Origin of the sequence: Rhizobium sp. BK399 (assembly GCF_014194695.1) — a bacterium.
Lineage (GTDB): Bacteria > Pseudomonadota > Alphaproteobacteria > Rhizobiales > Rhizobiaceae > Rhizobium.
In genome coordinates this window covers 1,125,790-1,181,624 of record NZ_JACIAH010000001.1, presented here as the reverse complement: position 1 = coordinate 1,181,624, position 55,835 = coordinate 1,125,790, and the positions used below count along the sequence as shown (strand labels likewise).

Annotated in this window: 56 protein-coding genes and 1 tRNA gene (2 of these 57 only partly in view); 29 read left to right on the top strand and 28 right to left on the bottom strand. The window is 60.7% G+C overall.

The window, feature by feature from the left end; all coding sequences use genetic code 11:
• On the bottom strand, positions 1-1,604 hold the 5' portion of the coding sequence (mutS, locus tag FHT97_RS05875; RefSeq protein ID WP_183860522.1) for a DNA mismatch repair protein MutS. The gene continues 1,129 nt to the left of window position 1, outside the view; 1,604 of the gene's 2,733 nt are visible here — the first part of the coding sequence; the start codon lies at positions 1,602-1,604; its stop codon lies beyond the left edge, outside the window.
• A 111-nt stretch (positions 1,605-1,715) separates the two neighbouring features.
• On the opposite strand from mutS, the gene FHT97_RS05870 reads away from it, so the two are divergent.
• On the top strand, positions 1,716-4,001 hold the full coding sequence (locus FHT97_RS05870; RefSeq protein WP_183860520.1) for an NADP-dependent malic enzyme: 2,286 nt from the start codon (positions 1,716-1,718) through the stop codon (positions 3,999-4,001).
• Between the two features lie 54 nt (positions 4,002-4,055).
• On the opposite strand, the gene FHT97_RS05865 is transcribed toward FHT97_RS05870, so the two are convergent.
• The 5 genes from FHT97_RS05865 to FHT97_RS05845 form a co-directional block, all read right to left on the bottom strand.
• Positions 4,056-4,931, bottom strand: a complete 876-nt coding sequence (locus FHT97_RS05865; RefSeq protein WP_183753217.1) for a GNAT family N-acetyltransferase — start codon at positions 4,929-4,931, stop codon at positions 4,056-4,058.
• A 109-nt stretch (positions 4,932-5,040) separates the two neighbouring features.
• Positions 5,041-7,311 carry an ATP-binding protein gene (locus FHT97_RS05860; RefSeq protein ID WP_183860770.1) on the bottom strand — a complete coding sequence of 757 codons (2,271 nt, stop codon included), beginning with the start codon at positions 7,309-7,311 and terminating at the stop codon, positions 5,041-5,043.
• A 55-nt stretch (positions 7,312-7,366) separates the two neighbouring features.
• Entirely contained in the window at positions 7,367-7,870 is a 504-nt protein-coding gene (gene lspA, locus FHT97_RS05855) for a signal peptidase II (protein WP_183860518.1), read from the bottom strand.
• Positions 7,867-8,727 carry an RNA methyltransferase gene (locus tag FHT97_RS05850; protein WP_183860516.1) on the bottom strand — a complete coding sequence of 287 codons (861 nt, stop codon included), beginning with the start codon at positions 8,725-8,727 and terminating at the stop codon, positions 7,867-7,869. Before FHT97_RS05850 ends, lspA begins: the two co-directional genes overlap by 4 nt.
• The gene (locus tag FHT97_RS05845; RefSeq protein WP_183860514.1) at positions 8,717-9,823 is read right to left on the bottom strand and encodes a class I SAM-dependent methyltransferase; all 1,107 of its coding nucleotides are present in this window, start codon (positions 9,821-9,823) and stop codon (positions 8,717-8,719) included. Before FHT97_RS05845 ends, FHT97_RS05850 begins: the two co-directional genes overlap by 11 nt.
• A 117-nt stretch (positions 9,824-9,940) precedes the next feature.
• On the opposite strand from FHT97_RS05845, the gene FHT97_RS05840 reads away from it, so the two are divergent.
• A complete protein-coding gene (locus FHT97_RS05840) occupies positions 9,941-10,393 on the top strand; it encodes a carbon monoxide dehydrogenase subunit G (protein WP_183860512.1) in 453 nt (150 codons plus the stop codon).
• 9 nt (positions 10,394-10,402) lie between these two features.
• Positions 10,403-10,876 carry a GNAT family N-acetyltransferase gene (locus FHT97_RS05835; RefSeq protein WP_183860510.1) on the top strand — a complete coding sequence of 158 codons (474 nt, stop codon included), beginning with the start codon at positions 10,403-10,405 and terminating at the stop codon, positions 10,874-10,876.
• Between the two features lie 18 nt (positions 10,877-10,894).
• Here the strand turns inward: FHT97_RS05835 and FHT97_RS05830 are convergent, their stop codons facing one another.
• The 4 genes from FHT97_RS05830 to sppA form a co-directional block, all read right to left on the bottom strand.
• The gene (locus tag FHT97_RS05830; protein ID WP_183753205.1) at positions 10,895-11,800 is read right to left on the bottom strand and encodes a S1C family serine protease; all 906 of its coding nucleotides are present in this window, start codon (positions 11,798-11,800) and stop codon (positions 10,895-10,897) included.
• Between the two features lie 149 nt (positions 11,801-11,949).
• Positions 11,950-12,282 (bottom strand): lipopolysaccharide assembly protein LapA domain-containing protein, encoded by a 333-nt coding sequence (locus FHT97_RS05825; RefSeq protein WP_183753204.1) that lies wholly within the window; start codon positions 12,280-12,282, stop codon positions 11,950-11,952.
• Between the two features lie 123 nt (positions 12,283-12,405).
• Positions 12,406-12,705, bottom strand: a complete 300-nt coding sequence (locus FHT97_RS05820; RefSeq protein ID WP_003544934.1) for an integration host factor subunit beta — start codon at positions 12,703-12,705, stop codon at positions 12,406-12,408.
• Positions 12,706-12,731: 26 nt separating this feature from the next.
• Complete coding sequence (gene sppA, locus FHT97_RS05815; RefSeq protein ID WP_183860507.1) at positions 12,732-13,685, bottom strand: signal peptide peptidase SppA; 954 nt, start codon at positions 13,683-13,685, stop codon at positions 12,732-12,734.
• Positions 13,686-13,896: 211 nt separating this feature from the next.
• On the opposite strand from sppA, the gene lptC reads away from it, so the two are divergent.
• The 6 genes from lptC (at position 13,897) to ptsN (ending at position 19,096) form a co-directional block, all read left to right on the top strand.
• Positions 13,897-14,562: an LPS export ABC transporter periplasmic protein LptC gene (lptC, locus tag FHT97_RS05810; RefSeq protein ID WP_183860505.1), complete on the top strand. Its 666-nt coding sequence runs from the start codon at positions 13,897-13,899 to the stop codon at positions 14,560-14,562.
• Positions 14,563-14,575: 13 nt separating this feature from the next.
• The gene (locus tag FHT97_RS05805) at positions 14,576-15,199 is read left to right on the top strand and encodes an LptA/OstA family protein (RefSeq protein WP_016552527.1); all 624 of its coding nucleotides are present in this window, start codon (positions 14,576-14,578) and stop codon (positions 15,197-15,199) included.
• Positions 15,200-15,238: 39 nt separating this feature from the next.
• Positions 15,239-16,021, top strand: a complete 783-nt coding sequence (gene lptB / locus FHT97_RS05800; protein WP_016552528.1) for an LPS export ABC transporter ATP-binding protein — start codon at positions 15,239-15,241, stop codon at positions 16,019-16,021.
• 157 nt (positions 16,022-16,178) lie between these two features.
• Positions 16,179-17,738: an RNA polymerase factor sigma-54 gene (gene rpoN / locus FHT97_RS05795; RefSeq protein WP_183860503.1), complete on the top strand. Its 1,560-nt coding sequence runs from the start codon at positions 16,179-16,181 to the stop codon at positions 17,736-17,738.
• A gap of 253 nt (positions 17,739-17,991) precedes the next feature.
• Complete coding sequence (raiA, locus tag FHT97_RS05790; protein WP_016552530.1) at positions 17,992-18,567, top strand: ribosome-associated translation inhibitor RaiA; 576 nt, start codon at positions 17,992-17,994, stop codon at positions 18,565-18,567.
• Positions 18,568-18,631: 64 nt separating this feature from the next.
• The gene (ptsN, locus tag FHT97_RS05785) at positions 18,632-19,096 is read left to right on the top strand and encodes a PTS IIA-like nitrogen regulatory protein PtsN (protein ID WP_183753195.1); all 465 of its coding nucleotides are present in this window, start codon (positions 18,632-18,634) and stop codon (positions 19,094-19,096) included.
• 73 nt (positions 19,097-19,169) lie between these two features.
• Here ptsN and FHT97_RS05780 read toward each other — a convergent pair whose 3' ends face one another.
• The 3 genes from FHT97_RS05780 to FHT97_RS05770 all read right to left on the bottom strand — a co-directional run bounded on the left by FHT97_RS05780 (position 19,170) and on the right by FHT97_RS05770 (position 23,903).
• Positions 19,170-21,509 (bottom strand): methyl-accepting chemotaxis protein, encoded by a 2,340-nt coding sequence (locus tag FHT97_RS05780; RefSeq protein ID WP_183860501.1) that lies wholly within the window; start codon positions 21,507-21,509, stop codon positions 19,170-19,172.
• Between the two features lie 219 nt (positions 21,510-21,728).
• On the bottom strand, positions 21,729-22,628 hold the full coding sequence (locus FHT97_RS05775; protein WP_183860499.1) for a ribokinase: 900 nt from the start codon (positions 22,626-22,628) through the stop codon (positions 21,729-21,731).
• A gap of 48 nt (positions 22,629-22,676) precedes the next feature.
• Positions 22,677-23,903 carry a DNA recombination protein RmuC gene (locus FHT97_RS05770; protein WP_183860497.1) on the bottom strand — a complete coding sequence of 409 codons (1,227 nt, stop codon included), beginning with the start codon at positions 23,901-23,903 and terminating at the stop codon, positions 22,677-22,679.
• A 194-nt stretch (positions 23,904-24,097) separates the two neighbouring features.
• On the opposite strand from FHT97_RS05770, the gene FHT97_RS05765 reads away from it, so the two are divergent.
• The 5 genes from FHT97_RS05765 to arsC all read left to right on the top strand — a co-directional run bounded on the left by FHT97_RS05765 (position 24,098) and on the right by arsC (position 28,484).
• Positions 24,098-25,594, top strand: a complete 1,497-nt coding sequence (locus FHT97_RS05765) for a globin-coupled sensor protein (protein WP_183860495.1) — start codon at positions 24,098-24,100, stop codon at positions 25,592-25,594.
• A 96-nt stretch (positions 25,595-25,690) separates the two neighbouring features.
• Positions 25,691-26,209 carry a peptide deformylase gene (gene def / locus FHT97_RS05760; RefSeq protein WP_114712448.1) on the top strand — a complete coding sequence of 173 codons (519 nt, stop codon included), beginning with the start codon at positions 25,691-25,693 and terminating at the stop codon, positions 26,207-26,209.
• A gap of 151 nt (positions 26,210-26,360) precedes the next feature.
• Positions 26,361-27,296 (top strand): methionyl-tRNA formyltransferase, encoded by a 936-nt coding sequence (gene fmt / locus FHT97_RS05755; protein WP_183860493.1) that lies wholly within the window; start codon positions 26,361-26,363, stop codon positions 27,294-27,296.
• Positions 27,296-28,102, top strand: coding sequence for a tRNA pseudouridine(38-40) synthase TruA (gene truA / locus FHT97_RS05750; RefSeq protein WP_183860491.1), 807 nt, complete (start codon positions 27,296-27,298; stop codon positions 28,100-28,102). Before fmt ends, truA begins: the two co-directional genes overlap by 1 nt.
• Positions 28,080-28,484 (top strand): arsenate reductase (glutaredoxin), encoded by a 405-nt coding sequence (gene arsC / locus FHT97_RS05745; RefSeq protein WP_183860489.1) that lies wholly within the window; start codon positions 28,080-28,082, stop codon positions 28,482-28,484. Before truA ends, arsC begins: the two co-directional genes overlap by 23 nt.
• Positions 28,485-28,487: 3 nt before the next feature.
• Here the strand turns inward: arsC and FHT97_RS05740 are convergent, their stop codons facing one another.
• The 3 genes from FHT97_RS05740 to dapD form a co-directional block, all read right to left on the bottom strand.
• Entirely contained in the window at positions 28,488-29,084 is a 597-nt protein-coding gene (locus FHT97_RS05740; protein WP_183753179.1) for a hypothetical protein, read from the bottom strand.
• A complete protein-coding gene (gene dapE / locus FHT97_RS05735) occupies positions 29,071-30,264 on the bottom strand; it encodes a succinyl-diaminopimelate desuccinylase (protein WP_183860487.1) in 1,194 nt (397 codons plus the stop codon). Before dapE ends, FHT97_RS05740 begins: the two co-directional genes overlap by 14 nt.
• Positions 30,265-30,424: 160 nt before the next feature.
• On the bottom strand, positions 30,425-31,285 hold the full coding sequence (gene dapD, locus FHT97_RS05730; protein WP_183753170.1) for a 2,3,4,5-tetrahydropyridine-2,6-dicarboxylate N-succinyltransferase: 861 nt from the start codon (positions 31,283-31,285) through the stop codon (positions 30,425-30,427).
• A 192-nt stretch (positions 31,286-31,477) separates the two neighbouring features.
• Here dapD and FHT97_RS05725 point away from each other — a divergent pair, with 192 nt between their 5' ends.
• Positions 31,478-32,344: an LOG family protein gene (locus FHT97_RS05725; RefSeq protein ID WP_183860485.1), complete on the top strand. Its 867-nt coding sequence runs from the start codon at positions 31,478-31,480 to the stop codon at positions 32,342-32,344.
• Positions 32,345-32,390: 46 nt separating this feature from the next.
• On the opposite strand, the gene FHT97_RS05720 is transcribed toward FHT97_RS05725, so the two are convergent.
• Entirely contained in the window at positions 32,391-33,029 is a 639-nt protein-coding gene (locus tag FHT97_RS05720) for an EF-hand domain-containing protein (protein WP_183860483.1), read from the bottom strand.
• A gap of 110 nt (positions 33,030-33,139) precedes the next feature.
• Positions 33,140-33,847 carry a pyrimidine 5'-nucleotidase gene (locus tag FHT97_RS05715; RefSeq protein ID WP_114711094.1) on the bottom strand — a complete coding sequence of 236 codons (708 nt, stop codon included), beginning with the start codon at positions 33,845-33,847 and terminating at the stop codon, positions 33,140-33,142.
• Positions 33,848-33,948: 101 nt separating this feature from the next.
• Here FHT97_RS05715 and FHT97_RS05710 point away from each other — a divergent pair, with 101 nt between their 5' ends.
• Both FHT97_RS05710 and FHT97_RS05705 read left to right on the top strand, forming a co-directional pair.
• The gene (locus FHT97_RS05710; RefSeq protein ID WP_183860768.1) at positions 33,949-35,028 is read left to right on the top strand and encodes a trifunctional transcriptional activator/DNA repair protein Ada/methylated-DNA--[protein]-cysteine S-methyltransferase; all 1,080 of its coding nucleotides are present in this window, start codon (positions 33,949-33,951) and stop codon (positions 35,026-35,028) included.
• A complete protein-coding gene (locus tag FHT97_RS05705; protein ID WP_183860481.1) occupies positions 35,025-35,798 on the top strand; it encodes an isocitrate lyase/phosphoenolpyruvate mutase family protein in 774 nt (257 codons plus the stop codon). The genes FHT97_RS05710 and FHT97_RS05705 overlap by 4 nt, the downstream gene beginning before the upstream one ends.
• A gap of 18 nt (positions 35,799-35,816) precedes the next feature.
• On the opposite strand, the gene argB is transcribed toward FHT97_RS05705, so the two are convergent.
• Positions 35,817-36,704: an acetylglutamate kinase gene (argB, locus tag FHT97_RS05700; RefSeq protein WP_016552548.1), complete on the bottom strand. Its 888-nt coding sequence runs from the start codon at positions 36,702-36,704 to the stop codon at positions 35,817-35,819.
• Between the two features lie 132 nt (positions 36,705-36,836).
• Here argB and FHT97_RS05695 point away from each other — a divergent pair, with 132 nt between their 5' ends.
• From FHT97_RS05695 to FHT97_RS05685, 3 genes are all read left to right on the top strand, one after another.
• Positions 36,837-37,376, top strand: a complete 540-nt coding sequence (locus FHT97_RS05695) for a sigma-70 family RNA polymerase sigma factor (protein WP_183860479.1) — start codon at positions 36,837-36,839, stop codon at positions 37,374-37,376.
• Positions 37,373-38,092, top strand: coding sequence for an anti-sigma factor (locus FHT97_RS05690; protein ID WP_183860478.1), 720 nt, complete (start codon positions 37,373-37,375; stop codon positions 38,090-38,092). The genes FHT97_RS05695 and FHT97_RS05690 overlap by 4 nt, the downstream gene beginning before the upstream one ends.
• A 123-nt stretch (positions 38,093-38,215) precedes the next feature.
• Positions 38,216-38,773, top strand: coding sequence for a fasciclin domain-containing protein (locus tag FHT97_RS05685; protein WP_183753160.1), 558 nt, complete (start codon positions 38,216-38,218; stop codon positions 38,771-38,773).
• 52 nt (positions 38,774-38,825) lie between these two features.
• Here the strand turns inward: FHT97_RS05685 and yihA are convergent, their stop codons facing one another.
• The 4 genes from yihA to rpmH all read right to left on the bottom strand — a co-directional run bounded on the left by yihA (position 38,826) and on the right by rpmH (position 41,971).
• The gene (yihA, locus tag FHT97_RS05680; protein WP_183753158.1) at positions 38,826-39,485 is read right to left on the bottom strand and encodes a ribosome biogenesis GTP-binding protein YihA/YsxC; all 660 of its coding nucleotides are present in this window, start codon (positions 39,483-39,485) and stop codon (positions 38,826-38,828) included.
• A 135-nt stretch (positions 39,486-39,620) separates the two neighbouring features.
• Positions 39,621-41,414, bottom strand: a complete 1,794-nt coding sequence (gene yidC, locus FHT97_RS05675; RefSeq protein ID WP_183753156.1) for a membrane protein insertase YidC — start codon at positions 41,412-41,414, stop codon at positions 39,621-39,623.
• Positions 41,414-41,815: a ribonuclease P protein component gene (rnpA, locus tag FHT97_RS05670; protein WP_016552554.1), complete on the bottom strand. Its 402-nt coding sequence runs from the start codon at positions 41,813-41,815 to the stop codon at positions 41,414-41,416. Before rnpA ends, yidC begins: the two co-directional genes overlap by 1 nt.
• Positions 41,816-41,836: 21 nt before the next feature.
• Complete coding sequence (gene rpmH, locus FHT97_RS05665) at positions 41,837-41,971, bottom strand: 50S ribosomal protein L34 (RefSeq protein ID WP_016552555.1); 135 nt, start codon at positions 41,969-41,971, stop codon at positions 41,837-41,839.
• Positions 41,972-42,417: 446 nt separating this feature from the next.
• On the opposite strand from rpmH, the gene FHT97_RS05660 reads away from it, so the two are divergent.
• The 3 genes from FHT97_RS05660 (at position 42,418) to FHT97_RS05650 (ending at position 46,295) form a co-directional block, all read left to right on the top strand.
• A complete protein-coding gene (locus tag FHT97_RS05660) occupies positions 42,418-44,418 on the top strand; it encodes a methyl-accepting chemotaxis protein (protein WP_183860476.1) in 2,001 nt (666 codons plus the stop codon).
• A gap of 155 nt (positions 44,419-44,573) precedes the next feature.
• On the top strand, positions 44,574-46,097 hold the full coding sequence (locus FHT97_RS05655; protein WP_183860474.1) for a HAMP domain-containing sensor histidine kinase: 1,524 nt from the start codon (positions 44,574-44,576) through the stop codon (positions 46,095-46,097).
• A 121-nt stretch (positions 46,098-46,218) separates the two neighbouring features.
• Positions 46,219-46,295: transfer RNA gene (locus FHT97_RS05650), tRNA-Arg, on the top strand.
• A 137-nt stretch (positions 46,296-46,432) separates the two neighbouring features.
• Here the strand turns inward: FHT97_RS05650 and FHT97_RS05645 are convergent.
• From FHT97_RS05645 to FHT97_RS05635, 3 genes are all read right to left on the bottom strand, one after another.
• Positions 46,433-46,696 carry a hypothetical protein gene (locus FHT97_RS05645; RefSeq protein WP_016552558.1) on the bottom strand — a complete coding sequence of 88 codons (264 nt, stop codon included), beginning with the start codon at positions 46,694-46,696 and terminating at the stop codon, positions 46,433-46,435.
• Between the two features lie 390 nt (positions 46,697-47,086).
• On the bottom strand, positions 47,087-47,557 hold the full coding sequence (locus FHT97_RS05640; RefSeq protein WP_183753148.1) for an aminoacyl-tRNA deacylase: 471 nt from the start codon (positions 47,555-47,557) through the stop codon (positions 47,087-47,089).
• A 160-nt stretch (positions 47,558-47,717) separates the two neighbouring features.
• Complete coding sequence (locus FHT97_RS05635; protein WP_183860472.1) at positions 47,718-48,290, bottom strand: cysteine hydrolase family protein; 573 nt, start codon at positions 48,288-48,290, stop codon at positions 47,718-47,720.
• A 116-nt stretch (positions 48,291-48,406) separates the two neighbouring features.
• Here FHT97_RS05635 and FHT97_RS05630 point away from each other — a divergent pair, with 116 nt between their 5' ends.
• The 4 genes from FHT97_RS05630 to FHT97_RS05615 all read left to right on the top strand — a co-directional run bounded on the left by FHT97_RS05630 (position 48,407) and on the right by FHT97_RS05615 (position 52,192).
• Positions 48,407-49,393: a GlxA family transcriptional regulator gene (locus tag FHT97_RS05630; protein WP_183860470.1), complete on the top strand. Its 987-nt coding sequence runs from the start codon at positions 48,407-48,409 to the stop codon at positions 49,391-49,393.
• A 96-nt stretch (positions 49,394-49,489) separates the two neighbouring features.
• Positions 49,490-49,813, top strand: coding sequence for a hypothetical protein (locus FHT97_RS05625; RefSeq protein WP_016552562.1), 324 nt, complete (start codon positions 49,490-49,492; stop codon positions 49,811-49,813).
• 167 nt (positions 49,814-49,980) lie between these two features.
• The gene (locus tag FHT97_RS05620; protein WP_183860468.1) at positions 49,981-50,352 is read left to right on the top strand and encodes a surface protein; all 372 of its coding nucleotides are present in this window, start codon (positions 49,981-49,983) and stop codon (positions 50,350-50,352) included.
• An 802-nt stretch (positions 50,353-51,154) separates the two neighbouring features.
• Positions 51,155-52,192 (top strand): 4-hydroxyproline epimerase, encoded by a 1,038-nt coding sequence (locus tag FHT97_RS05615; RefSeq protein WP_183860466.1) that lies wholly within the window; start codon positions 51,155-51,157, stop codon positions 52,190-52,192.
• A 3-nt stretch (positions 52,193-52,195) separates the two neighbouring features.
• Here the strand turns inward: FHT97_RS05615 and FHT97_RS05610 are convergent, their stop codons facing one another.
• Both FHT97_RS05610 and FHT97_RS05605 read right to left on the bottom strand, forming a co-directional pair.
• Entirely contained in the window at positions 52,196-52,678 is a 483-nt protein-coding gene (locus tag FHT97_RS05610) for an RbsD/FucU family protein (RefSeq protein ID WP_183753138.1), read from the bottom strand.
• A complete protein-coding gene (locus tag FHT97_RS05605; RefSeq protein ID WP_183860464.1) occupies positions 52,662-53,909 on the bottom strand; it encodes an ROK family transcriptional regulator in 1,248 nt (415 codons plus the stop codon). The genes FHT97_RS05610 and FHT97_RS05605 overlap by 17 nt, the downstream gene beginning before the upstream one ends.
• Before the next feature lie 231 nt (positions 53,910-54,140).
• On the opposite strand from FHT97_RS05605, the gene FHT97_RS05600 reads away from it, so the two are divergent.
• Both FHT97_RS05600 and FHT97_RS05595 read left to right on the top strand, forming a co-directional pair.
• Positions 54,141-55,166, top strand: a complete 1,026-nt coding sequence (locus FHT97_RS05600; RefSeq protein ID WP_016552567.1) for a sugar ABC transporter substrate-binding protein — start codon at positions 54,141-54,143, stop codon at positions 55,164-55,166.
• A 152-nt stretch (positions 55,167-55,318) separates the two neighbouring features.
• On the top strand, positions 55,319-55,835 hold the beginning of the coding sequence (locus FHT97_RS05595; protein WP_183753134.1) for an ABC transporter permease. It continues 548 nt past the right edge of the window; only the first 517 of its 1,065 coding nucleotides appear in the window; the start codon lies at positions 55,319-55,321; the stop codon falls past the right edge of the window.

Here is a 55,835-nt window from a genome sequence, read left to right as displayed (position 1 = left end):
GCCATCGTCTGGCGGTGGATGAAGCGCCCCTTGGCCTCGGGCGTATCGGTCATCGGCCCGGCATTGCCGGCGGTCACCTCGATGAAGTAGCCAAGGATATTGTTGTGCTTGATCTTCAGCGACTTGATGCCGGTTTCCTCGGCATATTGCAGCTGCAGGCCGGCAATCACCCGACGCGATTGATCGCGAAGCGCCCTGACCTCGTCAAGTTCGGTATTGGCACCGTCGCGCAGGAAGCCGCCATCGCGCTTCAATAGCGGCAACTCGTCGCCGAGCGTCTCGGAAAGCAGTATCGCAAGGCCGGAGGGCAGGGCCTGAAGGCTGGAAAGCGCAAGCTGCAGTTCTTCCGGCAGCAGCGCGTCGGACAACAGCCGACCGATATCGCCCGCAGCATTCAGACCTTGGCGGATGGCGGCAAGGTCGCGGGGCCCGCCACGGTCGAGCGCCAGGCGCGAGAGCGCGCGCGGCATGTCCGGAACATGCTTGAGATGGTGGCGCAGGTCGCCACAAAGCGACGGCTCCTCCATCAGGAAGCCGATGGAATCCAGACGCTCATTGATGCGGACGGGATCGGTCAGCGGCGACATCAGCCGTTCGGCAAGCAACCGTGCTCCGCCACCGGTGACGGTGCGGTCGATCGCCTTCAGCAGGGAGCCGTTGCGATCGCCTGACAGCGTGCGGGCAAGTTCGAGGTTGGCGCGGGTCGCCGGATCGATGAACAGCGTGGACGCGCCGCTCTCGCGCTCCGGCCGTCCGAGCGGTGGCCGTTCGGCGATCTGCGTCTTCTCGACATAGGCGACGGCCGCAGCAGCGGCAGCAAGCTCGGCACGCGAAAAGGTGCCGAAGCCGTCGAGTGTCGAGACATTGAAGTAGCGTGCGATCCGCCCTTCGGCCGTGGCACTGTCGAAGAGCACAGCCGGCTGCGGAACGGCGGTGCGACCCAGCACGTCGAAAACAGGCTTCAGTTCGGGATCGTGAAAGATAGTATCGGGCACGATCAGTTCGCGCGGGTCGATACGCAGGATATCGGCAAGCAGCCGCGAGCCTTCAGTCTCGGCCAGCCGGAAAATCCCGGTCGAAATGTCGATCCACGCAAGCGCCAGCACAGGCTCGGCGCCGGCGCGAATCCGGGTAAGTGCCATCAGATAGTTCGATTCCGATGGTGAAAGCAGCTTTTCCTCGGTGATCGTGCCCGGCGTCACCAGGCGGACCACGTCGCGCTTCACCACCGATTTCGAGCCACGTTTCTTGGCCTCGGCCGGGTCTTCAACCTGCTCGCAGACGGCAACCCGGAAGCCGAGTCCAATGAGTTTCTGCAGATAGTCGTCGGCCGCATGCACCGGCACGCCGCACATCGGGATGTCCTGCCCCATGTGCTGGCCGCGCTTGGTGAGCGTGATGCCGAGCGCACGCGAAGCGTCCAGCGCATCCTCGAAGAACAGCTCGTAGAAATCGCCCATGCGATAGAACAGCAGCGAGTCAGGGTTGTTGGCCTTGATCTCGATGAATTGCTCCATCATCGGCGTTGCCGAGGCACGGCTTTCTTCCGTGGCCAGTTCGGCAGCCGAAAAGGCTTCTATTCCAGTGTCTATTCGTTCGTTCACGGAGATGCATTTTTTCCAAAAAAGAGGTGCCAACCCTAGCTGCCCGCCGCTATAGATGACAACTGCGATTGAGGAAGAGCAAGGCGTCACCCACAAGACGTTGGAGGAAAAATGCCCGATACCGAGAAGAAGCAGCGGCCGGTTACATCTGTAACCGACAACGAGGCTCTTGAGTTCCACGCCATGGGGCGGCCCGGAAAGCTGGAGATCAACGCCACGAAGCCGATGGCGACGCAGCGCGATCTGTCGCTTGCCTATTCGCCTGGTGTGGCCGTTCCGGTGAAGGCAATCGCCGCCGATCCGGCGACCGCCTATGATTACACCACGCGCGGCAACATGGTTGCGGTCATCTCCAACGGCACGGCGATCCTCGGCCTCGGCAATCTCGGCGCACTGGCTTCGAAGCCAGTGATGGAGGGCAAGTCGGTGCTCTTCAAGCGCTTTGCCGACGTCGACTCGATCGACCTCGAAGTCGACACCGAGAATGTCGACGAATTCATCAATTGCGTGCGTTTCCTCGGACCTTCCTTCGGCGGCATCAATCTCGAAGACATCAAGGCGCCCGACTGCTTCATCATCGAGCAGCGCCTGCGCGAGCTGATGGACATTCCTGTTTTCCATGACGACCAGCACGGGACGGCGATCATCGCGGCTGCCGGCCTCATCAACGCGCTGGAATTGACCGGTCGCGACCTGAAGACGACGAAGCTCGTCTGCAATGGTGCCGGTGCCGCCGCCATCGCCTGCGTCGAACTGATCAAGGCGATGGGCTTCGCCCCCGAGAATATCGTTCTTTGCGATACCAAGGGTGTGATCTATCAGGGCCGCACTGAGGGCATGAACCAATGGAAATCGGCGCATGCGGTCAAGACCAAGGCACGCACGCTCGAGGAGGCCATGAAGGGCGCGGATGTCGTCTTCGGCCTCTCGCAGAAGGGAGCCTTCTCGGAGACGATGATCCGCTCCATGGCCGATCGTCCGATCATTTTTGCCATGGCCAACCCCGATCCGGAAATTACCCCGGAAGAGGTCGCGCGCGTCCGCGACGATGCCATCATGGCAACCGGTCGCTCAGACTATCCGAACCAGGTCAACAACGTTCTCGGCTTTCCCTATATCTTCCGCGGCGCGCTCGATGTTCGTGCGACCACGATCAACGACGCCATGAAAATTGCGGCCGTCGAGGCGCTGGCAAACCTCGCCCGCGAGGACGTGCCTGACGATGTCGTTGCCGCCTACCAGGGCAACCGCCCGCGCTTCGGCGCGCAGTACATCATTCCGGTGCCGTTCGATCCGCGGCTGATCTCGGCGATCCCAGTTGCCGTGGCGCAGGCAGCGATGGATAGCGGCGTCGCCCGCAAGCCGATCGCCGACATGGCAGTTTATGCCCGCGAGCTGTCCGCCCGTCGCGATCCCATCGCCTCGACCTTGGCGAGCCTTTACGAGCGCGTACGCCGCCGCCCGAAGCGGGTGGTTTTTGCGGAAGCGGAAGAAGAGCAGGTCATGCGCGCAGCAATGTCCTATGCCAACCAGGAACTCGGGACGGCAATCCTGCTTGGCCGCGAGGACCTGATTCAAGCGACCGCGGAACGCGCCGGTATCGATCTCAATCGGCCGGGGCTGGAAATCGTCAACGCGCGCATCTCCACCCGCGTCGAAACCTATGTCGACTATCTCTATGCGCGCTTGCAGCGCAAGGGCTACCTGCATCGCGATGCCCAGCGCCTGATCCACCAGGACCGCAACCACTTCGCCGCCTGCATGGTGGCGCTTGGCGACGCCGACGGAATGGTCACCGGTATCACCCGCAACTATTCGACGGCGCTCGAAGACGTGCGCCGCTGCATCGATATGAAGCCGGGGCACCGCGTGATCGGCGTATCGATTGCGCTCTGCCGCGGCCGAACAGTGTTCGTCGCCGATACGGCGGTTCATGACATGCCGAACGCCGAGGAGCTCGCTGATATCGCTGTCGAGGCCGCAGGCTTTGCGCGTCGCATGGGCTATCAGCCGCGTGTTGCCATGCTGGCCTATTCGACCTTCGGCCACCCGTCGGGCGAACGCTCCGAGCGTGTGCGCGAGGCTGTAAAGATCCTCGACAAGCGTCGCCTTGATTTCGAGTATGACGGCGAGATGGCGGCTGACGTGGCGCTGAACCGCAGGGTGATGGAGCAGTATCCGTTCTGCCGTCTGTCAGGGCCGGCCAATGTGCTGGTCATGCCGGCTTTCCATTCGGCAGCGATCTCAACGAAGATGCTGCAGGAACTCGGCGGTTCGACCGTCATCGGCCCGATCCTCGTCGGTCTCGACAAGGCCGTTCAGATCACCTCGATGGGCGCGAAGGATTCCGATATTGTCAACATGGCGGCGATCGCGGCCTACACGGCCGGATCGTGAAATAAAGACGGAGCGGGAGGCATCCTCCCGCTCCGTCTTTTCATCCGTTTGAAATCAGCTCGCGAACCGTCCGGCGTCGGCGCCGTAATAGTTTAGGTAGCGATCGGAGATGCTTGATATCGGCAGGACGATCAGAACATCCGTCGTGTTGAAGGCCTTGTCGACCACGGCGGTCGAACCGACCATGGCGCCAAGGCGCAGATAACCCTTGATCAGCGGCGGCAGTGCCATCAGGGCCCGCTTCGGGTTGACGGCTTCGGCCGGCATCAGATCCATATCGCGAGCCAGATGCGGAAGGGCGCTGACCGCCCACTCGTCCTTGGCGGCGACGTTGTGATGCAGGAAGGAAAGTGCCAGCGCATGGCTTTCCGGATGGATACCCGGGAAGGACGCGCAGCCGAACATGGCGCTCATGCCATGCTTCAGCGCATAGGCCCAGTTGCCCTGCCACAGAAGCTCGACCGTACGCTTGGTGCGGTAATCAGGCAGCACGCAAGAGCGGCCGAGTTCCATGAACCGCTTATCCGGGTGGCGGGCCAGCAGCTCGTCGATGGCGAATTCCGAAGCCGAGTAAAAGCCGCCGTTTGCCATGGCAACTTCCTGCCGGAGCAGGCGATAGGTGCCAACGATCTGGTCCTCGCTGTCGCCCTCGATCGAGCGGTCGAGCACGAGCAAATGGTCGCAGAACGCATCGTAGGAATCGAAATCGCGTTTGCGGCGCATGGCTTCCTGTGAAAGCTCGGCACCCATTTCTTCGACGAAGACACGGAAGCGAACGGCCTGTGCGGCGTCGATCTCGCTGGAACTACGGGCGAGGCGGGTCTCGAGATTGCCGATGCGGCCGAGAATGTCGCCTTCCTTTGGCGCAAGCGTGCTCGACGGCCGATGAACCTCGGCGACGGCGGCACAATTGAAAGCGTCTGCGGACATGGCGATTCTCCCGTTGCCGGCTTTTGACACGCCATAAAACACTTATGTACGACAGGAAAGTGACATCATGTCGCCGTCACACTTAAGCAGCGTGCCGGTCTCTCGGTGGTTACCGTGCTTCCGCGCGGCGGGCCGAAAGCGCAGCAACGGCTTGGACTTCCGTCAGCAACCTTATCGGGTCAACTGGCTTTACCATGACGCGGTTTGCGCCATTCAGCAAGACCTGTCTACGGGATTCGTCGCGCTTGTCGGCGGTCAGCACGATGATCGGGACCGGGGGAACATCAAGCCGGCGCTCATGTCCGCGTAGCCGGCCAAGCATGTCGATGCCATCGCCGCCCGGCATGGAAAGATCGCTGATGACGATATCGGGGCGTGCGCTTCCTTCCGACAGCGCGCAGTCGAGAAGCGTTTCGAAGTGGTCGACATGCTGGACGGTATGGCCGGCTTTCTCCAACATGGCGCGAATGAGCATCGCGTTGATCGGGTCGTCTTCGGCCAACAGGATTCGCAGCCCGCTCTGGATGCCCGCCTCCGGGATGACGACGCTGAATCCAGGCTGGTTGTCGTTCAGAGCGTCACGCTTCTCCATGCCGCGCATCCTGCCGCGCAATACGTCGATCAGCGACTGCTCTCGCAGCGGCCGTATCAGCCATGCGTCGAAGAGGTCGAGCGCATGGGCGTTGCGCTCCTCGGGGTTGACCAGGAAGATCTTGCGCAGCCCCAGTGCAGCGATTTCCGCGCGATCGGCGAGGTGGTCGGCAAATTCTCCCGACATGCGGTGGTCGACGATAATGTCCGTTGGCCGGCATCCGCGCGCCGTCATGGCAAGCAGCATCGCATGCGCGCTCTCGCCATCAGTGACCAGGTGGCAATCGCCGCCGAGCGTTGTGATCGTCTCAGAAATCGCCAAGCACGCCGCGCCGGGTGGCGCCAGCAGCAGGACGACGCTGCCGGCAAGCACCGTATTCCGGCGCGCGCGGTTTTCCTCCGGAATGTCGATCGGAAAGCGGATGCTGAACTCGCTGCCGGTGCCTCTTTCGCTCGAGACCGCGAGCGAGCCGCCGAACTCGCGCATGATGCGGGCAGAGATCGACAGACCAAGTCCCGTCCCGGCACTCTTGTCGACCGTGCTTCCGCCCTGCTCGAATTCACCGAAGATGCGGTTCTGTTCTTCCTCGGTCATGCCGGGGCCGGTGTCGTTGACGCTGATCAGCACACCATTGCCCTGCTGGGATGCCCGCACGAATACGCCACCCGCCTGCGTGAATTTAACGGCATTGCCGATGACGTTGAACAGGACCTGACGTAGGCGTGCCGGATCGAAGCTCATCAGTTCCGGCAGGTCGGAGGAAACGGTTGCGCCGATCTCGATGCCCTTTTCGTGGGCGCGGTGGGCGAGCATCTCGACCACGCTCTCGAGCAGCTTGCGCAGAGATTCTGCCCGGGGACGGAGCTGAAAACGACCGACCTCAATCGTCGAGAAATCGAGCAGGTCCTCGACCAGTTGCGTCAGTGCATAGCCGGATTGGCGAATGCCGGTGAGGTAGTTCTGCTGTTCCTGGGTCAGACGGGTCTCGCTCAGCAGGTGCGTCATGCCGAGGATGCCCGAAAGTGGCGTGCGGATTTCATGGCTGACGGTCGCAAGCAGCCGCGATTTCGCGGCACTGTTATATTCGGCTTTCTGCCGCGCCTCTTCGCGGGACTGCGCTGTTAGCCGTTCTTCGGTCACATCGCGGGCGATGCTCTGCAGCAACAGCCGTCCGTCGCCGGGATCGCGGGTCACGACGTCGCGCCAGACGTAGATGCGCTGGCCCTCAGGCGTCGAGATCTCCACCTCGAAGCGGTGCGGTGCGGGACCCGGACGAAAGGCGATCCCGATCTCCTCACAGGTCAGCCCTTCCGGATTGAGGCGACCGGTCAGCCGACGGAACATCTCGTTGGCGCCGACGATGCGCCGGTCCATGCTGCGTGTGACGGTAATGTCGCCAAGCGCGTCATGGATATCGGCGAAGAGAACCGCGCCTTGGCTCCACGCGGGAGAAACGCCAGTCGAGGGGCTCCGCGTGCTTCTCCGTTTGGTGGCCGAAAAGACTGCAAGAAGGGCCATGGCGGATAGGGCGGCAACGCCAAGCCCTATCGAAAGCACCGGGGAAATACCGGCTTTGGATATGGCAATGAGGATCAGACCGGCAACAAGCCCAAGTCCGCCCAACCACCATGACAGAAGCTTGCGGCCTATCCGGCGACGATGGGGTTGTGGCGAAACGAGCCCGGTTTGCGGGTCAACAGCATCCAAAATCCACGCGCCATGGCGACGAGCGGTACGCCGCCCAAATGCGGCGGCAAGTCTTTCGTGCAATTGACCGAGACTTTGCATGGTCGCGGGATAGCACAACGGCGGTTCCAAATGCCTTCAGCAAATCGCTAGGATTTTAACGGTCTGCGTTTTTAGGTTGTATCAGCTCGTCAAGAATCACGCATCCCGCGCCGATCGTGATAAAACTGTCGGCTAGGTTGAAGACGGCGAACGACCATGTCTCGGTATGAAACAGGATGTAATCGATCACATGCCCGTAGAGGAACCGGTCGATCAGGTTGCCGAGCGCGCCGGCGATGATCAGCGCATAGCCGAGATGAGCAAAGGTGCGCTGCTTGCCAGTGCGGTGCCAGAGCCAGATGACGAAAGCGACGATAACAAGGCGCATGCCGACGATGAACCACCCGTCCATGCCAGAGAGCATCGAGAAGGCGACGCCGAGATTGTACGTCCGGTAGAGCGCCAGCATCGGGATTAGATGCACCGGCTCCTGAAGTGGCAGCGTACGGTCGACGACGATCTTGACGATCTGGTCAAGCACGACGGCAATGACGATGAAGATCAGGATCGGCAGCGGCCTGGCAAACAGCGTCGGGCGCTCTAGCGTCTGTTCGGTCATTTGGCCTCGTCGAGTGAGAGAAGGTGACGCCGTGCCTCGAAGAGCATGACGGCGCTGGCGACGGCAAGATTGAGGGAGTCGGCGCGGCCCTGCTGCGGAATACGGGCAAGCGCATCGGCTTCCTTTGCAAGATGCTCGGGCAGCCCAGACTGCTCGTTGCCCATCAGGATCACCACCGGCTTCTTCTTGTAGTCGATCGTGCGGTAGTCGACCGATCCGGCCAGGTGCGTCGCGACGACGGAAACGCCGGCGTGCTTCTTCCAGGCGATAAATTCTTCCGCCGTGGCGCGTGCAACGGGAACGGCAAACACCGAGCCCATGGTGGCGCGCACCGTTTCCAGCGAGAAGGGATCAGTCGTTTCGCCGACGAGGATGACGCCGGAGGCGCCGGCAGCATCCGCGGTGCGAATGATCGTGCCGAGATTGCCGGGGTCGCGCACGCGGTCGAGGGCAATCCAGGTTTCGCCTGGCTTCGGGTGGATCTCGCGCAATGGCTTCCAGCGGCTTTCGAAGATGCCGACCACCATCTGCGGATTGTCGCGGCGGGTGATCGAGGAGATCACCTTCTCGCTGACCTCGAGCACCAGGCCACCCGAGGCGACGGTCTTTGCCGCCATCTGCTCGACCAGCGGCTTGCCCTTGGCTGCCTTGGCGTAAACGAGGGTGCGGATTGTCCAGCCGAGTTCAATGGCATCGATGACAAGCTTCAGCCCTTCGGCCATGAAGGTACCGCTCTGCTCGCGGTTTTTCTTGTCGCTAAGCGCCTTGATGTCCTTGATGATAGGATTGGCGAGCGAAGTGACCTCTTTCACGTGCCCGACCTTATGCGGGCCGTGGCCCCTGTGTTCATGGCTCATTTGGGTACCAACGGGAGAAGAGAGAGGTGGAAAGGGCGCGGCCCGGCCTATTGCCGTCCAGCCCGGCCTCGCGAATGACAAGCTCGCCGGATTCGACGACACCGCCGGCCCCGCGCATGGTCTCGCGCATCAGTTCGTGGATCGAATAGAAGCTGGCGCGGATCGAATAGGCGGTCAGCACGAGCCCGACAGCCTTCGGAGACAGGATTTCGCGGCAGATGTCGAGCATTAGCGGTAGGTGGGCGAAAAGATGCCAAACCTCGCCGTTCGGGCCGCGGCCGAAGCTTGGCGGATCAGTGAGGATGATGTCGTAGGTGTTGCCGCGGCGTTCTTCCCGCAGGATGAACTTCATCGCGTCTTCGCAGATCCAGCGGATCGGCGCCTTTTCCAGTCCGCTCATCGCCTGGTTTTCGCGTGCCCAGCCGATCGCTTTCTTGGAAGCATCGACATGCGTAACCTCGGCGCCCGCAGCGGCGGCGACGAGCGAGGCGACACCGGTGTAGCCGAACAGGTTCAGAACCTTCAATGGCCGCTTGGCGGCCTCGACCTGCTGTTTCATCCAGGTCCAGTGGGCGATCTGCTCGGGAAAGACGCCGACGTGGCGGAAAGAGGTGAAGCGGCCGAGAAAATCGACGCCGAGCAGATTAAGCGGCCAAGTCTCGCCGAGCGCTTCCTTGGGAAAGCGCCAGCGCCCGGTGCCTTCCTCGTCGGTGTCGCCGGTGAAGACGGCATCGACTTTCTCCCAGGCCTGTTTCGGCAAGGACGGCTGCCACAATGCCTGGCCCTCCGGGCGCACGATCCGGTAGGGGCCGTATTGCTCCAGTTTCTCGCCATTGCCACTGTCGATCAGATGGAAGTCGCCTGCGCCGAGGGACTCGAGGATAACGGGCACGCGTTCAGCCGGACGTTCGCCAGTGCGCACCATCAGCGGCCGGTCGATTGCCGTCGGCACGGAAGCCGGTTCGCGCACCTTCTCACGAACTGGCGCTGGCTTCGCTGCCGGCTTTATCGGCCGCTGGCCGCGATCGTCAGGGCGGCGTCCGCCCGAGGGGCCGGCGGCGGATTTCTGGCCAGGCCGGCGTTCTTTCTGTCTCACGTGATTTTCCGCGTGCTTCAATTCGATAGAACTCGTGCAAATAGCATCCTGTTTCACCTTGGCAAAGCGCTTTCGGGCTGTGATAAATTGAGGCAGGTCGAAATGGGAGGATTTCGGATGGACTTGACCGGCGAAGAACGGATTACCGCGCCTCGCGATGTCGTATGGGCAGCGCTCAATGACCCGGAGATATTGAAGCAGTGCATTCCGGGCTGTCAGAGCCTGGAAATGAAGTCCCCAACCGAGCTGACGGCTGTGGTCAAGATCAAGATCGGTCCGGTTTCGGCAACCTTCAACGGAGAGGTCACGCTTTCCAATATCAACGCGCCGGAAAGCTACACGATCTCAGGCGAAGGCAAAGGTGGTATCGCCGGCTTTGCCAAGGGTGGCGCCGATGTGGTGCTGAAGGACGAGGGCAACGAAACGGTCCTGCAGTACGAAGCAAAAGCCCAGGTCGGTGGAAAGATCGCGCAGCTCGGCGCACGACTGATCGACTCGACCTCCACGAAGCTGGCGCAGCAGTTCTTCTCGAGTTTCAACGCCGCCGTCAGTGCCAAAGCCGCAGAATAAGGGTCGGAATTGACAGATCTCTCCGTTCAGACGCAGCCGCAATCCGTCAAGTGGACGATCAGATCGCCACGGGAATCGGATCTGGAAACTCTGGCAGACATTTATCTCGCCGTGCGCCGCGAGACCTTTGCGTGGGTCGATCCAGCCAGCTTCCGCCACGATGATTTCAGGGCCCACACACAGGGCGAACATCTGTGGCTCGCGGAGGCGCCAAACGGCGAAATCGCCGGCTTCATGACGTTGTGGCCGCCGGACGATTTCATTCACATGCTCTATGTCAGCAGATCCTGGCAGGGGCAGGGCGCCGGTGCCGCGCTGCTCGCGGCGCTCCCCGATTGGCCGCATAACAAGTATCGCTTGAAATGCCTGGTGAAGAACAACCGCGCCAAGGCCTTCTATTGTTCGAAAGGGTTCGTCGTCACCGGATCAGGCACATCGGCGGAAGGCGACTACGAGGAGATGAGTTTTTATCCAGACGCGTAGAACCACGCGTCTCCGACCCTATTGCAACTGCGGCTTTTTCAGGAACTGATTGCGGTCGGCGGACCTGATGCGCAGCCACGCCTCCCGGCCATCACGCAGCACGCGCATCGGGATTTCCGCGCCCGCCGGACCGCTGCTCCAGACCTTGCGATAGAAATCGGCAAGTCCATCGACTTCGCCATCGCGGATTTCGGAAATGATGTCACCTCGCCGCAGGCCGGCGGTATCCGCGGGGCTGCCTTCAGCGACGCTCATCACGATCACATCGCCGTTGCTTTCCGCCGAGAAGGCTCCAAGCCACGGCCGCGGCGGTTTGTTGACGCGCCCGCGCGTCATCAGGTCGTCCAGAATTGGTGGAAGCAGGTTGATCGGCACGATCATGTTGATGTCGGCGACCTCGCCGTTCTGGCTCATCTGCAAACGCAGCGAACCGATCCCAAGCAGCTTGCCCTCGGCATCAATCAGGGCGGCGCCGCCCCAGGACGGGTGCGCAGGCGTGGTGAAGATTGCCTCATCCAGAAGATATTCCCAGTAGCCGGCGAATTCCTGCTTTGCAACGATCCTCGCCTCCACGAATTGGCCGATGCCATCCGCCAATACGACGGGATCACCGAGGCCGGCTCCGGTCCCGCTTCCGAATTCCAGGGCCGGCAGGCCGAGGTCGCCGAGAGCCTGCAGCAGGCCGAACCCGGTCTCCTGATCATACGCGAGCGGATGGGCTGCGATCACCCGCCCGTCAAGCGTCGTCAGCCAGACTTCCTCGGCTTCGGTGATCAGGTAGCCAATGGTGAGGACCAGCCCGGATGAGTTGATCACGACGCCGCTGCCTTCGCGGCGTGTGCCAAGTGTGCCTGCTGTAAAGGCGTCTTCGGGAATTGATGAGCGGACGGCCACGACTGACCGCAGGATTTCGTCGATATTCATGGTCTCATCCTCGCAAGGCGCCGCGCGTGTGTCGTAGAACGACTGTGCCTAGCAGATGTGCAGCGGGTCTACTTTGTATAGCTATGAAGCTGGGGCGATGGCTGCAAGTGCTTGCCCCGCCGAATTTCAGCCTCGCTTCGGGCGAGCTGTCACCGCGACGGCAGCTGTCCGGCAATTTCCTCGGCGCGGTTTTTGTGCCGATCCGCCTCTGCCTGCCAGCGAACCGCTTCCTTAGCCTCGGTGCGAGCGCGCTTGCGATATTTGCTCTGGTTGAACCAGGTGGCAGCCGAACCGACGACCATGCCGATGATCAGCGCGATAAAGATGAATACAAAGAATGGCGCCGACAGCGAGAGCACGCGGTCTTCCGGCAGGAAGGGATTGAATGCGAGCGTAACCACCTGCCTGTTGGCGACGCAGAAGACAATGAGGATGATTCCGAGTGGCAGCAAAATCAATAGGTTGGTGATCTTTTTCGCCATGCTCGGCCTCCGTATTTCAACGCCCACCGCCTTTGGCGTAGCGCTTTGATCTGGTCAGCAGGATAGTGGGCCGAGAGCCAAGTTCAAGTGCAGGCTTGCCGCAGGCAGTCGTGATCGCGAGGATCAATCCTCTTCGTCGGCCTGTCCCGGGTTGAGACGCTCGCGCAGCTCTTTGCCGGTCTTGAAGAAGGGAACCCACTTCTCCTCGACGAAAACGGTATCGCCGGTGCGCGGATTGCGGCCGGAACGGGAAGGGCGATTTTTGACCGAGAAGGCACCGAAACCGCGCAGCTCGACGCGGTTGCCCGCCGCGAGCGCATCGGTGATCTCGTCGAGCACCGCGTTGACGATATTTTCGACATCGCGATGGTAAAGATGCGGGTTGCGAGCTGCAACAATCTGCACCAGTTCGGACTTGATCACTTCTGCCCCCTTAAATTATTGATTTCTTATTGGTCATTGCCAACCTGCCAAACTGAAAGGAGCCCGTCAAGGAGCAACTTTTGGGGCAGAATTCCACCAAGGTCCCGCGCCTTGGCAAGATTGTCGTAGCCGAGCAGTGTCAGGATTTGAGATGCGCTGTCTGCGAGCAGGAAGGGTGTGCTGCTTCGCTTGTCCCAATCGACCTCCGGTAGGCTCTTGCTGACCTTGCGCGTCTCCAGGTAGGCGCGGATCTCGTCATCCCCGCCGATCTGATCGATCAACTTGGCCTTCAAGGCCTGACGCCCGGTGAAAATCGTGCCATCCGCCAGTTTTAGCACCTCATCACGCGGCAGCTTGCGCCGCTCGGCGACGAGATCGACGAACCACCCATAGCTGTCGACGATCATACTGTTGATCATCGCCTTGGCCTCCTCGCTCGCCGGATGGAACGGCGAGGGTTCGGCCTTCAGGGGCGAGGATTTGATTTCTTCAAGCGACACGCCGATCTTGTCCAGCAGCGGCTTGACCTGCGGATATTGGAAGATCACGCCGATCGAGCCGGTGATCGAGCTGTCGCCGGCAATAATCATGTCGCCGGCAGTCGCGATCATGTAGCCGGCGGAAGCGGCCAGCGTCCGCACGTCGGAGACGACGGGTTTCTTGGCGGCGATGGCGCGGATAGCCTTGAAGACCCTTTCACCGCCATAGGTCGTGCCGCCGGGCGAGGAAATGGAGACGACGACGGCCTTTACCGCATCGTTCTTTTCGATCTTCTTCAGTCGCTCCAGCAACTCGTCATCATCGGTGATCAGTCCGGAAATGGTCACGTGGGCGACGTGTGGCCGGCTGCGTGGGACGTCGCCGATGAAGGCGCTGTAGGCGGCAAAGCCCAGTGCCACGAGCAGCAACACCGCGACGACGCGCCAGAAGCCGACCTTGCGGCGAAGCCTGCGGCGATCGGCGATCATCGAACTGTCCATTAATTCCTCCAGGGGGTGGCGAGCACGCACGACCCCTAACCTTAGGGCTATTGCGCCGTTCGGACACGTTGATTTTACACGTTCCGGCGCCTTTGTTGCTTGTTGCAGAAAAAAATCCATATTGGCAAGTCAGTGTAATAATGCGAAACGAACTGTGATCGGGCGCGGCAACGCCTATATAAGCTGCCCGATCACGGACATGGACCAGGTTATGCTCAATACATTGAACACCAGCGGAAAGGCCGACTATGCGGCGCCGAAGCGAGGCGCCTATGTCGATGCGCGCTTCCATTCCGCACGTGTACGCCGCCTGAAGGTCATTCTGCCGGTGGCGGCCGTCGTGGTGTCGCTGGTCTTTATTGGTGTGTCTGTTATCCGCACCTATCTGCCGGAAAATATAAAGATCGAGGGCGCCAAGATCGAGAACGGCAAGGTCGTAATGGAAAAGCCCGCCATCTCGGGCCGCAATTCGGACGGGATCAACTATTCGATGCTGGCCGAACGGGCGCTCCAGGATATCAAGAATCCGAACCTGATGACGCTTGAGAAGATCAAGGCTGCGGTGCCGATGAAGGACGACCTGATCGCTCGCGTCGAAGCGACGTCTGCGGACTACGATCGCGCGACCGACAATCTCGATGTTCGATCCCCCTTTGCCATTCTGTTGAGCAACGGCCTTACGGCCAAGTTCCAGACCGCCAAGGTGGATATCAAAGGTGGGAAACTCACCAGCGAGGATCCCGTAAGTATTCAGAAAGATGGCGCCTCTATTGTTGCGCAGTCGATCAAGATGACGGATAAGGGGCAGACGATCACATTCGAGGGGAATGTACGCATGAATGTCGATCCGTCCGCTATTCACAAACAGGGCACTTAACAGCCGGGTCACCATGACAAACGATTGTCGCATTTCTACCCGCAAGGCGGGAGCAGTATTTTTCAATGGCGCGGTCGCGCTGCTGCTGTTGGCCGGAGGCGCCCTGGCGCAGGCAACGACCAGCCAAATGGACGGCCTGAAGCTGAACAGGGACGAACCGATTCAGATCGAGAGCGACAAGCTGGAGATCCACGATCAGGAGCACACGGCCGATTTCACGGGCAATGTGAAGGTCGTACAAGGCAAGACAACGCTGCAGGCCGGCCACATGACGGTCTATTACAAGCCGAAGGCCGATCCCAACGCGGCGCCGGCCGCTGGCGCCAAGAAGGCTGCACCCGCCCAGAACACCTCGGCGTCGATTTCATCGGGAAACACGGATATCGATCACATCGTGGTCACGGATAAGGTGTACCTGACCTCGGGCACGCAGACAGCGACCGCCGACAACGGTTCGTTCGATATGGCCAAGCAGCTGTTCATCCTCAAGGGGGACAAGGTTGTCTTGACCGATGGACCGAACGTCTTTACGGGCTGCCAGTTGACGGTCCACATGGAAACAGGTCAGGCACAGTTGGACAGCTGCGGGGGGCGCGTCCAGATCCAGCTTGATCCGAAGTCACAGAAACAGAACTGACCCCGGCCTTACCACGTGAAGTTATTCTCGCTATCGACCATGTTCGGCAGGTCCGGGCAGCAAGCTGCTGAGACCCCCGCCGGTGACAAGAGCCGCTATCAGGGCACGCTAATCGCGCGCGGTCTGACAAAGACCTACAGCACGCGGCGCGTGGTGAACGGCGTGTCGCTGGTCGTTCGACGTGGCGAAGCCGTCGGGCTGCTCGGCCCGAACGGTGCCGGCAAGACTACCTGCTTCTACATGATCACCGGGCTCGTACCCGTTGACGAGGGTACGATCGAGATCGACGGCAACGATGTCACGACGATGCCGATGTACCGTCGCTCGAGGCTAGGTGTCGGCTACCTGCCGCAGGAAGCGTCGATCTTCCGTGGGTTGACCGTCGAAGAAAATATTCGCGCGGTTCTTGAAGTGCACATCAACGACAAGGCTGCACGCGAGAAGAAACTCGACGAGCTGCTCGACGAATTCCATATTCGCAAGCTGCGCAAGAGCGCCGCGGTGTCGCTCTCCGGTGGCGAGAGGCGGCGTCTGGAAATTGCTCGCGCACTGGCAACCGATCCGACCTTCATGCTGTTGGACGAGCCGTTCGCCGGCGTCGATCCGATTTCCGTCGCCGACATCCAGCACCTCGTGCATCACCTGACAGGGCGCGGTATCGGCGTGCTGATCACCGACCACAATGTGCGCGAGACACTCGGCCTGATCGACCGCGCCTACATCATCCATGCAGGCGAAGTGCTGACGCATGGTCGCGCCAACGACATCGTCAACAATCCGGAAGTGCGCCGCCTGTATCTCGGCGACAATTTCAGCCTCTGACGCGTGCAGGCCAGCCCGGAAATTCACCTTCCGTGACGGTTCTGCTTGACCAAATAGAATAAAAAAGCAATTTTTGGGCCAACTTGGATATCCGTGGCCTGAGCCCGTGGCAGGACGCGGTTTCCCGGAGGAGACGAACGGGAGTTTCGCGTCCGCTATGGCATTGTCGGCCAACCTTTTTCTGCGCCAGAACCAGTCGCTGGTGATGACACCGCAGCTGATGCAGTCCATCCAGTTGCTGCAGATGACGCATTTTGAGCTGACCCAGTTCATTGCCCAGGAAGTTGAGAAAAATCCGCTGCTCGAGATTCCGTCGACTGACGCAGACGCAGCTCCCGAGCGCGGCGGCGCGGAAGACGAGGCTTACGCATCGCAGCCGGACGAGACCTCCGAAGACGGCTACGACAGCCGGACTGAAGTTCTGTCGGGCGACTGGTACGAGAGTGGCAACGCCGGGGGCGCAAACCGCCTCAGCGATGAACTCGACGCCAACTACGCCAATGTCTTTCCCGATGACGGTGCCCCGCAGCGCGCCGATGCGCCGGAGCTGATCAGCCAGTGGAAATCGATGCCCGGCGGCGGCGATGGGGCAGAGAGTTACGATCTCGATGATTTCGTTGCCGGCCAGACCTCTCTGCGCGACCACCTGGCCCAGCAACTGCCCTTTGTTCTGCCCGACATGGCCGACCGGATGATTGCCCAGCATCTCGTCGACCAACTCGACGAGGCCGGCTACCTTCACGGCGATGCGACCGAGGCGGCCGATCGCCTGGGCGCCGACCCCGACGATGTCGAGCGGGTGATCGCAGCCCTGCAGACCCTCGATCCGCCCGGTGTTTTCGCCCGCAATCTGGCGGAGTGCCTGGCGATCCAGCTTCGCCAGAAGGATCGCTTTGATCCTGCTATGCAAGCGTTGGTCGGCAATCTCGAGCTTCTGGCGCGGCGTGACTTCGCGACACTGAAACGGCTTTGCGGCGTTGACGAGGAAGATCTGCTCGACATGCTGAGCGAGATCCGCCAGCTCAACCCGAAGCCCGGCACCGGCTTCGAAGCAGGGATGTCCGAGGCGATCATGCCTGACGTCGTCGTGCGCGCAAGCGCCGATGGTGGCTGGCTGATCGAGCTCAATCCGGACACGCTGCCGCGCGTTCTGGTCAATCAGGCGTATTTTTCAAAAGTTACGAAAAGTGGCGATGACTACGCCTTTCTGTCGGAATGTCTGCAGACCGCCAACTGGTTGACCCGGAGCCTCGATCAGCGGGCTAAGACGATCATGAAGGTGGCAAGCGAGATCGTCCGGCAGCAGGATGCCTTCCTGATGCATGGCGTCGATCACCTGCGACCGCTCAACCTCAAGACGGTGGCGGATGCCATCAAGATGCATGAATCCACGGTCAGCCGCGTGACGTCAAACAAGTACATGCTGACACCACGCGGCCTCTTCGAGCTCAAGTATTTCTTCAGCGTTTCGATCAGTGCCGTTGAAGGCGGCGATAGTCATTCGGCCGAGGCCGTCCGCCACAAGATCCGGACGCTGATCATGCAGGAAACCCCGGAGGCCGTGCTTTCGGATGACGATATAGCGGATATCCTCAAGAAGAGCGGCGTCGATCTCGCTCGTCGCACAGTGGCAAAATACCGTGAAGCAATGAGCATTGCTTCCTCCGTCCAGCGCAGGCGCGAAAAGAAAGCCCTGGCCAAGGTCGCGGGCTTTTGAGAGCGATTTCGCAGCCATCAGTGCGTGTATTTCAAGGCGCTAATAAAAGTCTGTTGACATTTTGGTAACTTCTGGCTAGAAGCCCGCCGCAATTGGCGCTGTGGACAGCGCTAGGAAGTTATCCCCATCATCCTCAGGGCGCCTGAAGCCGGCAACTTCGGCCGATCTTGCTTGGGATCGTGCGAAGTGCTTGGATGAGCGGGAGCCTTGGCGTAAACTGGTACTCGCAAACTACCATAAGAAGGGAAACTCCATGAGTGTGCGTGTATCCGGTAAACATATGGAAATTGGTGACTCGTTTCGTCAGCGGATCGAGGACCAAATCGGTGTAGCCGTCACGAAATACTTCGACGGAGGGTATTCCGGTCAAGTGATCGTACATAAGGCCAACGCCCGGTTTTCCGCGGACTGCAAGCTTCATCTCGATAGCGGAGTTGTATTGCATGCCGCCGGAGAGGCGATGGATCCGCAGTTGGCGTTCGATGCCGCTTCCGAGCGGATCGAAAAGCGTCTTCGCCGCTACAAGCGCAAGCTGAAGGATCACTACTCTGGAAATCACCAGAATGGTTCAGCGGAAGTTGCCTATACCGTCATGGATGGCATGTCGGACAACGAAGACGAGATCCCGGATGATTTCGCGCCGGCGATCGTCGCCGAAAGCACCAAGCAACTGAAAACAATGTCGGTCGCGACCGCCGTGATGGCGCTCGACATGACGGATGAGCCGCTGCTGCTGTTTCGCAGCCCCGGCAAGGAACAATTGAACATCGTTTATCGTCGGCATGACGGTAACATTGGCTGGATCGATGCAGCCAGCATCAAAAGCTGAGGTTAAGGCGAAGGGCGGCAGTTAGGCTGCCGCCATCGCTCTCTCGGCGCAGAAGGAAAATAAAATGGCATTGGCAGATTTGCTGCAGCAAAATGCGATAATTCCCGCCCTCAGGGTAAATTCCAAGAAACAGCTCCTCCAGGAATTGGCTGCAAAGGCGTCGAAAGTCACAGGACTTTCGGAGCGGGAAGTTTTCGATGTTGTCCTGCAGCGCGAGCGCCTCGGCTCCACCGGCGTCGGCAACGGCATCGCCATACCGCACGGCAAGCTCGCAAGCGTCCACTCCATCGTCGGCATCTTCGCGCGCCTTGAGCAGCCGGTCGATTTCGAGGCTCTGGACGATCAGCCTGTTGACCTTGTGTTCCTGCTTCTCGCGCCAGAAGGCGCCGGTGCGGATCACCTGAAGGCCCTGTCTCGCATCGCCCGCGTGCTGCGTGACCACGATCTTGTCGCCAAGCTGCGCGCGACCGACTCCGCGTCGGCGATCTATGCATTCCTCAATGAAGAGCAGACCTCGAACGCTGCCTGAGCATTCGACATTCCATTAGAAAAGGCGCCTGATTGCTCAGGCGCCTTTCTTGTTTTGAGCGACCGGGCTCGGCTTAGAATTCCTCCCAATTGTCCTGGGCCAGTGCTGCCGAACCGTGTGTCTGCGGGACGGCCCGGCGCGGTGCCGGAGCTGCGGCCTGGCGATAGGTCGCAGCGGCGGTCGGCGCACGCATCTGCTGAGCCGTCGAGCGCAGCGCCGAAGCGTGGCTCATGCCGGATACGCGGAAGCGCGTGACGAGCTGCTTCAGCGTCTGCGCCTCGTCGTTGAGCGTGACGCTGGCGGCCGTCGTCTCCTCGACCATGGCGGCGTTCTGCTGGGTCACCTGGTCCATCTGGTTCATGGCCTGGTTGATCTCTTTTAGGCCGATCGCCTGTTCGCTGGCCGATGCCGAGATCTGGCGGATGAGACCGTTGATACCCATGACCTGCTCGGAGATCTTGTGGAGCGTGTCGCCCGCGCGACCGACGAGATCGACGCCTTCCTTGACCTGTACGGCCGAGGTGTTGATGAGCGTCTTGATCTCCTTGGCGGCATTTGCCGAACGCTGAGCTAGCTCGCGGACTTCCTGCGCGACGACGGCGAAGCCCTTGCCGGCTTCCCCAGCGCGGGCGGCTTCGACGCCGGCGTTCAGTGCCAGCAGGTTGGTCTGGAAGGCGATCTCGTCGATGACGCTGATGATGCGCGAGACCTCTGTCGAGGACTGCTCGATGCCCTGCATCGAAGCGATCGCCTTGCGCACGACTTCGCCTGACTTTTCGGCATCCTCGCAGGCGAGGTTGACGTTATCAGCGGCGGTGCGGGCATTCTCGGCGCTCGAGTTGACCTGGGCGGTAAGCTCGTTCAGTGCCGCCGCCGTCTCTTCGAGGCTTGCTGCCTGCTGTTCGGTGCGCTTGGCGAGGTCAGAGGCACTGCCACTGATTTCGCTGGTGCCGGAGCCGATGTTCACGACGCTGAGGTTCATCGTCTTGATGGTTTCCTCGAGGCTTTCGAGCGCCGCGTTGAAATCCTGCTTCAGCTTGGCATATTCGCCCGGGAACTCCTCGGTGATGCGGTGACCGAGATTGCCCTGAGACAATTCGGACAGGCCAGAACCGACGATCGAGACGATGTGACGCTGCAGCGTGACGGACTGCTGCCGCTCGGCCTCCGACCGGCCGCGCTCGGCCTCGGCTGCGTCTCTCTGGTTGTTCGCTTCAGCTTCGAGGCGCTGCGTGTCGGCAAGCGCAAAGCGGAAGCCTTCCAGCGCCTTCGCGACCGAACCGATCTCGTCGGCCCGCTCCTGACCGGCAACCGGCTGCTCGTACTTGCCGTCGCTAAGTGCCTTGACGCTGGCGACGAGGCCGCCGATCGGGCGCTGGACGAGAGAACGGACGGCTAGGTAGAGGGCAATCATGACCGCGGCGAGCACGAGAATGCCGGCTGCGACCATCATGAAGGTCTGATCTTGAACAGGCGCGTTGATGGCGGTGTGCGGGACGTCGACGAGGACGACCCAAGTCGTGTTCACGTCGGGTAGGGCGAAGGGGTAAACGACGCGATCGAAGGGTTCATAACCGTCATAGGCGAGGTTCTTGACGACGGCGGGCTGCAGTGTCGAAAGCGCGCTCTTTACGGCGTCGGTGCCTTCGCCGTCGTAGTCCTTCATGGCGAGTTCGGGGATCGGCGAGACAATCCATTTGCCGGTCTGCGAGAGCAGCGTGACGCGGCCGGAACCGAAGGGATGCAGCGTCGAGAGCTTGTCGCGGAGCGACTTAAGCGAGATGTCGACGCCGCTGACACCGATCAGCTTGCCACCAGACATGACCGGATAGGCAATCGAGGTCATCGCGGTGTTTTCACCGGTGGTCGTTTCCGCATAAGGCGGCGACAGTGCGCCCTTCTTGCTCTCCGCAGCGAGCGCGTACCAGGCAGCCTTGTAGTCGGAATCAAAGGTCGAAAAGGTGAAGCCACCATCCTTGCTCTTCGTCCAGTAGGGGTTGAACGTGCCATCCTTGCCGGCGCCGAATTCGACCTTGCCTGCCATCGTCGGCGACTGGCCGTCAAAGGCGTTCGGCTCTTCGGCGAACCAGCTTCCGAAGGCGAACTGGTTGCGTTCGACGTTTGCCTTCAACATGTCGAGAACGGCCTTGCGGTCGAGATATTTGCCTTCCTGACCGCGGCCGATCGTGCCGGCCATCGAGCGGGCCGCGCCCGCCAACTCTCCAACGGAGGAAGCAACCTCGTTGGCGATCGCCTTCGCTTCGAGATTGGCTTGATCCATCGTTAGCGTCTGGACGCGGTTGCGCGTCTCGCCGATGAGGAAGAAATTGGAGACGAGGAGGACGAATGCGATGGCAATGCCGGTAATGAGGATAAGCTTGGCTGCAAGCGATTTCATGCGAAAGATGAACATGGAGTCCTCGGGGAGCAAGGATGTGCCGGACGGGGCATTCATCGGCACAGGGGACGGAGGCGTCGCCCCCTCATGGAGCAGCCGTTACAGAAACCGGCCCCCTAGGGAAGTCCGGTGATGGCTGGAACATCACCGAAAACCTCTTAAATTTGAATGAAATCCTATAAAAATCGACTGGATCTGCAGCGAACGGTTCAATGTGTCGCGGGTGAGGCTGTCTTATAGCGCGTTTGCGACGTCCGAGCTCGATGGGATCGATGGCTGGGCCCCCTGCTTGAGGCAAGCGAGTGAGCCGGCCACCGCCGCGCGGCGCAAGGATGCTTCGAAATCCAGTCCCTCATCGAGGCTCGCGGCGAAGTAGCCACAGAAAGTGTCGCCGGCGCCCACCGTATCGACGGGCTCGATCTTCAGTCCCTTGGCCCGAGAAACGACACCGTCGCGAATGGCAATGACGCCGTCCGCGCCAAGCGTCACGATCAGGGTCTGCCCGGTCTCCGCATTGAGGCGCTTCAATGCGGCCTCGCGGTCGCCTGCGCCCATGTTCTCCTGGCCGGCAAGCCGCTCGAATTCCGTCTCGTTCGCAATCACGATGTCCGCGAGGCGGCCGAGGCGGGCGGCGTCTTCGATCAGCGGCGCAAGGTTGAGCACGGTCGTCACGCCCTTGGCGCGGGCGTTGGCCAGGGCCTGCTCGACCGCCGGGACCGGAACTTCGAGTTGCAGCATCAGGATGTCGCCCCTGCTCATGGCACGGACCGCCGCGTCGGCATCGGCTGGCGTTATCGTGCCGTTTGCCCCTGGCACCACGGCAATCATGTTCTCGCCGTCACCGCCGACGAGGATCAACGCGGTGCCAGTCGGCTCGTCGACCTGTTTGACCGCCTGAAGCTCGGTGCCGGCTTCCTTCAGCAGCGCGAGCGCCGGCTCGGCGAAGCCATCTCGCCCGACTGCGCCTGCCATGTGAACGGTTCGTCCCGCCCGTCGCGCAGCAAGCGCCTGGTTGGCGCCCTTGCCGCCAGCAGCCGTCGAGAAGCCGTTGCCGGCGACGGTCTCGCCGGGCTTCGGCAACCGCGCGGTGGTGGCGATGAGGTCCATGTTGATGGAGCCGAAAACTGTGATCATGAGTGTCCCGTCCCGTGCTTTTCTTGGGCGCGACACTGCCCGAAGGGCTTACTCGTCGTCAACCACTCTGAGCTTCAGAAGCCCGCTGCGGCTATCGACGGATTTCGGCGAGGAGTCGTTGTCGCGCGCCGCGGCCTTGCCATTGTCGCTGCCTTCGAACTCCAGGGCCTCGATCTTTGCGCCGCGCTTGGTGAGCTTATCGGTGGAGGTGAGAATCTGGTCGACGTCCCTCTGAGCCATGGAAAAATGGCTCTGCAGCTTGCGGACGCGCTCGTCGAGCCGGCCGAGGTCATCCATCAGGTTCGCCACCTCGCCCTGGATGACATGCGCTTGGGCCCGCATGCGCTGATCCTTCAGCACCGCCTGGATGACCTGGATGGAGAGCATCAGCAGTGACGGCGACACGATGACAATGCGCGACCGATGCGCCTTCTGGACGATCGCTTCGAAATTCTCGTGGATCTCCGCGAAGATCGATTCCGACGGGACGAACATGAAGGCGGTGTCCTGCGTCTCCCCCTGGATCAGATATTTTTCGGAGATATCGCGTATATGCGTCTCCATGTCGCGGCGAAACTGCTGCGAGGCGACCTTGGCTCCGTCAGGCCCGCCGGCATCGCGTATCGCGTTCCAGGCCTCAAGTGGAAACTTGGCATCGATCACCAGCGGCGGCGCGCCGTTCGGCATGCGGATCGTGCAGTCCGGGCGCGAGCCGTTCGACAGCGTCTGCTGGAAGGCATAGGCGCCCATCGGCAAGCCATCCGCGACAATCGTCTCCATGCGCGATTGGCCGAAGGCTCCGCGCGTCTGCTTGTTGGAGAGGATCGCCTGCAGGCCGACGACGTCCTTTGCCAAAGTTTGGATATTGTTCTGTGCGGCATCGATGACGGCGAGACGTTCCTGCAACCGCTGCAGGTTTTCGTGTGTCGACTTCGTCTGTTCGCTGATCGTCGTACTGACGCGCTGCGACATTCCGTCCAGGCGCTGGTTGATCGCCTGGTTCAATTCGGATTGTCTCGAGCCGAACACTTCCGCCATCGTCGACATCCGCCCGTGCATCTCGGACTGGATCTTCAGAAGTTCCGCCATGCGGGCATCCGCCTCTGCCGCGCGCAGGCTCGCAACCTCTGCCTGCTCGCGCCGCACCTGCCCACTGCGGACAAGGAGGACGACCAGGAGCAAGATCATTGCGGCAATTCCGCCGCCGGCGAGCGCCAGCATTGCGGGGCTAATATGCGACAGGGCGAGGAAGAGCGACTCAGAGCTGGTGTTCATGGCGCAACCATAGCAAATCGGGATGAGATGACTAGATCAAAACGTGAACAACTCACAGTCACTTCGAAACGCTCGCAATGCCGGAAGAAACGAGTGCTGACAAATGACAAGCTCATTTAACCATTACTCAACCATATTGCGCAAAAGCTCTGCTCAATTTTTCCCTTCCGTATCAATCACGAAGCAGAGACATCATGACCAGCCAGCAGTCCGACAGCGCGCTCAAGCAACGCCTCGATTTCATTGAGCTGGATGATGCAGCGCGCACGGCCCTGCGGGAGATGCGCCCGGCGATCTCCGAGCTGCTCGGTGGCGCACTGGACAAGTTCTATGCGAAACTGGCGAAGACCTCTGATGTCGCAAGCTTCTTCGCCGACAAGGCGCACATGGGCCATGCTAAGAAGCGCCAGGAAGACCACTGGGCGAACCTAGCGGGCGGCAACTTCGACGAGTCCTATGTGAAGGGGGTGGTTGCGGTCGGCAAGACGCACGCCCGCATCGGGCTCGAGCCACGCTGGTACATCGGCGGCTATGCTTTGCTGATGAGCGAACTCGTGAAGGGCCTCATGGCCAAGCAGTGGCCTTCTATGTTTGGCAGGCAGCAGGGCAAGGTCCTGGCCGAGAAGCTGGCAGCTGTCATCAAGGCCGCGATGCTCGACATGGATTACTCGATCTCGGTCTACCTGGAAACTCTTGAAGAAAAGCGCCGGACGCTGGAAGCGGAACGTGCAAAGGCCGAACAGGATCAGGCGATCGCACTCGATCATCTTCGCCGCGGGCTGGAGGCACTCTCTAACGGCGATCTCGAGGCGACTCTGCCACCCGATCTTCCGGGCAACTTCAAAGCCATGGCTGACGATTACAACCGTGCTGTCGCCGCACTTCGCACCTCCTTCGTCTCTGTGCGGGCAACCTCGGGTGAGATTCTCAAGGGTACGGATGTAATTGCCAAGGCGTCCGATGACCTTGCTCTGCGTACCGCTCAGCAGGCCGCCGGTGTCGAAGAAAGTTCGGCGGCGCTGCAGCAGCTCTCGGTCAGCGTCGGCCAGACGGCGGCAAATGCCGAAAAGGCATCTGGCGCCGTTCGCGAAACGCAGCAGAAGGCGAAGAACTCCGGCGAGCTTGTGACCAGCGCAGTTTCCGCCATGGCCGGCATCGAAAAGTCTTCCACGGAGATCTCCAAGATCATCGGCGTGATCGACGAGATCGCCTTTCAGACAAACCTTTTGGCACTGAACGCCGGCGTCGAAGCGGCGCGTGCCGGCGATGCGGGCAAGGGTTTTGCAGTTGTCGCGCAGGAAGTCCGCCAGCTCGCTCAACGCACAGCCGACGCCGCCAAGGAAATCAAGAACCTGATTTCGGAGAGCTCGATCCAGGTGAACGAGGGCGTCGACATCGTCAGCAGCACCGGTGAGGCGCTCAACGACATGATCAACCGCATCGACATCATCAACCGCTTTGTTGCCGATATCGCCGCCGCCGCGCGCGATCAGGCAACCGGCGTCAATGAGGTCAGCATCGCCATCCGCAACATGGATACCATTACCCAGCAAAACTCGGGCATGGTCGAGAACACTTCGGCCGAAACCCGGCATCTGCGCGGCGAGGTCGACAATCTTGTGGCGCTGCTGCAGCGGTTCCGTACCGGCGGCGAGCATCGCTCGATGGCCGCGCCACGCCGCGCCGCTTAAAGGAATGCGGCGAAAATCCGGGCTGGGACGTAAAAAAGCGTCCCGCCCGCCTGCCGGATAATTCCATCCTGGAAAAAGATGCGTTATGGGAACGCCATGACCATCAAGCCACTCATCATTCTCCCCGATCCGCTGCTTCGTCAGGTTTCCAAGCCGATCGAGCGCGTCGACGCCGATTTTCAGCGTCTCGCCGACGACATGCTTGAAACCATGTATGACGCGCCAGGCATCGGCCTTGCTGCCATCCAGATCGGCGTGCCGCGCCGCATGCTGGTGATTGACGTTTCCCGCGAGGGCGAAGAGAAGCAGCCGCTGGTATTCGTCAACCCGGAAATCGTCGCATCCTCAGACGAGCGCTCGGTGTACGAAGAGGGCTGCCTATCCATCCCTGATTACTACGCCGAAGTCGAACGGCCGGCGACCGTCACCGTCAACTATCTCGACCGCGACGGCAAGGAGCAGACGGTGCAGGCCGACGGCTTGCTCGCGACCTGCTTGCAGCACGAGATCGACCACCTGAACGGCGTGCTTTTCATCGACCACATCTCGCGCCTGAAGCGCGACATGGTGATCAAGAAGTTCACCAAGGCAGCGAAGTCGGCGAAGGCGCTTTAAGCGGGGTTTGCCGGGAGTCGATTACGATCCGACGACGACCCCAAGCGCCTGGAACTCCGGCGGCGATGTCGCCGGGCAAGCCAATGGACTTGATCTTAGGCTCGTAAGCCCGTTTGAAGACGGGTGACGATCTGCAACATGGCGAGATACAATGTCGCTTCGCATCATCTTCATGGGTACGCCCGAATTCTCTGTTCCGACCTTGCGCGCGCTGGTCGATGGCGGGCATGAAATCATCGGTGTCTATACGCAGCCTCCGCGGCCGGGTGGGCGGCGCGGTCTCGATCTGCAGAAGTCGCCGGTGCATCAAGCCGCTGAACTGCTCGGCATTCCCGTCTTTACGCCAGTGAATTTCAAGGATCCGGAAGAACGTGAGCGCTTCAAGGCGCACGACGCCGACGTTGCCGTTGTCGTGGCCTATGGCCTGCTGCTGCCGGAGGCGATCCTGACCGGTACCCGCCTTGGCTGCTACAATGGTCATGCCTCGCTCTTGCCGCGCTGGCGCGGTGCCGCCCCGATCCAGCGGGCGATCATGGCCGGCGACGAAAAGACCGGCATGATGGTGATGAAGATGGACAAGGGGCTGGATACCGGCCCGGTCGCCCTCACCAGCGAAGTCGAGATCGGCGCCAACACCACGGCTGGCGAGTTGCACGACAGACTGATGCATGTCGGTGCCAAGGCGATGGCCGAGGCGATCGTCAAGCTCGAGATGGGCGAGCTGCCCCTGACGCCCCAGCCGTCGCACGGTGTGCTCTACGCCGCCAAGATCGACAAAGGCGAGACGCGGATCGACTTTTCGAAGAACGCTACCGACGTCCACAATCACATTCGCGGCCTGGCGCCGTTTCCCGGCGCATGGTTCGAGGTTGCGATCGGCGGCAAGCCGGAACGTGTGAAGGTGCTGGCGTCCGAGCTCGCACAAGGTCAAGGGGTTGCGGGTGACCTGCTGACCGACGATCTGGTTGTCGCCTGCGGAACCGGCGCCGTACGTCTCACTAAACTGCAGAAGGCTGGCGGCAAGCCGCTACAGGCTGCCGATTTCCTTCGCGGAACGCCGCTTGCATCAGGTACGAGGCTCACCTGATGCATCGCTACCGCATGATCGTCGAATATGACGGTGGCCCTTATGTCGGCTGGCAGCGGCAGGACAACGGACCTTCCGTCCAGGGCGCGATTGAGAAGGCGATTCTTTCGGCAAGCGGCGAAACGGTGTCGATCCGCGGGGCCGGCCGCACCGATTCCGGCGTCCATGCGACAGGCCAGGTCATCCATGCCGATCTTGCCAGGGAATGGTCGCCCTTCAAGCTGCAGAATGCGCTGAACGCCCACCTCAAGATGGCAGGCGAACGGGTCGCGATCATCAACGTGGAAGCGGCCAGCGAGTTTTTCGATGCCCGCTTCTCGGCGCTGCGGCGCCATTATCTCTACCGCATCATCAGCCGCCGGGCGCCGCTGGCACTCGAGGCTGGCAAGGCCTGGTGGGTGCCGAAACCTCTCGATCACGATGCTATGCATGCGGCCGCGCAGACCCTTGTCGGCAAGCACGATTTCTCCACCTTCCGTTCCGCCCATTGCCAGGCGAATAGTCCTGTCCGTACGCTGGATCGGCTGGACGTCACAAGAAGCGGCGAACTGATCGAAATCCGCGCGACCGCACAGAGCTTCCTGCACAACCAGATCCGCTCCTTCGCCGGCACATTGAAGCTCGCCGGCGAGGGGAAATGGACACCAGACGATGTGCGCGCCGCGCTCGAAGCCCGCGACCGCAAGGCTTGCGGCCCGGTGGCGCCGCCGGACGGACTTTATTTCATGCAGGTCGATTATCCCGAGGTGATCACCGATCGCCGGCGGGAAAAGGAGGCACGCGATGACGACGACGATCTATCATAATCCCGCTTGTGGCACCTCGCGCAACACGCTTGCGATGATCCGCCAATCCGGCGAGGAGCCGGTAGTGATCGACTATCTGAAAACGCCGCCGACACGCGAGCGATTGGCCGAGCTGGTCGCTGCGATGGGGATCCCCGTCCGCGCGCTGCTGCGCCAAAAGGGCACGCCCTACGATGAACTCGGATTGGACGATCCATCGCTGAGTGATGACCAGTTGCTCGACGCGATGATCGCGCATCCGATCCTGATCAATCGCCCGATCGTCGTCACGGAAAAGGGCGTGCGGCTCTGCCGGCCCTCGGAGACGGTGCTGGATATCCTGCCGAATGCCTCCATCGGGACCTTCACGAAGGAAGATGGTGAAGTCGTTCAAGGCAAATAGCTGCTAGACGGGATAGATGCCGAGAAAGCGTTGCAGGTATTCCGACAGCATCAGCGACGGGACCAGCAGCACCAGCGTCATCGCGCCAACCATCAGCCCTTGGCCGTGGAAGATCATCCTGAGAATGCGGGCGATGGCGAAGACCTGCGCCAGCATGAAAGCCAAAAGCAGCAGAGACACGAAGCCCATCAGTTGCGGCAGGAAGAAGACCAGCGCCAGCAGCAGCCCGTTGATATAGGAAAGCGGCACACCCAGCCAATTGACGCTGACGATGACGGGCGCGAAACGCTCGCCCTTCTTGAAGGCGAGTAGCAGCAAGCCCGCAAAAACCAGCGGTACGAACCAGTTGGCGGCTTCGACGAGTCCGAGGCGGAAATAGAAGAGCGCGCCGACATTGGTGTGCGGCGGCATCGTTTGCAGGAAGGCCTGGCGCCACCAGAGCCACGAGATCCCCATCGGCGGCAGGCACCAGAAGATCGCCCAGAACGAGCGGTTGACGCCGCGCTCCGACATGTCGAGAAAACGGAAGCCGCGCGGGTCCATGCGGATCAGCAGCCAGATTCCGGCAAGATAGTATTGAACTTCCCTAAAGCCCGGCATTCGCGAACCAGCGCTCGATGAAGGTTTCATAGATTACCGTGAGTCGCTCGAGGTCGGAAACGGCAACGCGCTCATCGACCATATGCATTGTCTGACCAACGAGGCCGAACTCGACGACCGGGCAATAATCCTTGATGAAGCGGGCGTCGGACGTGCCGCCCGTGGTGGAAAGCTTCGGCGACTGGGCGGTTACGCTCTCGACGGCGGAGGATAGCGAGGCGATCAGCGCATTGTTGCGCGTCAGGAAGACGTGGCTCGGACGCTCAGCCCACATGATGTCGTATTTGAGCGGCGGACGGCCGGGGCGCAGCACACCGTCCGCGGCGGCGGCATCGAGCCGGCGCAGGATCTCCTGTTGCAGGCTTTCCGCTGTCCACGTGTCGTTGAAGCGGATGTTGAAGCTCGCTGTCGCCTTGGCCGGCACGACGTTCGTCGCCGGATTGCCGACGTCGATGGTCGTCACTTCGAGGTTCGACGGCTGGAAGTTGTCGGTGCCGGCATCGAATGGCGGGTGCATCAGGGCCTGCGTCAGTTGCAGGATGCCGCGCACCGCGTTGTCGGCCAGATGCGGATAGGCGGCATGGCCCTGGACGCCGTGCACGGTGATTTTGCCGGACAGCGAACCGCGACGACCGATCTTGATCATGTCGCCGAGCTGGTCCGGATTGGTCGGTTCGCCAACGAGGCAGGCATCCCATCGCTCGCCGCGCTCGGCCGCCCACTTGAGCAGCTTGATCGTGCCGTTGACCGCCGGGCCCTCCTCGTCGCCGGTGATCAGGAAGGAGACCGAGCCCTTCGGCGCTCCATGCTTTTCGACATGGCGGGCAATGGCCGCAACGAAGCAGGCAACGCCGCCCTTCATGTCGACCGCGCCACGGCCAAAGAGTTCGCCGTCGGCGATCTCGGCGGCAAAGGGCGGATGCGTCCAGGCCGCTTCGTCGCCAACCGGCACCACATCCGTATGCCCGGCAAACATCAGGTGCGGGCCCTCGGTGCCGAGCCGCGCATAGAGGTTCTCGATGTCGGGCGTTCCCGGTTCCGTCGCCGTCACCTTGTCGACCTTGAAGCCGAGCGGCGACAGCATTGCTTCGAGTGCCGAAAGCGCACCGCCCTCGGCAGGCGTGACGGACGGGCAGCGAATCAGGGTCTGAAGATTGGCGACGGGATCGGTAGCGGTCATGGGAGTGGAACTATCCAGCTGTAATGGCAAAGAAAAGGCAAGCCGGCGATGCCGCCTTGTTGAAATGTGCCGTTCATTTTGCCGGATCAAGTCCGACCGTCAGCGTTCGGGCGGCGCGCGTCTTTTCAGATGCGCGGACCGCCGGAACGCCAAGACTTGATCAGTCGCGCAGCAGTTCGTTGATGCCCGTCTTCGAGCGGGTCTTTTCGTCGACGCGCTTGACGATGACGGCGCAGTAGAGGTGTGGTGCCGGCAAGCCGTTCGCCATGGTGGCGTTGCCCGAAGGCATGGAGCCTGCAACGACGACGGAGTAGGGCGGCACTTCGCCGTACATCACTTCGCCCGTGGCGCGATCGACGATCTTGGTCGACTTGCCGATATAGACGCCCATGCCGAGGACCGAGCCCTCGCGGATGATGCAGCCTTCGACGACTTCCGATCGCGCGCCGATGAAGCAGTTGTCCTCGATGATCGTCGGGCCGGCCTGCATCGGCTCAAGAACGCCGCCAATGCCGACGCCGCCAGAGAGATGCACATGCTTGCCGATCTGTGCGCAGGAACCGACTGTCGCCCAGGTATCGACCATCGTGCCTTCATCGACGAAGGCGCCGAGATTGACGAAGGACGGCATCAACACGACGTTCTTGGCGATATAGGCCGAGCGACGCACGACGCAGTTCGGCACGGCGCGGAAGCCGGCGGCGCGATACTGGTTTTCACCCCAGCCTTCGAACTTGGAAGGCACCTTGTCCCACCAGGTCGAGTTGCCCGAACCGCCCTTGACGACCTCCATGTCGTTCAGGCGGAAGGAGAGAAGCACGGCCTTCTTCAGCCACTGATTGACCTTCCAGGCGCCGTCGCTGCCGCGCTCGGCAACACGTGCCTTGCCGCCATCGAGCAGTTCGAGCGCTGCCTCGACAGCGTCGCGAACTTCGCCCTTCGTGGACGTATTGACGTTGTCACGGTTATCGAAGGCAGCTTCGATTGTCTTTTCAAGGGAAGAAAGGTCGCTGGCGCTCATGGGAATTCCTTAAACTTCGATCTCTATCGTGGAGACCGAAGCCTCCGGAATTGTGATTGGCGGGACGCGATCTGCTCTATCCCATGCAGGGGTAAAATGGAATGATTTTTCGGGGCGTGGTAACTCTCCCAATTCAAAGCAGGAAACGACATACCGGCACCACCTGCCGGGCGTACTGAGAGGCATTTTGACATGGCAAAAACAAAAAACAGCAGGCTGCGGCGCAAGGATGGCGTCTGGGACCCGCTGAAGACGAGCGCAACCGACAAGCATCGCGCCGAAGCCGTGCCGAAAACACCCCAGACGCTGTCGCCTGCCTATCGTCTTGCTTATGTCGATGAAGACTTTCTATGCCGCGAAGAGCTGCGGCCGATCCGCCTGCAGCTGGAGCTGATGAAGCCGGAAATGCTGCTGACCGAGCGCGGCATCAAGTCGACGGTTGTCATGTTCGGCGGCGCCCGCATTCCGGCGCCAGGCCAGAGCGCATGGGCAGCGAGAAACGAAACGCAGCGCGCCAACCTCGAGGCAGCTTCGGTCTACTACGACGAAGCACGCAAGTTCGCCCGTCTGTGCTCGAAATATTCGGCGGGATTCGATTTTCATGAGTATGTCGTCGTTACGGGCGGCGGCCCCGGTGTCATGGAGGCCGGCAACCGTGGTGCGGCTGATGAAGGTGCTCCCTCGATCGGCCTCAACATCGTGCTCCCGCACGAGCAGGCGCCGAACGTCTACGTGACGCCGGAATTGAGCTTCAATTTCCATTATTTCGCGATCCGCAAGATGCACTTCATGGTGCGGGCCAAGGCGATCGCTGTCTTCCCCGGCGGCTTCGGTACGCTCGATGAATTCTTCGAGTGCCTGACGCTGATCCAGACCGGCCGGATGGAAAAGATGCCGTTGATCCTGTTCGGCGAGAAGTTCTGGAGGAGCATCGTCAATTTCGAGGCGCTTGCGGAATTCGGCACGATTGCGCCCGACGATGTCGACCTGATCAGCTTCGTCGATACTGCCGACGATGCCTGGAAGATCATCCAGGATTTCTACGAACACCACGAGTAAGAAAAAGCCCGCCGGTTGGCGGGCTTCGATCTATGTAAGCTCTAGCTTACGGGAACGGACGATCCGGCATGTCGTCGAGCGAGATCGTGCCGTCCTTGTTGCGATCCATCCAGGTGAAGAACTTGTCGAAGGCCGCTTCGGCTTCCTGCTTGGAGATCTGGCCGTTCTCGTCGGTATCGAAGCGCTGCATCATCATCATGCCGCGCATCATCCCGCCATGCATGCCGCGGCGATCCGGACGGCCGTCGGGACCGGGCTGCGATGGCGCCGGCTGAGCATTGTCGGCATCGGCCGGCGGCGCCATCGGCGTAGCATCGTCATCCGTTGCATCATCGGCGGGTGCCTTTACCTTGGCCATCTGCGCTTCGCGGTATTTGCGGATTTCGCCTGGCGTCAGGGAGCCGTCCTTGTCGGTATCGATCGCGACGAAGATTGCCTCCATCCCGTCCTTGGCTTCCTGCTTGGAAATCTGTCCGTCCTTGTTCGTGTCGAACTGCTTCAGCATGCGAACGAAGATGACTTCACGGATCGCGCCCATGCGCGGCCCCATCATCATGCCCATGGCGTGTTGCGGGCGCGACGAATGATGCTTCTTGTCGTGAGAGGCGGCAAAACTGGTGCCGGCTGCGGCACCGACGATCATGACGGAGGAGAGTGCGGCCAGTATCAGCTTGTTTCGTGACATCTCAATTCCTTTCGATCTGCAATCACAATGAGGACTACAGGTGAAAGGGTAGGGCCGGTGCGGCAAATTGCCCAATTAAAGATCGGTAAGCTGGATGAAATTTCTGTAATCTAGTCGGCAATCTTCGCAAGAAAATCAGTGAGATCGTCGGTCACGAAGTCGATGTGATCGTCCTCTCCGCTGGTCTTTTCCCACCATTCGACGACCGTGTCCTCGAGATTGTTCGGCACCAGCAGGACCGTCTGCATGCCGAGCGCTTTCGGGACCTTCAAGTTGCGTGGGAGATCCTCGAACATCGCCGCCTTGCCGGTTTCGATCCGCTTCAGCGCAGTGAACTTGTCATAGGTCTCCTGCGCCGGTTTCGGCACGAAATCGGCGGCCACGATGTCGAAGATGTCGTCGAAATGCTCGAGGATGCCGAGCGCGCCCGCCGCCATCTCGGCATGCCTGACGCTGCCATTGGTGAAGATGAACTTGCGGCCCGGCAGGGCCTTGATTGCCGCGCCGAGTTCCGGCTGCGCCGTCAGGCTCGAATAGTCGATCGCATGCGCCTTCTCGAGGAAGTCGTTCGGATCGATACCGTGGTGGATCATCAGCCCCTGCAGGGTCGTACCGTGATCGAGGTAGTACTGTTTCTGCAGCTTACGCGCCTCGTCCCGCTCCATCTGCAGCAGGGTCGCGACATAGGCCGTCATGTTCTTGTCGATTTGCGCGAAAAGATTGACGTGGTGCGGATAGAGCGTGTTGTCGAGGTCGAAAACCCACTCGGTCACATGCGAGAAGTCCGCCTTGGTCGGCGTGCGATCTATCTTGGTCATGCGGTCGTTATGGCACGGCTTGCCGGGCAAGGAAATCGGCAAGAAAAAATAGACGCCCGATTTGCGGCGGACGCAGCCGGGAAGGGATGGTAGAACGCCTCATGCTCTTCGACCTTCCCAGTGACGACGCGCTTTACGATGCGCTGATTGCCCGCAGCCCGGCCTATGAAGGCCTTGCCTATGTCTGCGTCAAGACAACCGGCATCTTCTGCCGGCTGACCTGCCCGGCTCGTAAACCGAAGCGGGAAAACACGCTGTTCTATGGTTCTATCGCCACCTGCATGCAGTCCGGATTTCGGCCCTGCCAACGCTGCCGGCCTCTGGAGGAGGCGGGCAGGGAGCCGATCGTCGACCAGCTCCTCACCGCGCTCGACCGCGATCCCGCAGTGCGATGGACGGAGGACGATCTGATTGCGGGCGGCTACGATCCCTCGACCGTACGGAGAGCCTTCAAGCGATCCCTCGGCATGACCTTTCTCGATATCGCCCGTTATCGCCGTCTTGGCGAGGCGGCGAGACAGCTGGCGAATGGCGCCCGTGTCATCGACGCTCAGATCGAGGCAGGGTATGAATCGGGCAGCGGCTTCCGCGCGGCATTTCAGCGGCTGATCGGCAAAGCGCCCGCGCTATCGCAGAAACGCGACCTTCTGCGTGCGGATTGGTTCGAAACGCCGCTCGGCCCCATGGTTGCTGTGGCCGACCAGACGCATTTGCATCTCCTCGAATTCCACGACCGCAAGGCTCTGCCTGCTGAGCTGGACAAGCTGCAGCGCAAGACGCGCTCTACCGTCGCGGCCGGCCGCACGCCGGCGATCGAGCAGATCGATGCCGAGCTGAAGGCGTATTTCGATGGCAGATCGGCATCCTTCCGGACGCCGCTTGCGCTGGGTTTCGGCACGGCTTTCGAGCGGCAGGTCTGGTCGAAGCTGATGGAGATACCCGTTGGCGAGACACGCGCCTACGGCGACATTGCGCGCGATATGGAAAACCCGCAGATCGTACGCGCGGTCGGCCGCGCAAACGGGGCGAACCAGATGGCGATTGTCATCCCCTGCCACCGGCTGATCGGCGCCGATGGCTCACTGACTGGCTACGGCGGCGGGCTCTGGCGCAAGCAATGGCTTTTGCGACACGAAAATGAGATGAAATCCAAGAGATTGTCTGTGGAGGGAATTCAATGAATCAGGCTGAGAAGGCAAAGGCGTTCGGCGCCTTGCATCAAAAGGGCAATCCCGTCGTCCTTTATAACATATGGGACGCCGGAACGGCGAAGGCGGTGACCGAAGCCGGCGCAAAGGCGCTGGCGACGGGAAGCTGGTCGGTCGCGGCAGCACAGGGCTATGGTGATGGTGAAAAGATTCCGATGGAGGCGTTGATCGCCACCACCCGCCAGATCACCGCGGTCAACGGCCTGCCTCTCTCGGTCGATTTCGAGGGTGCCTATTCCACCGATCCGGCGGGTGCTGCCACCAATGTCGAAAAGCTGATCGACGCCGGCGCAGTCGGTATCAACTTTGAAGATCAGGTGGTTGGCGGCGAAGGGCTGCACGCCGTCGAGAAGCAGGTCGCCCGCATCCGCGCCATCCGCGAGATGGCGGACCGCCGCGGCATTGCCTTCTTCATCAATGCACGCACCGATCTGTTCCTGCGCGAAGGTGATCTTTCGAAGCATGCCGGTCTGGTTGAGGAAGCGATCGAGCGCGGCAAGGCTTACGCTGCCGCCGGCGCCAACGGCTTCTTCGTGCCTTGGCTGATCGACGAGGGTCTCATCGAGAAGGTCTGCGCCGCGTCGCCGCTGCCGATCAACATCATGATGCGGCCGGGCGCCCCCGACGTGAAAACGCTGGCGAAGCTCGGTGTCAGCCGCGTCAGCTACGGGCCGGGACCATATCGGGCGATGATGGAGAAGCTGAAAGAGGCAGCCGCGGCGGTCTATGCCGCCGCGGGCTAACAGAGGTCCGGAAAAGGCTCAGGGAACGATCAGCGTTCCCGCGCCGTGCTCGGTGAAGATCTCGAGCAGCACTGAATGGGCGGTCTTGCCGTTCAGGATGACGACACCCTGGACGCCGGCCTTGATCGCGTCGATGCAGGTCTCGACCTTCGGGATCATGCCGCCGGAGATCGTGCCGTCGGCGATCAGCGCGTGCGCCTGCGCGACGGACAATTCCTTGATCAGGTTGCCCTGCTTGTCGAGAACGCCAGGAACGTCAGTTAGGAAAAGCAGGCGGGTGGCGTTCAGCGCACCGGCGATCGCGCCGGCAAACGTGTCGGCGTTGATGTTGTAGGTAGCGCCGTCGCGGCCGGGGGCGACCGGTGCGATGACCGGGATCATCTCCGAGCGGGCAAGCAGGTCAAGCAGCGTGCGGTCGACTTCGACGACCTCGCCGACGAAGCCGAGATCGAGCACGCGCTCGATGTTCGAATCCGGGTCCTTGATCTTCTTCTGCGCCTTTTCAGCGAAGACCATGTTGCCGTCCTTGCCGCAAAGGCCGATCGCCCATTCGCCCGTCTGGTTGATGAGCGCGACGATTTCCTTGTTGATCGAACCGGCGAGAACCATTTCGACGATCTCGACTGTCTTGGCGTCGGTGACGCGCAGGCCGCCTTCGAACTTCGATTCGATGCCCATCTTCGTCAGCATCGCGCCGATCTGCGGGCCGCCGCCGTGGACGACGATCGGATTGACGCCGGACTGTTTCAAGAGCGCGATGTCGCTCGCGAAAGCCTTGCCGAGCTCGGCATTGCCCATGGCATGGCCGCCGTACTTCACGACAATCGTCTTATTCTCGTAGCGCTGCATGAAAGGCAGGGCCTGCGCAAGCAGGCGTGCCTGGGTTTCGCTTTCGGACTGGTTCATGGGATACCCCGCGGAATTGATCGCGGCCTTTTATCTCAAGTTTTTGACAGATGGAATAATCCAGAGGCCATTAGTTTGCCGTATCAGCTGGCAGTAAGCCCGGGGAGTCGGGCTAGTGGTAAGGGGCATGGCATGACAAGCGACGAAATCGCGCATCTGATCAGCCTGGTGGCGATCGGCGATCGCAAGGCCTTTGCCACGCTCTATCGCGAGACCAGCCCGAAACTCTTTTCCATCTGCCTGCGTATTTTGAAAGACAGAACCGAGGCCGAGGAATCGCTTCAGGAAGTCTACGTGAAGATTTGGCAGCGTGCCGGCGTGTTCGCTGCCGGATCCGGTGCGCCGTCTTCCTGGCTCGCGGCAATCGCGCGCAACCAAGCGATCGACATCATGCGCGCGCGAAAGCCGATTGCCGACGAAATCGATAGTGCCTACGACCTCGCGGATGACGAACCCTCCCCCGAGATACAGACTGTGATCAAGGATGAAGGAAGGCGCATTGACACCTGCATGGAAGAGTTGGAAGCTGATCGGGCAATGGCGGTGAAGAAAGCTTACGTCGAAGGGCAAAGCTATCAGGAACTGGCCGATCAGTTTGGCGTCCCTTTGAACACGATGCGCACATGGCTGCGTCGCAGCCTCTTGAAACTGAGAGAGTGCATGGAACGATGACATCGCCGGATCAGAGCAAGGGAGGCCGCTCCCGCGACGAGGTACTCGCCGGTGAGTATGTTCTTGGTGTTCTTTCCTTCAAGGATCGGCGAGTTGTAGAGGAGCGGATGCGTCGCGACAGGCAGTTCGCGGCCATCGTCAGCCGCTGGGAAACCAATCTCTCCTCCTTCAACGACGATTACGACGTCGTTAGCCCCAGCCAGGAAACGTTCAAGCAGATCGAGGCGCGGTTGTTTGGTGCGCCTGAAGCAACCCCGGCGCCGGCGCGTGGAGTGTGGGGTTCGCTCATTTTCTGGCGCTGCCTCGCGCTCGTCTCGTTGTTGATCACCGCGGGCGCACTAACGATTGCCACCGTTGCCGTCACTCCGCCTCAGGCCCCTGCACCGCTCGTGGCTGAACTGACAGCCTCCAGCAGCCAGGTCAATCTACTTGCCTCCTATGAACGACAGAGCGGAAAACTGCGGATCGTACCCATCGCCACCGGCAAGCCCGAAGAGAAGTCGCTGGAGCTCTGGCTTGTTCCGGCAAGCGGTGCACCAAGATCGCTTGGCGTATTTCCTCCCGGTCAGGCAGGCGAATTGGTCATCCCTGTCGATATGCGCGGCAGCGTAGACGAAGGCGCGACTCTGGCGGTCAGCCTCGAGCCTTTCGGCGGCTCGCCGACCGGGCAGGCCACCGGGCCGATCGTGGCAAGCGGTACGGCGCACCGCCGTTGACCTTTTTTCAGCAAGTTTGCGCTCTGGCTGAAACTCTCCCCACGAGCCTCTCGTAGATCCTCATGTCCGTAAGGAATGTCGGCATCCGGTCGGCTTAGCCACGGACGCTAGAGGAGAACCATCATGATGAAGTCCGCACTGCGCTTGAGCGTGCTTGCTGCTGCCGTTTCCGCATTTGCTTTCGCTGCGCAGGCCAAGAACCCAATGGTCGGTGGCGCCGCAATGTATCCGACCAAGGATATCGTGCAGAATGCCATGAACTCCAAGGATCACACGACGCTGGTTGCGGCGGTAAAGGCTGCTGGTCTGGTATCGACGCTGGAAGGCAAGGGACCTTTCACAGTCTTTGCTCCGACCAATGAAGCCTTCGCGGAATTGCCCGCCGGCACGGTCGATACGTTGCTGAAGCCGGAAAACAAGGCCCAACTAACGAAGGTCCTGACTTGCCACGTCGTCGCCGCTGACGCGATGGCCAAAACCGTTGCCAAGATGATCAAGGCCGACGGCGGCGAACACGACATCAAGACGGTCGGCGGTTGCGTGCTGAAGGCCAAGGAAAACATGGGCAAGATCACGATCACCGATGAAAACGGCGATGTCGCCCATGTGACCATCGCTGACGTGAAGCAGTCCAACGGCGTCATCCACGTCGTTGACAAGGTTCTGCTGCCGAAAATGTAAGCCGGTTCAGGCAGTCAGCGTAAGGCGCCCAATTCCATCTGGGCGCCTTCTTTCATTTCCAGTTGGCGATCCCGACCGTTTGGGCAATCGCCTCACGCAGGTCATCGAGACCCTCGCTCTTTTCCGAGGAGGTGGCGATGATGCCGGGATAGGCGGCCGGCCGTTTTTTGATCTTTTCCGCGGTGTCCGCGAGCAGCTTGGTCACAGCCGGTGGTTTGATCTTGTCCGTCTTGGTCAGAACGATCTGATAGGAGACCGCCGCCTTGTCGAGCAGATCCAGAACCTCGTCATCGTTCTTTTTCACGCCGTGGCGGCTGTCGATCAGCACATAGACCCGCTTCAGCGTCGCGCGGCCGCGCAGGTAATCGAAGACGAGCTTCGTCCAGGCGTCGACCTGGTCCTTCGGCGCCTGCGCGTAGCCGTAGCCCGGCATGTCGACCAGCGCCATCGGTGGCAGGTCGCCGGCTTCACCGGAGTAACCCTCCGGCACGAAGTAGTTGAGTTCCTGCGTGCGCCCCGGCGTATTCGAGGTACGCGCCAGCCCCTTGTGACTGACGAGCGCATTGATCAGTGACGACTTGCCGACGTTCGATCGGCCGGCAAAGGCCACTTCCAGCGGCCCTTCCGGCGGCAGGAACTTCAGGGACGGTACGCCGCGGATAAAGGTCCAGGGGCGCCCGAACAGCGGCTTGTCGTTCTTGTTGTCGGTCATTCGGCCTTTTCCAGTCCAGATCCAATGTGCCTATGGCATTCAGGTTTCGGGCGATTTTGTCAACCGACCGGCAGCTGCCAGGTTACCGCAGCAATGCCGGCTGAAATGAAAAGCCCCGCCGAAGCGGGGCTTTGGTCATTTCTCCGTCGGGGCCGGCTTTCGTTTGAAGAGCCCCTTCAGGTTGCTGAAGAGTTCGATCTTCACGCCGTGGCGCTTCATGATCACCGACTGCTGGATCACCGACAGCGTGTTGTTCCAGGCCCAGTAGATGACCAGACCTGCCGGGAAGCTCGCCAGCATGAAGGTGAAAACCAGCGGCATCCAGTTGAAGATCATTGCCTGCGTCGGATCCGGCGGCGTCGGGTTCATGCGCATCTGCAGGAACATCGTCACACCCATGATCAGCGGCCAGACGCCGAGATGCAGGAAGGCGGGAGCCGCAAACGGCAGCAGGCCGAAGAGGTTGATGAACGACGTCGGATCGGGCGCCGAAAGGTCCTGGATCCAGCCGAAGAACGGCGCGTGCCGCATCTCGATGGTGATGTAGATCACCTTGTAGAGCGAGAAGAAGATCGGGATCTGCAGTGCGATCGGCCAGCAACCGGCGATCGGATTGATCTTTTCTTCCTTGTAGAGCGCCATCGTCGCCTGTTGCAGGCCCATGCGGTCGTCGCCGAACTTGGCCTTCAGCTCTTCCATCTTCGGCTGCACGCGCTTCATGTTCGCCATCGAAGCGTACTGCTTGCTGGCGAGCGGGAAGAACAGCGCCTTGACGACGATGGTGGTCATCAGAATGGCGACGCCGAAGTTTCCGAAGTAACGGAAGAAGAAGTCCATCAGCCTGAACATCGGCTTCGTCAGGAAGTAGAACCAGCCCCAGTCGATCAACCGGTCAAACTTCGGGATCGAATAGGTCTTCTCGTAGCCGTCGATGACAGGAACTTCCTTGGCGCCGGCGAACACGAGGTTCTTCAGTTCAAGCGACTGGCCAGGAGCGACGGTAACGGCGTTCTGCTTGTAGTCGGCCTGGAAACGCGGCTGACCATCCGTGAAGTGCGTGAAGCGTGCATCGTACGGGGTCTGCTGCGGCGGAATGATCGTTGCCGCCCAGTACTTGTCGGTGATGCCGAGCCAGCCACCGGTTGCCGTTGCCGGCGTTACGGCTTCCTTCTCGACAGCGGCGTACTTGCTCTCGAGCAGGCTGTCGCCGATCACGCCGATGAAGCCTTCGTGCAGCACGTAGGTCGAGGCAACGGCAGGCTTGTTGTAACGGGTGACGCGGCCATAGGAGGACAATGCCGCCGGAGCCTGGCCCGCATTGGTAACCTTGTCGGTGACCGTGAACATGTAGTGCTCATCGACCGAGATCGTGCGGGCAAAGGTGATGCCCTTGTCATTGGTGTAGGTCAGCGTAACCGGTGTCGTTTCGGTCAGCTTGGCGCCTTCCGGTGCGGTCCAGACGGTCGAGGGACCCGGAACGCTGCCGGTGGTGGCGTCGCCGATGTAGCCGAGTTCGGCGAAGTAGCCGTCCTTCGTCTCCGACGGGCTGAAGAGCGTGATGATCGGGCTCGAATCATCCACGGTCTCGTGATAGCCCTTGAGCTTCAGGTCATCGAGACGGGCGCCGACGAGGTTGATGGAGCCGGCAAGAGCGGCGGTATCGATCGTGACGCGCGGGTTCTTGGCAAGTGCGTCAGCAAGCGAGGTTGTCGCGGCAGCCTGGCCGGAAGGCGCGGCGCCACTCGTCTGGGCCGTACCCGCGCCACCCGCAGCAGGGGTCTGCACCTGTTCGGTCTTCTGCTGCGCTTTTTGAGCGAGTTCAGCCTTGCGCTGCGCTTCGATGCGCGGATTCATGTAGAGGAATTGCCACCCGAGAACGATCAGCACGGAGAGGGCGATCGCAATGAAGTAGTTGCGGTTGTTTTGCATCATACGTTCCTGGGGCGGCCGTCTCCGGACCGCTTGTGTTTCGGCTTGGTCTCGACGCGAGTTTTGAGCTCTGCGGCTAATTTTTCGAAGGGTGCTTGCAGCACGTCTCTTCGCGCGACAACCACATAGTCGTGTCCGGGCTGCATTGCAAACCCTGCATGAAGTCGCACCGCCTCTTTCAGGCGCCGCCTCATGCGGTTTCTTTCGACCGAGTTGCCATGTTTCTTGGTGACGGTGAAGCCGACGCGGGCTTCGGCCTCTGGTTCCTTCCGGTCGAGGACTTCGAGCAGGAAGAAGCTGCCCCTGCGCTTTTCGCCATTGCGGACAGCAAGAAACTGCGGGCGGCTTTTCAGCCGCCCGGCAGTCATTTTCTTCTTATTGGTCGTCAATTCGCCCGCCATCTCTTATCGGGCAATTCGGCCTTAGGCCGAAAGACGCTTGCGGCCGCGTGCGCGGCGAGCAACGATAACCTTACGGCCGCCCTTGGTGGCCATGCGTGCACGGAAACCGTGGCGGCGCTTGCGAACAAGCTTGGATGGTTGGTAGGTACGCTTCATTTATTTAAACACCGCGGAGTGCGGCCCTTCTTGAATTTGCATATTGCAAGGAGCGTTGTTTTTCGAACGGGCGAGGCTAACGAGAGCCTTATATGACCGGACGTGCGGCGGCTTATACGGATGAAGGCCGTCAAAGTCAATTATCGCCCGGAATTTCTGGATTTCAGCCCAGCGCTACAAGATTTAGCGACGCACATTAATGTTTGTGACGGCGCGTTAAAGTCGGCCGTGCGTAATATTTTTCTTCGTTCGCAACTGCTGCGCGCATTCTCGGGGCGATCTAGCGTTTTTCGGCGCAAAAAACCAAACGTTGACGACTAAGTACAGGTAATTTTTTGTAGTTAGGCGGCCAAGCATCCGAAATCTAACGTTAATTTATTTCGGCCAAATTTAGCTATCGGCCGGAAAGCTTTCCCGGCTTGTCATCAGTTTCTGGGGGGCTTCCTTTGAAAATCCGAGGTAAGATCAATCTGCTCGTTTCCGCCATGTGCGGCGTTGCATTGCTGATCGGGGCAACGGCACTTTGGGCCGTGCATCAATATGACGAGAATCTGTCGGCATATGAAGACGCGTCTGATCGCGCTTACTATGGCGAGCGCCTCAACCGCTTCGTGACGGCGACGGTCATGGAGGCCCGCGGAATCTACGGCGCTCCCTCGACAAAGGAAGCCGCTGCCTTCGCCAAGGGGCTGCTGACGGATCTCGATCAGATCGACAAGGTAATTGCCTCCTGGGCTCCGCTGGTTCCTGAAAGCCAGAAAGACACCTTCGTGAAAATGACCGAGCGCGCCAAGGAATTCCGCGCGTTCCGCGCTGAAACAGCCCGCCTCGGCACCGAAGTGAGCCCGCAGGCAGCGAACGAGCAGGGCAACAACGACGCCAACCGAGCCAATCGCAAGGCTTTCCAGGCGGAGATCGATGCGATCGTCGCCACCGACAAGGCGACACTCGATGCTGTCAATGCGCAGGTCGAAAGCTCGCGCACCTCCGTCTTGTGGCTCGTGATTGCGATTACCGGTGTTGGCATTGTGGCTGGCGTCGGTATGGGCTTCTACATCGGCACCATTCAGCTCAGCCGCCCGATCAAGAAGGTCACGGACGCGATCAAGCAGGTTGCCGACGGTAACTTTGAGGCCGAAGTGCCTTTCGCGGGACGTCAGGATGAAATCGGCGAAATGGCCGCCGCCGTCGCTGTCTTCAAGGAGAATGGTCTCGCCGTACGTCGCATGAATGCGCAGGAAACCGCCATGCGCGCCAAGAGCGACGATCTGCAGTCCAGCATGTCCGTCGTCGTTGCATCCGCAGCCGCCGGCGACTTCAGCCGCCGCATCGAAAAGGACTACGGCGACGACAACCTCAACCAGTTCGCCAGCAACATCAACCATCTGCTTTCCAGCATCGATGCGGGTGTCGGCGAAACGCGCCGGGTGATTGCAAGCCTGGCGGAAGGCGACCTGACGCAGACGATGCGCGGCAACTTCCAGGGCGCCTTCGCCGAACTGCAGCAGAACGTCAACAGCACATTCGCGACGCTGCAGACAACGATGCGCGAAGTACGCGAGACGGCCGAAGGCTTCCACGGCAACACAAACGAGCTGCGCGCCGCAAGCGACGACCTTTCCAAGCGTACCGAGCAGCAGGCCGCTGCCCTCGAAGAGACCTCGGCGGCGCTCGACGAGATCACCGCGGTCGTCAACAATTCGACCGAGCGTGCTCAGGAAGCCAGTGTCATGGTCTCCGAGGCCAAGGACGACGCCGGCAAGTCGGGCGTGGTCGTCCGCAATGCCGTCGACGCCATGGGTCGCATTGAGCAGGCTTCGCGCGAAATCAGCCAGATCATCAACGTCATCGACGAGATCGCCTTCCAGACGAACCTGCTGGCGCTGAACGCAGGCGTCGAAGCGGCGCGTGCGGGCGAGGCAGGCAAGGGTTTCGCTGTCGTCGCTCAGGAAGTTCGCGAGCTGGCACAGCGTTCGGCAACCGCCGCTAAGGACATCAAGGGCCTGATCACCAAGTCCGGCGATGAAGTACAGGTTGGCGTAAAGCTGGTGCAGGCGACTGGCGAGGCGCTGTCCCAGATCGAACGCCGTGTCAACGCGATCAACGACCATATCCACTCGATCGCGACGGCTGCGAAGGAGCAATCAACTGGCCTCAAGGAGGTCAATACCGCCGTCAATCAGATGGATCAGGTGACGCAGCAGAACGCTGCCATGGTCGAGGAAACCTCGGCAGCAACGCACAAGCTCTCCGGCGAAGCCGATGGTCTTGTCCGCCTGATCTCACGCTTCAAAGTCTCCAACGTGCCGGCAGCGGCCGCCGTCGCCGTCGCGCGCCATCAGGAACATCGTCCGGTGGCCTCTCCGGCCCGTCGCGCCATGGGGACCGTCGCGCGGGCGTTTAGCGGCAACGCCGCCGTTGCCGAGCAGAATTGGGAAGAATTTTAAACGCCCTGCGCTCCCTTGGACAAAGACGAAACGCCGCCTCAGGGCGGCGTTTCCATTTGTCGCAAATGGCCTTGCTCGCAAAGATTTGAAAGCGGACCGTCATCGTCTAATATAGAACGCGCAAAGGGCGCCCGGCGCCAAGCGGACGAAAGACAATGCAAGCCCACGATCAAGGCGACAATCTTCTCCCAGACGGTGCTGCCGGGACCGAGCCCGACCGGGCGGACCAGCGCCCGTCCGGCATGTTCGGCGGGCTTTCCGGCAAGTTGCTGTGGCTGACGGTTGTCTGCATCATGCTCGCCGAGGTGCTGATCTTCTTTCCGTCGGTTGCCACCATGCGCCTGCGGTGGCTGGACGAAAGGCTGAATGCCGCGGCTGCGGCCGCGATCGTGATCGACGGTCTACAGCCGGTGGAACTGCCGCGCGCGCTGCAGAAGGAAACGTTGGAAGCGACCGGCACCAAGGCGATCGTGCTGCGGAAAGAGGGCACCTCGCGCCTACTTGCGACGACGGACATGCCGACCTCGGTCGATGAACAGTATGATTTGACCGACGTGCCATCAGTGACCGCGATTCGCGACGCGCTCGATACGATGATTTTTGGCGGCAACCGCCTGATCCGCGTCTATGGTCCGGTACAGGACACCAATACCGGTGTCGAAGTGCTTATGAAGGACAAGCACCTCCGCAATGCGATGCTTGTTTATTCCCGCAACGTCTTTCTGCTGTCGATCCTGATTTCACTGTTTACCGCGACGCTGGTGTTCTTCGCGATCAACCGCATCCTGATTCGGCCGATTCGCGAGCTGACCGGCAGCATGCAGCATTTCTCCTCCGATCCGGAAAATCCGCAGAATGTCTTTGTCGGCGACGGCGGTCGCGACGAGCTTGCCGTTGCCGGACGGCACCTGACCTCCATGCAGTTGGAACTGCAAAAGACGCTGAAGCAGCAGAGAAACCTTGCAGCGCTCGGCCTAGCAGTTTCCAAGATCAACCACGACATGCGCAACATCCTGGCCTCGGCACAGCTGATGTCGGACCGTCTCGTGGACGTCGATGATCCGATGGTGAAGGCCTTTGCGCCAAAGTTGCTACGCACAATCGACCGCGCCGTCGGTTATACGACTGAGGTGCTGTCCTATGGCCAGGCAAGCGAAGCGGCACCCCGTCGGCGCCGCATCCGGCTCTATGACCTGACCCAGGACGTGAAGGACATGTTGGCGATCGATGCTCAGAGCGGTATCGAGTTCGTCGGCCAGGTCGCGCCCGAGCTCGAGGTCGATGCAGACAGCGAGCAATTGTTTCGTGTCATCCACAATCTCTGTCGCAACGCCGTGCAGGCCCTCAGCGCACCGGCGGTAGCGCGTGGAGCCGACGGCGCCAAGCGCATCACCGTTTCGGCGCAGCGTGTCGGTAGCGTGGTCAGCATCATCGTCGATGATACCGGGCCCGGTATGCCGCAAAAGGCCAGACAAAATCTCTTTGCTGCCTTCCGCGGCTCGGCCCGCTCCGGCGGCACGGGCTTGGGGCTGGTGATCGCCCGCGAACTCGTGCTGGCGCACGGTGGCACCATCGCTCTTGTGGAAAAGCCTTCGGTTGGAACGCAGTTTCGCATCGAGATTCCGGATCGCCCGCTATCGCTGGACGACTACCGCGGCCGCGCGCTGCAGGAAAAGTGATGCATTTTGCGCATTTCCGCTCTGCGCCATCAAAGTCGCGATTTTTTCAGAAAGCCTATTGCAATCCCCGAAAGGACCCTTTAGAGAACCGCCCACGCAAGCGGTTCGGCCGCTTCGGCACGCACCCGTAGCTCAGCTGGATAGAGCACCAGACTACGAATCTGGGGGTCAGGAGTTCGAATCTCTTCGGGTGCGCCATTCTCTTCCTCATATCATATTTATGTCTGGTTGGCGCCGTACTGCGCGCACAACCATCCCTCTGCGGCTTAGGCAAAAAAAGCCCCGCCGACTCGGCAGGGCTGCAGGGATTCGGTCTACGGTGGCGTCAGCTATCGTTAGTGACGGCAAACCGTCTTGTACTTGGTAATCTCATGGTGATGGCTGCGCACCTGGTAGGGTTCCCTCCAGCAACGCTGGTAGGAAGAATAGTGGCGATCGCGCCAGTAGCGTGGCGGCGGGCCGTGGCGATAGTTGGGCCGGTAATCATCATGGTAGCCCGGCGTTCCAATAATCACTCTGACATTATCGGCAAACGAAGGGGCGGCTGTTGATGCAAGCGATGTCAGGACAATGGCTGCTACGGTAATAAGCTTTTTCATGTTTTACTCCTTTGAGCACGTAACGCCGTTGGCTAGGCGTTTGTTTCAAAGGATATTTTTCTCAACATGAACCTTGGCTGAGGCGGCCGTTCATAAACGTCGCCGTCAGTCAGTCCCAAGACGGCGAGGGTAGTCGACGCGCCTACCGCCGCAATAGAGCGATTATGAGATCGCGGCGATCAACGCTTTTCTTCGATTGTTCGGATGTAAGGAAGGCCGCTTGTGATCTGCGAGGCTGCGTTAGAACGACATGCACGTCAGTCATGAAAATGACGTGACTCCAACCAGGGTATGGTGTGAGACCCGCAAGTCTTCCCGAGACTCACCAAAGTCAGCCGATGTGTGTTTCAGGCGGCAATCACCTGATCCGCCGCCCGTGGAATCGAGTCGTTACGGTCGGTGACTGAAGCGGGCGATTTGCGCATTCTTCATCAGGTTGCGAAAGTTGGGACCGCTGACATGTACCAAGGTCGTATGGTCGCCGCCCTCGAAATAGACGTCGCTGGCGTTGCCGAGGCTTTCGTCGAGAATGACAGGCACGTCGTAGGCCGATCCGATCGGCGGGACCGCACCTATATCGCAATCGGCGAAAAGTGTGCTGACTTCATTTTCCGAGGCGAGGCCGAGGCGCTTGTTCATCACATCCTGCAGCGTGCTGAGCTCGAGCCGGTGAGTGCTCGGAACAACGGCCAGTACATATCCCATTTCGTGATGGACGACGACAGATTTGGCGAGCCTGCTGCCCGGAACATGGGCGGCCTGCGCTGACTGGCTGGTCGTCGCTGTACGATGATGAGGCACGGTGTCGTAGGCGATGCCTTCACCGTCGATATAGTCCTGAAGCTTCCTTGCGATGGTCATCTTGGGTTCCCCTTAAGATTGCGTCGGAAGGCATACAAGGCATTCTCCTCTCATCGTCCGCGAAGTCAACGGCGGAGGGTGCAATGCCTGATGACCGCCACAGGACGATGGCGGTCACGCAAGTTCGACGCACCACTTTGGCGCGCCGGCTGTCGCCTCCCTAGGCGGAGACTCTCACCTCGCCATGCTTGGCCAGTGTCTCCTCCGTCGAAAGCACGGAGGCGTAGGCAAATGCGAACGCCGCCATGAACGCCGCATGCGCTTGTGCGGCAGGAACCAGCGTGCCGTTGAATTCGAGGTCGCGTGTTGCGCAGGCATCATGGACAACCGTTACCCGGTAGCCGAGATCGCTGGCGGCGCGTGTCACGGCATCGATGCACATGTGGCTCATGCTGCCGACGACCGTCACCTCTTCGATGCCATGACGATCAAGCGTCGCCTTCAGCTCTGTTTCACGGAACGCGTTGACATGGTTCTTCACGATGACGGTCTCGCCCGGTCGATTCAGCACCTTCTGATGAATCTGTGCACCCTCGGACCCAGCAAGGAAGAAAGCCGCAGTCTCGCCGATCGACTCATGCCTGACGTGGATGACTAGGTCGCCGGCATCGCGGGCCGCCGCGACGATCCGTGCAGCATTATCGGCAGCGGCATCGGCGCCGCTCAACGGCCATTTGCCATTCGGGAAATAATCGTTCTGAATGTCGACGACGATGAGGGCTTGTTTGGTCATGTCCTGATATCCTTTCATTCCTTCCGGGACGGTCCCGTCCGTTGATGGACAAACTATGTCTGAAGCGGCATGGTGTGGATTGGCGAAATTGACATTATCGAGGTCAAAACTGACAAATGAGCCACGCCGACGCACCGACCGAGATCGGCATCCTGCTCTATCCGCACGTCCAACTCGCGGCCGTCTATGGGCTGACTGATCTATTCAATCTGGCGAATCGGTTTGCAACGAGGCAACGGACTTCCGGGAGCCCGGCGTTGCGCGTGAGCCATTGGCAGCAGACAGAAGCCGCGGAGGCGGTCGAGCGCGTATTCGATACGGCACCTGGCACCACGGGGTCGCCCGACGTGCTGCTGCTGCCCCCGAGCTTCGGCGAACCGATGACATCCGACGAAGCAGCTCCGCTGGCCCAATGGCTTCGCCAGCGGCATGCCGAAGGAACGACGCTGAGTTCCGTCTGCATCGGCGCGTTCCTGCTTGCCGAGACCGGCCTTCTGGCGCACCGGATGGCGACGACCCACTGGACCTACGCGGCTGTACTGGCTGAGCGCTTTCCCGATGTGCGGGTCGATACCGACAAGCTCATCATCGATGAAGGCGACGTCATTACCGCCGGAGGCCTGATGGCCTGGACCGATCTCGGCCTGAAGCTCGTCGACAGATTGCTGGGATCGGCTGTCATGCTGGAGACGGCACGCTACCTCCTGGTGGATCCGCCTGGCAGGGAGCAACGCTGCTACAGCAGCTTCTCGCCGCGCCTGAACCATGGAGACGAACCGATCCTGAAGGTTCAGCATTGGCTGCACGCGAGCGGCGCGCGCCAAGTCACGCTGCCCGCGATGGCCGAGTGCGCGCGCCTGGAAGAGCGCACCTTCCTTCGCCGTTTCCACAAGGCGACAGGGTTTCGACCGACGGAATACTGCCAGCATCTGCGGGTCGGCAAGGCGCGTGAAATGCTGGAGTCATCGAAACGTACCGTCGAGCAGATCGCCGTTGCTGCCGGCTACGAGGATCCGGGCGCCTTCCGCAAGGTGTTCCAGAAGATTACCGGCCTGTCGCCGGGAGACTACCGCAGCCGCTTCGGATTGAACGGCAGGGTATGAATTGAGGCCGGCTGGCTAGCTTGGCGCAACATTGCGACGCGATGGTGCAATGGGCGCTGCGTGGGCAGCGATTCATGGCGCATGGCCGGAGGAAATATGCTGAGGAATACGGTGCAAGCGTTTGCGTTGTGCGCGGTCATGGCAACGCTTGCCAGCTGCGTCGATGCCAATATGCCGACACTTGTACCCGTTGCATGGCCTTCCGATCCACCACTCAATCTGCCGGCAGTTGCCCATCACATCTGCACCGGCGACAGCAATTTCATGTACCGGGAATCAAAGAAGCAGTACGAGCTGCGCGCCGGAATGGGCCGCTATCCGATCGATCCCGCCCAGCAGGAAGCGACCGCGATCGCCGCGGCACAACGGCAGTATGTTACCTGCCTGTCGAGCCAAGGGTATCGAATTTACGGCCGATAAGCTCGCTGGCTGAAGCCTGCCGCCTAGCCCGCTGTGGCGCCTGCCGCGTCAGCCCGCTTCACGCGCAATCGCCGCTGATCACGACTGCAGGAGGGAGCGTGTGATCGCGGAACTTTGCTACGCAGGAACGCATTTTTCTTTGATAAATCCAAGAAGGAGGATTTATCATGAACATGTCCAACATTGCTTTCGCCCTGTCAGCCGGAGCGCTCCTCCTACTGCCATCAACTGTTCCCGTGCAGGCGGCGCCTATGCAGCAGGTTCCTCTCCCAAGCGCCTCGAACGTCGAAATGGTGCAGTACAATCAGCAGCGGGCAGGCTATTTCAACGGCTATCGCGGCTCGCGCACTGAGCGCGCCGGCACCCGCCGCGGGCCAGATGGCTACTGGTATCCGTTGGCTGCCTTCGGTGTTGAGGGCGGTACGACAGGTTCCATCGGCACTCAGCCGGTGCGACCCATGCAGCGCCAGACCTACTGCCAGAACACGTTTGGCGGCACCAACGGTGATGGCAGCATGCCCTGCGACAACGGCTACTGATGACGTAACGTCCTGAATGTGAGGCGGGATAGCTCCCGCCTTCACATTCACTGCTTCCTCAATTGCTGGTGATACTTTTTCGAGGTTCGTCGGCGAAGGGCGACTCACAACAGATCGTATCGGTGCTCCGCCGTTTGGCCCACTACCGCAGTCGAGCTCCACATCAATTCGCGTTCCGCAGCGTAGACGTTCCCCCGGCTAGTTCGCATAATTCGGCGTGATAGCAATTGGCGAGAGTTCGAGTCACTGGGCCCCTCATCGGTCCTCGAATGGGAATTCTGACGTCTCATCGCGCAATTCCGGCAGATTGAGCGCCGTATTTCGCCCAAAAAATTGACTAGTTGATCAAAAATGCCACAAAAAGAGGCCAACTGCAGTTGCGAGGTATGCGTTATTTGCATTGCTGCGTTGCGGTAATCTCCCTATTCCTGATCGAAACAATGGGCTATCTATTACCTCGAAGGCAGCGCACTCCTCCTCCCAGCGCTCCTTCATCGGACTGACAACACTCCTCCTCCCAGTTGTCAGTCAGGATCAAGAGCCCGGTGCACCTCCTCCCGCACCGGGCTCTTTTCTATTTTGCCTCCTGCATCGACAAATCGTGGCTTCTCGCTCGCAGAGACGTGCGCCGTCGCGCTACATTGCTTGGCGTGTAGCGGGCGGTGGGCTGCCGCAAGTCCGCATCAACGAAAATTCCCCATAGGCAACCGCCGACGATCTGATATATCAGGCTGATAACGTGACGCGGATGCCGAAGCTGCTTCGGCCGACATGATACGACATGCTTGAGAGGAGTTGACTGATGAGATGGAAGCGCACGATCCAGCTTCTGGATGTTCACGCCGAAGGGGAGATCGGCAAGGTCGCAATCGGCGGCGTGCCGAAGATCCCTGGCAATACGGTTGCCGAACAACTGAACTGGCTGAACACCGATCCAAAGGGTCAGGAACTCCGTCGTTTCCTCTGCCTCGAGCCACGTGGCGCTCCGATCGGCTCCGTCAATCTGCTGCTGCCGCCGAAGCATCCGGATGCCGATGCGGCTTTCATCATCCTGCAGCCCGATCAGGCGCACGCCAGCTCGGGTTCGAACTCGATTTGCGTCACGACGGCATTGCTGGAATCCGGCATCGTCGAGATGAAGGAGCCGGAAACCATCGTCACGCTGGAAACGGCCGCCGGCCTCGTCAAGGCGACAGCGACCTGCCGCGATGGGCGTTGCGAGAAGGTCAAGCTCACCATGGTCCCGTCTTTCGTGCAGGAACTCGACGTTGACGTCGACACGCCGCACTGGGGAAAGATCAAGGTCGATATCTGCTACGGAGGTATCTTTTACGCGCTCGTCGATGTCGGGCAGATCAATCTGACAATTGAGAAGGGCAATGCCGCGGCTCTCGTACAGGCCGGCATGGTGCTGAAGGAGCTGATCAATCGCAGCATCGAGGTCGTCCATCCGGAAATTCCGGCGATCTCTGGCGTTGCCTATGTCATGTTCCGCGACCTCGAGGCCGACGGCACTGTTCGCACCTGCACCACCATGTGGCCGGGCCGCGCCGATCGCTCACCCTGCGGCACGGGCAATTCCGCCAACCTTGCGGCACGACACGCGCGCGGCCAGGCGAAGGTCGGGGATGTCTTCAAGTCGCGTTCGATCATCGGCTCGGAGTTCGAAGTCGGATTGCTGGCGGAAACCGAAGTTGCTGGTCGTCCCGCAATTGTCCCGACGATCGCGGGTCGCGGGTTCACCTTCGGTCTTTCGCAGGTCGCGCTCGACCCCTTCGATCCGCATCCAGGCGGCTTTGCATTGACGGACGTCTGGGGGCCTTTGGCGGGCGAGATCTGACGCTCAGTAAGTGAAGGGGTCGACCTCTGCCTTTTCAACGGCGTGGTCGCCCACCTGCTCCGGGTAGATGACACCCTTGCGCAGAATGACATTGGCGTAAAGCCGTGGTTCGCTGGTCTGGATCACGGCATGGGCGGCCCGCACGCGATTGTAAAAGTCGGCGCCAACGAGCGGCACCACTTGTCGGTGCGGCTCGTGACGGGCGCAGCAGTCGATCATTTCCTCATGCACAGGATCGAGTTTGTCGCGATCGGCCTTGACGGTGGAGCGGAAGATCGCGTCCGGCACGAAATCGTCAATCGGCAGGACGCTCAAGACGGCGTCGAGAACGCGCACGATGCCATGGCCATCGAGGCGAATCAGCCGCCGCGCATGCTCGACACCCGGATAGTTGCCGTCGACGATCGCGATCTCGTCGCCATGCCCCATGGCACGCAGCGTCGAAAGCAGTTCGGGGCTCAGAAGCGGGTTAAGTCCCTTCAGCATATTCGACCTCCTTGAATAGAACGTTCTGGTCCGTGAGGTAGCGCGCGAAGATCGGCAGGCTGGCGCCGCCGATGGCACGCGCATGGGCGCCAACCGCTCCCTCGATGATATCAGGCATGACAACACCCTGAAGGTCGAGCAGATCCGCCTCGCGGATCGTCGCCTGCACGATCCGCTCCCGCACCCATCCGGGAAAGCCGCCGTCGATGACGGCCGCACTGAAGTCGATGATAGACGCCGCTGCGACGATTGCCTGCGCGAGCGCTTTGGCGGTGTCCTGGATCCACGTTTCGAGCGGCTCGCCGAAATCGATCCAGTCGTCGGCAGAATACCACAGCGGCTGCGGGTCAATGCCGCGTTCGCGCAGCATGTTTTCCAGCACGAAGATCGAGGCGACCTCCAGCAGCTGCAGCGTCTCACCGTTCTTGCCGCGGACGGGAAGGGGGCCAATGGCTCCGGCCGTGCCGGTGCGTCCGGAAAAGATCGCAGAATTGAGAACGATGCCGCCGCCGATGAAGGAGCCGATGAAGAAATAGACGAAGTCGGGATAGGAGGGGCCGATACCGAACACGAGCTCGGCGCCGCAGGCGCTTGTCGCATCGTTCTGCAGGTAGACCGGATAGGGAACGCGCGCAGCAATCTCGGCATGGAGATCGAAGTCGCGCCACACGTCCATGGCTCCCTTGGGAGAACCGACCTCTTCCTCCCAGTTCCAGAGTTCGAACGGGGCGGCAATGCCGATGCCTGCGATGCGGCTGCGCTGCTTCTCGTCGAGCCGGCCTTCGAGCTCTTGGATGCCGGAGGTGATGAAGTCCAGGAAAGTATCGGGCAGCGGATAGGCGTAGGTCTTGTGCAGTTGCAGGCGGATCTGGCCAAGGAAATCCATCAGCACCAAGTCGGCGCTGCGTCGGCCCATTTTTACGCCGAACGAGTAGACCGCATCCGGATTGAGGCGCATCGGGATCGATGGTTGACCAACCCGACCGCGCACCGGCTCGCCGCGGGAGAGCAGCCCTTCCTTCTCCAGTGCCCGCATGATGACGGAGACCGTCTGCGCTGAAAGACCGGTTCGACGTGCAATATCCGCCTTCGACTGGGAGCCGTAGAGGCGCACCAGCGACAGCACAAGCCGCTCGTTATAAGCGCGCACCCTGATCTGGTTCGCGCCCCCGGCCGGACTCAAAATAGGCAGTTGGGCCGGTGTCTGCACCGGACCGTCCAAAGACGACATAGCCGCTCCTCCCGCCTCTTGGTCTATGCTCCATTTTTGCCAAGCATGCCATACGGAATTAATAATTCAATTGGATTTATTTATTGACAAGGCGATTTCTTTCGCTCTTAATTGCCATCGTCAACGGCACGGAACGGCTTGGGGGAGGCCGCCGGCGAGACCGCAGCGGTTCTTGTGCTTGTCAATTCCGGCACCGCCTGGGGCGGGTCGGCAAATCTCTGGGAGGACTCAATGAAGAAATCAGTGCTTTCCGCCGCGCTCGGCGCGCTCGCTCTAGGGGTCGCCTTCTCGGCGCCTGCCATGGCAGCTGACGTTTCGGCCTGCCTCATCACCAAGACCGACACCAATCCCTTCTTCGTGAAGATGAAGGAAGGCGCGACGGCCAAGGCCAAGGAACTGGGCGTCACGCTGAAGTCCTACGCTGGCAAGATCGATGGTGACAGCGAAAGCCAGGTTGCCGCGATCGAAAGCTGCATTGCCGACGGCGCGAAGGGTATCCTGATCACCGCGTCCGACACCAAGGGTATCGTTCCCTCGGTCAAGAAGGCTCGCGACGCAGGCCTGCTGGTCATCGCACTCGACACGCCGCTCGATCCGGCTGACGCTGCCGACGCAACCTTCGCAACCGACAACCTGCTCGCCGGCAAGCTGATCGGCCAGTGGGCGAAGGAAACGCTCGGCGACAAGGCAAAGGATGCCAAGGTCGGCTTCCTCGACCTGACGCCATCGCAGCCGACCGTCGACGTTCTGCGCGACCAGGGCTTCATGATGGGCTTCGGCATCGACACCAAGGATCCGAACAAGATCGGCGATGAAGACGATGCGCGCATCGTCGGTCACGACGTAACGAACGGCAACGAAGAAGGCGGCCGCAAGGCCATGGAAAACCTTCTGCAGAAGGATCCGAGCATCAACGTCATTCACACGATCAACGAGCCGGCTGCTGTTGGCGCCTACCAGGCCCTCAAGGCTGTCGGCATGGAAAAGAACGTTCTGATCGTCTCGGTTGACGGCGGTTGCCCGGGTGTGAAGTCGGTCAAGGAAGGCGTGATCGGCGCTACCTCGCAGCAGTATCCGCTGCTCATGGCGTCGCTTGGCATCGAGGCGATCAAGAAGTTTGCCGACAGCGGTGAAAAGCCGAAGCCGACCGAAGGCAAGTCCTTCTTCGACACCGGCGTTTCGCTGGTGACCGACAAGCCGGTTTCGGGCCTCGAGTCGATCGACACGAAGGTCGGCACCGACAAGTGCTGGGGCTAAATCCCGCGATATAACTTACCGCCGGCCGGGGCTTGATCCTCGGCCGGTTTCGACCGACCATAGCTGTTGTCTCGGGAGCCGGCGAACAAAGACCGGAGCGATATGGGGCAGGGCTTCCGCGCGCGGTTTGGCGCGAAAGCGGAGGAGAAACAATGACCGGAGCACAAGACTTCGAACGGGTGCTTGACGGAAGCGACAAGAATGTCGCGTCGTTCGAGCATCAAGCCGTACCATTTGTGAAGCGTGCGCAGCACTTCCTGCACTCGACGCCGGCCGCCGTGCCGCTGATCGTGCTCGTGCTGTCGATCATTATCTTCGGGATCGCGCTTGGCGGACGCTTCTTCTCGTCCTACACGCTGACGCTTATTCTTCAGCAGATAGCCATCGTCGGTATTCTCGGCGCCGCGCAGACTCTGGTTATTCTCACAGCGGGCATCGATCTCTCGATCGGCGTGATCATGGTTATTTCGGCCGTCATCATGGGCAATTGCGCCATCACCTATGGCATTCCAACGCCCATCGCGGTGCTGGCCGGCCTGCTGGTCGGCGGCCTTTGCGGTCTACTGAACGGCTTCCTCGTCGCGTTCATGAAGCTGCCGCCGTTCATCGTGACGCTCGGTACGTGGAACATCGTGATGGCCACGAACTTCATCTATTCCGCCAACGAAA

Coding starts and splice junctions, on each gene's coding strand:
- yidC (WP_183753156.1), bottom strand. CDS start 41,414: ATGCAAAACAACCGCAACTACTTCATTGCGATCGCCCTCTCCGTGCTG.
- FHT97_RS05830 (WP_183753205.1), bottom strand. CDS start 11,800: ATGAATATCGACGAAATCCTGCGGTCAGTCGTGGCCGTCCGCTCATCA.
- FHT97_RS05805 (WP_016552527.1), top strand. CDS start 14,576: ATGACAAACGATTGTCGCATTTCTACCCGCAAGGCGGGAGCAGTATTT.
- FHT97_RS05645 (WP_016552558.1), bottom strand. CDS start 46,696: ATGAAAAAGCTTATTACCGTAGCAGCCATTGTCCTGACATCGCTTGCA.
- FHT97_RS05725 (WP_183860485.1), top strand. CDS start 31,478: ATGGCAAAAACAAAAAACAGCAGGCTGCGGCGCAAGGATGGCGTCTGG.
- rpoN (WP_183860503.1), top strand. CDS start 16,179: ATGGCATTGTCGGCCAACCTTTTTCTGCGCCAGAACCAGTCGCTGGTG.
- FHT97_RS05655 (WP_183860474.1), top strand. CDS start 44,574: ATGCAAGCCCACGATCAAGGCGACAATCTTCTCCCAGACGGTGCTGCC.
- argB (WP_016552548.1), bottom strand. CDS start 36,704: ATGAACCAGTCCGAAAGCGAAACCCAGGCACGCCTGCTTGCGCAGGCC.
- raiA (WP_016552530.1), top strand. CDS start 17,992: ATGAGTGTGCGTGTATCCGGTAAACATATGGAAATTGGTGACTCGTTT.
- FHT97_RS05775 (WP_183860499.1), bottom strand. CDS start 22,628: ATGATCACAGTTTTCGGCTCCATCAACATGGACCTCATCGCCACCACC.
- FHT97_RS05780 (WP_183860501.1), bottom strand. CDS start 21,509: ATGTTCATCTTTCGCATGAAATCGCTTGCAGCCAAGCTTATCCTCATT.
- FHT97_RS05640 (WP_183753148.1), bottom strand. CDS start 47,557: ATGACCATCGCAAGGAAGCTTCAGGACTATATCGACGGTGAAGGCATC.
- lptC (WP_183860505.1), top strand. CDS start 13,897: ATGCTCAATACATTGAACACCAGCGGAAAGGCCGACTATGCGGCGCCG.
- sppA (WP_183860507.1), bottom strand. CDS start 13,685: ATGGACAGTTCGATGATCGCCGATCGCCGCAGGCTTCGCCGCAAGGTC.
- FHT97_RS05610 (WP_183753138.1), bottom strand. CDS start 52,678: ATGCTGAAGGGACTTAACCCGCTTCTGAGCCCCGAACTGCTTTCGACG.
- dapE (WP_183860487.1), bottom strand. CDS start 30,264: ATGACCGCTACCGATCCCGTCGCCAATCTTCAGACCCTGATTCGCTGC.
- FHT97_RS05740 (WP_183753179.1), bottom strand. CDS start 29,084: ATGCCGGGCTTTAGGGAAGTTCAATACTATCTTGCCGGAATCTGGCTG.
- FHT97_RS05865 (WP_183753217.1), bottom strand. CDS start 4,931: ATGTCCGCAGACGCTTTCAATTGTGCCGCCGTCGCCGAGGTTCATCGG.
- FHT97_RS05710 (WP_183860768.1), top strand. CDS start 33,949: ATGCTCTTCGACCTTCCCAGTGACGACGCGCTTTACGATGCGCTGATT.
- FHT97_RS05850 (WP_183860516.1), bottom strand. CDS start 8,727: ATGAGCCATGAACACAGGGGCCACGGCCCGCATAAGGTCGGGCACGTG.
- FHT97_RS05695 (WP_183860479.1), top strand. CDS start 36,837: ATGACAAGCGACGAAATCGCGCATCTGATCAGCCTGGTGGCGATCGGC.
- FHT97_RS05605 (WP_183860464.1), bottom strand. CDS start 53,909: ATGTCGTCTTTGGACGGTCCGGTGCAGACACCGGCCCAACTGCCTATT.
- FHT97_RS05765 (WP_183860495.1), top strand. CDS start 24,098: ATGACCAGCCAGCAGTCCGACAGCGCGCTCAAGCAACGCCTCGATTTC.
- FHT97_RS05825 (WP_183753204.1), bottom strand. CDS start 12,282: ATGGCGAAAAAGATCACCAACCTATTGATTTTGCTGCCACTCGGAATC.
- FHT97_RS05635 (WP_183860472.1), bottom strand. CDS start 48,290: ATGACCAAACAAGCCCTCATCGTCGTCGACATTCAGAACGATTATTTC.
- FHT97_RS05615 (WP_183860466.1), top strand. CDS start 51,155: ATGAGATGGAAGCGCACGATCCAGCTTCTGGATGTTCACGCCGAAGGG.
- def (WP_114712448.1), top strand. CDS start 25,691: ATGACCATCAAGCCACTCATCATTCTCCCCGATCCGCTGCTTCGTCAG.
- FHT97_RS05690 (WP_183860478.1), top strand. CDS start 37,373: ATGACATCGCCGGATCAGAGCAAGGGAGGCCGCTCCCGCGACGAGGTA.
- rpmH (WP_016552555.1), bottom strand. CDS start 41,971: ATGAAGCGTACCTACCAACCATCCAAGCTTGTTCGCAAGCGCCGCCAC.
- FHT97_RS05715 (WP_114711094.1), bottom strand. CDS start 33,847: ATGACCAAGATAGATCGCACGCCGACCAAGGCGGACTTCTCGCATGTG.
- FHT97_RS05770 (WP_183860497.1), bottom strand. CDS start 23,903: ATGAACACCAGCTCTGAGTCGCTCTTCCTCGCCCTGTCGCATATTAGC.
- lspA (WP_183860518.1), bottom strand. CDS start 7,870: ATGACCGAACAGACGCTAGAGCGCCCGACGCTGTTTGCCAGGCCGCTG.
- rnpA (WP_016552554.1), bottom strand. CDS start 41,815: ATGGCGGGCGAATTGACGACCAATAAGAAGAAAATGACTGCCGGGCGG.
- lptB (WP_016552528.1), top strand. CDS start 15,239: ATGTTCGGCAGGTCCGGGCAGCAAGCTGCTGAGACCCCCGCCGGTGAC.
- arsC (WP_183860489.1), top strand. CDS start 28,080: ATGACGACGACGATCTATCATAATCCCGCTTGTGGCACCTCGCGCAAC.
- ptsN (WP_183753195.1), top strand. CDS start 18,632: ATGGCATTGGCAGATTTGCTGCAGCAAAATGCGATAATTCCCGCCCTC.
- yihA (WP_183753158.1), bottom strand. CDS start 39,485: ATGACCGACAACAAGAACGACAAGCCGCTGTTCGGGCGCCCCTGGACC.
- FHT97_RS05870 (WP_183860520.1), top strand. CDS start 1,716: ATGCCCGATACCGAGAAGAAGCAGCGGCCGGTTACATCTGTAACCGAC.
- FHT97_RS05630 (WP_183860470.1), top strand. CDS start 48,407: ATGAGCCACGCCGACGCACCGACCGAGATCGGCATCCTGCTCTATCCG.
- truA (WP_183860491.1), top strand. CDS start 27,296: ATGCATCGCTACCGCATGATCGTCGAATATGACGGTGGCCCTTATGTC.
- FHT97_RS05860 (WP_183860770.1), bottom strand. CDS start 7,311: ATGCAAAGTCTCGGTCAATTGCACGAAAGACTTGCCGCCGCATTTGGG.
- FHT97_RS05620 (WP_183860468.1), top strand. CDS start 49,981: ATGAACATGTCCAACATTGCTTTCGCCCTGTCAGCCGGAGCGCTCCTC.
- FHT97_RS05720 (WP_183860483.1), bottom strand. CDS start 33,029: ATGTCACGAAACAAGCTGATACTGGCCGCACTCTCCTCCGTCATGATC.
- fmt (WP_183860493.1), top strand. CDS start 26,361: ATGTCGCTTCGCATCATCTTCATGGGTACGCCCGAATTCTCTGTTCCG.
- FHT97_RS05840 (WP_183860512.1), top strand. CDS start 9,941: ATGGACTTGACCGGCGAAGAACGGATTACCGCGCCTCGCGATGTCGTA.
- dapD (WP_183753170.1), bottom strand. CDS start 31,285: ATGAGCGCCAGCGACCTTTCTTCCCTTGAAAAGACAATCGAAGCTGCC.
- FHT97_RS05705 (WP_183860481.1), top strand. CDS start 35,025: ATGAATCAGGCTGAGAAGGCAAAGGCGTTCGGCGCCTTGCATCAAAAG.
- FHT97_RS05625 (WP_016552562.1), top strand. CDS start 49,490: ATGCTGAGGAATACGGTGCAAGCGTTTGCGTTGTGCGCGGTCATGGCA.
- FHT97_RS05685 (WP_183753160.1), top strand. CDS start 38,216: ATGATGAAGTCCGCACTGCGCTTGAGCGTGCTTGCTGCTGCCGTTTCC.
- FHT97_RS05600 (WP_016552567.1), top strand. CDS start 54,141: ATGAAGAAATCAGTGCTTTCCGCCGCGCTCGGCGCGCTCGCTCTAGGG.